The 57671-nt window shown below is 62.7% G+C and carries 51 protein-coding genes (2 of these 51 running past the window's edge); 32 read left to right on the top strand and 19 right to left on the bottom strand.

The genetic code is table 11. The annotated features are described in order from the left end of the window. Window positions 1–372: the 5' portion of a GntR family transcriptional regulator gene (locus tag ACOABP_RS31040; RefSeq protein WP_066733130.1), read on the bottom strand. 525 nt of this gene lie to the left of the window's left edge; only the first 372 of its 897 coding nucleotides appear in the window; it begins with the start codon at window positions 370–372; its stop codon lies off the left edge, out of view. Window positions 373–414: 42 nt separating this feature from the next. Beyond that, entirely contained in the window at window positions 415–3054 is a 2640-nt protein-coding gene (gene acnA / locus ACOABP_RS31035; protein WP_474230963.1) for an aconitate hydratase AcnA, read from the bottom strand. 244 nt (window positions 3055–3298) lie between these two features. Between acnA and ACOABP_RS31030 the strand changes: the two genes are divergently transcribed. Continuing rightward, window positions 3299–4351 (top strand): lactonase family protein, encoded by a 1053-nt coding sequence (locus tag ACOABP_RS31030; RefSeq protein ID WP_474230962.1) that lies wholly within the window; start codon window positions 3299–3301, stop codon window positions 4349–4351. A 25-nt stretch (window positions 4352–4376) separates the two neighbouring features. After that, on the top strand, window positions 4377–5723 hold the full coding sequence (locus ACOABP_RS31025) for an MFS transporter (RefSeq protein ID WP_474230960.1): 1347 nt from the start codon (window positions 4377–4379) through the stop codon (window positions 5721–5723). An 88-nt stretch (window positions 5724–5811) separates the two neighbouring features. Here ACOABP_RS31025 and ACOABP_RS31020 read toward each other — a convergent pair whose 3' ends face one another. Next, window positions 5812–6939 carry an ATP-binding protein gene (locus ACOABP_RS31020; RefSeq protein ID WP_474230958.1) on the bottom strand — a complete coding sequence of 376 codons (1128 nt, stop codon included), beginning with the start codon at window positions 6937–6939 and terminating at the stop codon, window positions 5812–5814. A gap of 264 nt (window positions 6940–7203) precedes the next feature. On the opposite strand from ACOABP_RS31020, the gene ACOABP_RS31015 reads away from it, so the two are divergent. The 6 genes from ACOABP_RS31015 (at window position 7204) to ACOABP_RS30990 (ending at window position 12711) form a co-directional block, all read left to right on the top strand. Then, the gene (locus ACOABP_RS31015; RefSeq protein WP_474230956.1) at window positions 7204–8187 is read left to right on the top strand and encodes a Bug family tripartite tricarboxylate transporter substrate binding protein; all 984 of its coding nucleotides are present in this window, start codon (window positions 7204–7206) and stop codon (window positions 8185–8187) included. A 10-nt stretch (window positions 8188–8197) separates the two neighbouring features. Beyond that, complete coding sequence (locus ACOABP_RS31010) at window positions 8198–9367, top strand: mandelate racemase/muconate lactonizing enzyme family protein (RefSeq protein ID WP_474230954.1); 1170 nt, start codon at window positions 8198–8200, stop codon at window positions 9365–9367. 5 nt (window positions 9368–9372) lie between these two features. Continuing rightward, window positions 9373–10215 (top strand): fumarate hydratase, encoded by an 843-nt coding sequence (locus tag ACOABP_RS31005; protein WP_474230952.1) that lies wholly within the window; start codon window positions 9373–9375, stop codon window positions 10213–10215. A gap of 12 nt (window positions 10216–10227) precedes the next feature. Then, window positions 10228–10791: a fumarate hydratase C-terminal domain-containing protein gene (locus ACOABP_RS31000; protein ID WP_474230950.1), complete on the top strand. Its 564-nt coding sequence runs from the start codon at window positions 10228–10230 to the stop codon at window positions 10789–10791. Window positions 10792–10903: 112 nt separating this feature from the next. After that, window positions 10904–11632, top strand: coding sequence for a GntR family transcriptional regulator (locus ACOABP_RS30995; protein WP_474230948.1), 729 nt, complete (start codon window positions 10904–10906; stop codon window positions 11630–11632). A gap of 80 nt (window positions 11633–11712) precedes the next feature. Continuing rightward, a complete protein-coding gene (locus tag ACOABP_RS30990; RefSeq protein ID WP_474230946.1) occupies window positions 11713–12711 on the top strand; it encodes a GlxA family transcriptional regulator in 999 nt (332 codons plus the stop codon). 62 nt (window positions 12712–12773) lie between these two features. On the opposite strand, the gene ACOABP_RS30985 is transcribed toward ACOABP_RS30990, so the two are convergent. After that, on the bottom strand, window positions 12774–13880 hold the full coding sequence (locus ACOABP_RS30985) for an S-(hydroxymethyl)glutathione dehydrogenase/class III alcohol dehydrogenase (protein ID WP_474229164.1): 1107 nt from the start codon (window positions 13878–13880) through the stop codon (window positions 12774–12776). Window positions 13881–14131: 251 nt separating this feature from the next. Between ACOABP_RS30985 and ACOABP_RS30980 the strand changes: the two genes are divergently transcribed. The 4 genes from ACOABP_RS30980 (at window position 14132) to ACOABP_RS30965 (ending at window position 18982) form a co-directional block, all read left to right on the top strand. After that, entirely contained in the window at window positions 14132–15004 is an 873-nt protein-coding gene (locus ACOABP_RS30980) for a crotonase/enoyl-CoA hydratase family protein (protein WP_474230944.1), read from the top strand. Between the two features lie 64 nt (window positions 15005–15068). After that, window positions 15069–16058, top strand: a complete 990-nt coding sequence (locus tag ACOABP_RS30975; RefSeq protein WP_474230942.1) for a Bug family tripartite tricarboxylate transporter substrate binding protein — start codon at window positions 15069–15071, stop codon at window positions 16056–16058. A 23-nt stretch (window positions 16059–16081) separates the two neighbouring features. Further along, window positions 16082–17257, top strand: coding sequence for a CaiB/BaiF CoA transferase family protein (locus ACOABP_RS30970; protein ID WP_474230941.1), 1176 nt, complete (start codon window positions 16082–16084; stop codon window positions 17255–17257). 153 nt (window positions 17258–17410) lie between these two features. Continuing rightward, the gene (locus ACOABP_RS30965) at window positions 17411–18982 is read left to right on the top strand and encodes a M20/M25/M40 family metallo-hydrolase (protein WP_474230939.1); all 1572 of its coding nucleotides are present in this window, start codon (window positions 17411–17413) and stop codon (window positions 18980–18982) included. 203 nt (window positions 18983–19185) lie between these two features. Here ACOABP_RS30965 and ACOABP_RS30960 read toward each other — a convergent pair whose 3' ends face one another. After that, complete coding sequence (locus ACOABP_RS30960) at window positions 19186–20427, bottom strand: cystathionine gamma-synthase family protein (RefSeq protein ID WP_474230937.1); 1242 nt, start codon at window positions 20425–20427, stop codon at window positions 19186–19188. A gap of 167 nt (window positions 20428–20594) precedes the next feature. Continuing rightward, window positions 20595–21740, bottom strand: a complete 1146-nt coding sequence (locus ACOABP_RS30955) for a DSD1 family PLP-dependent enzyme (protein ID WP_474230936.1) — start codon at window positions 21738–21740, stop codon at window positions 20595–20597. Between the two features lie 202 nt (window positions 21741–21942). Between ACOABP_RS30955 and ACOABP_RS30950 the strand changes: the two genes are divergently transcribed. The 3 genes from ACOABP_RS30950 (at window position 21943) to ACOABP_RS30940 (ending at window position 25574) form a co-directional block, all read left to right on the top strand. Continuing rightward, window positions 21943–22884 carry a LysR family transcriptional regulator gene (locus tag ACOABP_RS30950; protein ID WP_474230934.1) on the top strand — a complete coding sequence of 314 codons (942 nt, stop codon included), beginning with the start codon at window positions 21943–21945 and terminating at the stop codon, window positions 22882–22884. Window positions 22885–23055: 171 nt separating this feature from the next. Next, a complete protein-coding gene (locus tag ACOABP_RS30945; protein ID WP_474230933.1) occupies window positions 23056–24327 on the top strand; it encodes an allantoate amidohydrolase in 1272 nt (423 codons plus the stop codon). A gap of 23 nt (window positions 24328–24350) precedes the next feature. Next, window positions 24351–25574 carry a diaminopropionate ammonia-lyase gene (locus ACOABP_RS30940; protein WP_474230931.1) on the top strand — a complete coding sequence of 408 codons (1224 nt, stop codon included), beginning with the start codon at window positions 24351–24353 and terminating at the stop codon, window positions 25572–25574. A 36-nt stretch (window positions 25575–25610) separates the two neighbouring features. On the opposite strand, the gene ACOABP_RS30935 is transcribed toward ACOABP_RS30940, so the two are convergent. Next, a complete protein-coding gene (locus ACOABP_RS30935) occupies window positions 25611–26081 on the bottom strand; it encodes an Lrp/AsnC family transcriptional regulator (protein ID WP_474230930.1) in 471 nt (156 codons plus the stop codon). A gap of 177 nt (window positions 26082–26258) precedes the next feature. Here ACOABP_RS30935 and ACOABP_RS30930 point away from each other — a divergent pair, with 177 nt between their 5' ends. Next, a complete protein-coding gene (locus tag ACOABP_RS30930; RefSeq protein ID WP_474230929.1) occupies window positions 26259–27425 on the top strand; it encodes a M20 aminoacylase family protein in 1167 nt (388 codons plus the stop codon). A 28-nt stretch (window positions 27426–27453) separates the two neighbouring features. Further along, window positions 27454–28194, top strand: a complete 741-nt coding sequence (locus tag ACOABP_RS30925; protein ID WP_474230928.1) for an aldolase — start codon at window positions 27454–27456, stop codon at window positions 28192–28194. A gap of 126 nt (window positions 28195–28320) precedes the next feature. On the opposite strand, the gene ACOABP_RS30920 is transcribed toward ACOABP_RS30925, so the two are convergent. Next, window positions 28321–29355, bottom strand: coding sequence for a type I glyceraldehyde-3-phosphate dehydrogenase (locus ACOABP_RS30920; RefSeq protein WP_474230927.1), 1035 nt, complete (start codon window positions 29353–29355; stop codon window positions 28321–28323). Window positions 29356–29802: 447 nt separating this feature from the next. On the opposite strand from ACOABP_RS30920, the gene ACOABP_RS30915 reads away from it, so the two are divergent. The 10 genes from ACOABP_RS30915 to ACOABP_RS30870 all read left to right on the top strand — a co-directional run bounded on the left by ACOABP_RS30915 (window position 29803) and on the right by ACOABP_RS30870 (window position 40574). Next, window positions 29803–30447, top strand: a complete 645-nt coding sequence (locus ACOABP_RS30915; protein ID WP_474230925.1) for a carboxymuconolactone decarboxylase family protein — start codon at window positions 29803–29805, stop codon at window positions 30445–30447. Window positions 30448–30754: 307 nt separating this feature from the next. After that, the gene (locus tag ACOABP_RS30910) at window positions 30755–31201 is read left to right on the top strand and encodes an HU family DNA-binding protein (RefSeq protein WP_474230923.1); all 447 of its coding nucleotides are present in this window, start codon (window positions 30755–30757) and stop codon (window positions 31199–31201) included. Window positions 31202–32334: 1133 nt separating this feature from the next. Further along, entirely contained in the window at window positions 32335–33510 is a 1176-nt protein-coding gene (locus ACOABP_RS30905) for a branched-chain amino acid ABC transporter substrate-binding protein (RefSeq protein WP_474230922.1), read from the top strand. Window positions 33511–33598: 88 nt separating this feature from the next. Continuing rightward, a complete protein-coding gene (locus ACOABP_RS30900; RefSeq protein ID WP_474230920.1) occupies window positions 33599–34528 on the top strand; it encodes a branched-chain amino acid ABC transporter permease in 930 nt (309 codons plus the stop codon). Then, the gene (locus ACOABP_RS30895) at window positions 34515–35723 is read left to right on the top strand and encodes a branched-chain amino acid ABC transporter permease (protein WP_474230919.1); all 1209 of its coding nucleotides are present in this window, start codon (window positions 34515–34517) and stop codon (window positions 35721–35723) included. Before ACOABP_RS30900 ends, ACOABP_RS30895 begins: the two co-directional genes overlap by 14 nt. Beyond that, a complete protein-coding gene (locus ACOABP_RS30890; protein WP_474230918.1) occupies window positions 35720–36502 on the top strand; it encodes an ABC transporter ATP-binding protein in 783 nt (260 codons plus the stop codon). The genes ACOABP_RS30895 and ACOABP_RS30890 overlap by 4 nt, the downstream gene beginning before the upstream one ends. Continuing rightward, the gene (locus tag ACOABP_RS30885) at window positions 36499–37212 is read left to right on the top strand and encodes an ABC transporter ATP-binding protein (RefSeq protein WP_474230917.1); all 714 of its coding nucleotides are present in this window, start codon (window positions 36499–36501) and stop codon (window positions 37210–37212) included. The genes ACOABP_RS30890 and ACOABP_RS30885 overlap by 4 nt, the downstream gene beginning before the upstream one ends. Before the next feature lie 35 nt (window positions 37213–37247). Then, window positions 37248–38552, top strand: coding sequence for an amidase (locus tag ACOABP_RS30880; protein WP_474230916.1), 1305 nt, complete (start codon window positions 37248–37250; stop codon window positions 38550–38552). 89 nt (window positions 38553–38641) lie between these two features. Further along, window positions 38642–39928 (top strand): M20 family metallo-hydrolase, encoded by a 1287-nt coding sequence (locus tag ACOABP_RS30875; protein ID WP_474231376.1) that lies wholly within the window; start codon window positions 38642–38644, stop codon window positions 39926–39928. Between the two features lie 52 nt (window positions 39929–39980). After that, window positions 39981–40574, top strand: a complete 594-nt coding sequence (locus ACOABP_RS30870) for a helix-turn-helix domain-containing protein (RefSeq protein ID WP_066731423.1) — start codon at window positions 39981–39983, stop codon at window positions 40572–40574. Window positions 40575–40601: 27 nt separating this feature from the next. On the opposite strand, the gene ACOABP_RS30865 is transcribed toward ACOABP_RS30870, so the two are convergent. After that, window positions 40602–41003, bottom strand: a complete 402-nt coding sequence (locus ACOABP_RS30865; RefSeq protein ID WP_474230915.1) for a hypothetical protein — start codon at window positions 41001–41003, stop codon at window positions 40602–40604. A 235-nt stretch (window positions 41004–41238) separates the two neighbouring features. Between ACOABP_RS30865 and ACOABP_RS30860 the strand changes: the two genes are divergently transcribed. Beyond that, window positions 41239–41829: an HD domain-containing protein gene (locus ACOABP_RS30860; RefSeq protein WP_474230913.1), complete on the top strand. Its 591-nt coding sequence runs from the start codon at window positions 41239–41241 to the stop codon at window positions 41827–41829. Window positions 41830–41905: 76 nt separating this feature from the next. Here the strand turns inward: ACOABP_RS30860 and ACOABP_RS30855 are convergent, their stop codons facing one another. Next, window positions 41906–42880 (bottom strand): tripartite tricarboxylate transporter substrate binding protein, encoded by a 975-nt coding sequence (locus tag ACOABP_RS30855; protein ID WP_474230912.1) that lies wholly within the window; start codon window positions 42878–42880, stop codon window positions 41906–41908. 26 nt (window positions 42881–42906) lie between these two features. Further along, window positions 42907–43785: an isocitrate lyase/PEP mutase family protein gene (locus ACOABP_RS30850; protein ID WP_474230911.1), complete on the bottom strand. Its 879-nt coding sequence runs from the start codon at window positions 43783–43785 to the stop codon at window positions 42907–42909. A 132-nt stretch (window positions 43786–43917) separates the two neighbouring features. Between ACOABP_RS30850 and ACOABP_RS30845 the strand changes: the two genes are divergently transcribed. Next, a complete protein-coding gene (locus tag ACOABP_RS30845; protein WP_474230909.1) occupies window positions 43918–44952 on the top strand; it encodes a LacI family DNA-binding transcriptional regulator in 1035 nt (344 codons plus the stop codon). Window positions 44953–44990: 38 nt separating this feature from the next. Here ACOABP_RS30845 and ACOABP_RS30840 read toward each other — a convergent pair whose 3' ends face one another. Then, a complete protein-coding gene (locus ACOABP_RS30840; protein ID WP_474230908.1) occupies window positions 44991–45902 on the bottom strand; it encodes a LysR family transcriptional regulator in 912 nt (303 codons plus the stop codon). A gap of 121 nt (window positions 45903–46023) precedes the next feature. On the opposite strand from ACOABP_RS30840, the gene ACOABP_RS30835 reads away from it, so the two are divergent. Continuing rightward, a complete protein-coding gene (locus ACOABP_RS30835) occupies window positions 46024–47706 on the top strand; it encodes a GMC family oxidoreductase (RefSeq protein WP_474230907.1) in 1683 nt (560 codons plus the stop codon). A 68-nt stretch (window positions 47707–47774) separates the two neighbouring features. Here ACOABP_RS30835 and ACOABP_RS30830 read toward each other — a convergent pair whose 3' ends face one another. The 3 genes from ACOABP_RS30830 to ACOABP_RS30820 all read right to left on the bottom strand — a co-directional run bounded on the left by ACOABP_RS30830 (window position 47775) and on the right by ACOABP_RS30820 (window position 51340). Beyond that, window positions 47775–48215 carry a thioesterase family protein gene (locus ACOABP_RS30830; protein ID WP_474230906.1) on the bottom strand — a complete coding sequence of 147 codons (441 nt, stop codon included), beginning with the start codon at window positions 48213–48215 and terminating at the stop codon, window positions 47775–47777. A 173-nt stretch (window positions 48216–48388) separates the two neighbouring features. Further along, window positions 48389–49513 (bottom strand): hypothetical protein, encoded by a 1125-nt coding sequence (locus ACOABP_RS30825; protein WP_474230905.1) that lies wholly within the window; start codon window positions 49511–49513, stop codon window positions 48389–48391. A gap of 306 nt (window positions 49514–49819) precedes the next feature. Further along, a complete protein-coding gene (locus ACOABP_RS30820) occupies window positions 49820–51340 on the bottom strand; it encodes a CoA-acylating methylmalonate-semialdehyde dehydrogenase (RefSeq protein ID WP_474230904.1) in 1521 nt (506 codons plus the stop codon). A 153-nt stretch (window positions 51341–51493) separates the two neighbouring features. On the opposite strand from ACOABP_RS30820, the gene ACOABP_RS30815 reads away from it, so the two are divergent. After that, window positions 51494–52441, top strand: coding sequence for a LysR family transcriptional regulator (locus ACOABP_RS30815; RefSeq protein WP_474230903.1), 948 nt, complete (start codon window positions 51494–51496; stop codon window positions 52439–52441). A 152-nt stretch (window positions 52442–52593) separates the two neighbouring features. Here ACOABP_RS30815 and ACOABP_RS30810 read toward each other — a convergent pair whose 3' ends face one another. The 4 genes from ACOABP_RS30810 to ACOABP_RS30795 all read right to left on the bottom strand — a co-directional run bounded on the left by ACOABP_RS30810 (window position 52594) and on the right by ACOABP_RS30795 (window position 56845). Beyond that, on the bottom strand, window positions 52594–53589 hold the full coding sequence (locus tag ACOABP_RS30810) for a Bug family tripartite tricarboxylate transporter substrate binding protein (RefSeq protein ID WP_474230901.1): 996 nt from the start codon (window positions 53587–53589) through the stop codon (window positions 52594–52596). Between the two features lie 77 nt (window positions 53590–53666). Next, window positions 53667–54833, bottom strand: a complete 1167-nt coding sequence (locus tag ACOABP_RS30805) for an acyl-CoA dehydrogenase family protein (protein ID WP_474230900.1) — start codon at window positions 54831–54833, stop codon at window positions 53667–53669. A gap of 31 nt (window positions 54834–54864) precedes the next feature. Continuing rightward, complete coding sequence (locus ACOABP_RS30800) at window positions 54865–56067, bottom strand: CaiB/BaiF CoA transferase family protein (protein WP_474230899.1); 1203 nt, start codon at window positions 56065–56067, stop codon at window positions 54865–54867. A gap of 10 nt (window positions 56068–56077) precedes the next feature. Then, window positions 56078–56845 carry an enoyl-CoA hydratase/isomerase family protein gene (locus ACOABP_RS30795; RefSeq protein ID WP_474230898.1) on the bottom strand — a complete coding sequence of 256 codons (768 nt, stop codon included), beginning with the start codon at window positions 56843–56845 and terminating at the stop codon, window positions 56078–56080. A gap of 287 nt (window positions 56846–57132) precedes the next feature. Between ACOABP_RS30795 and ACOABP_RS30790 the strand changes: the two genes are divergently transcribed. Beyond that, on the top strand, window positions 57133–57671 hold the 5' portion of the coding sequence (locus ACOABP_RS30790) for an IclR family transcriptional regulator (protein ID WP_474230897.1). The gene runs 199 nt beyond the window's last position; the window shows 539 of its 738 coding nt (coding positions 1–539); it begins with the start codon at window positions 57133–57135; its stop codon lies off the right edge, out of view.

The following is a 57671-nucleotide window of genomic DNA, read 5'->3' as shown; positions in this document are numbered from 1 at the left end:
GAGCTGGGTGCTCGTCAATTCGTACCGGAGCTTGATCGCCTGCTCCGACACTTCGGTGGGCAATTCGCCCTTGAGCAGGTCGTCCGCGATCTGGAAATAGGCGGCGCTTACGGCGTCCGGCTTCGTGATGCCGAGCTGGGCGGCCAGGTCCGATGCGGGGGCGGTCAGCGACTGCGCCAGGAAAAATCCGCGATTCTTCTCGCGCGTCAGGATCCCTTTCTCATGGAGCAAGGCCAACGCGTCGTTGACCGGTGTCCGGGATACGCGCAGCTTGTCCGCCAGCATCTGGGCGCGCATATGCGCGCCGACCGGCATCTTTTCGGCTTGAATCAGTTCGACGATCTGCGTCGCGATGGATCTGTCGTGGTTCATGGTCTGGCGCCGGCCAACGCGCACTGCAAACGCGGACGAGGCTTATGCCGTCGGGGCGTCCGTATCAAGCTGGGCCAGCGTCTTCTGGAGAATCGATGGAATGACGCCTCCGCGTTGCAGCAATTCGACCTCAAGGCGGGTCTCTACAGCCGCAGTGGCTTCAAATGCTTCCACGGTCCCATCCCGGCGGACGATACGCACCGGCACCTTGCCCCGAGGCCTGAGTGCCTGCGCATCCGCGCCCACATGGATCCTGTCGCCTTGCTGGATCGCCAGGGTCTGGGGATTGACGCCGGCGGGCAGACGCAGCGGCAGAATGCCCATGCCGATCAGGTTGGAACGGTGGATTCTCTCGAAGCTTACCGCAATCACCGAACGGATCCCGAGCAGGCGCTGCCCCTTGGCCGCCCAGTCCCGGGACGAGCCGGTGCCATAGCGCTCGCCGGCAATCAGGACAACAGACTCGCCTTCGGCGTGGTAGCGCTGGGCCACTTCGAAGATCGGCGCCACCTCGCCACTCGGGACGTGCACGGTATTGGCCGTCGGCGCGCCGGGCTTGAGCAGGTTCACGAGCGTCTTGTTATAGAAGGCCGCGCGGATCATGACCTCCCAGTTGCCGCGCCGCGAAGCGAACACGTTCAGGTCGTTACGGTCGTCGCCGCGACTGACCAGGAAGTCGGCCACGAAGCTGTCTTTCGGGATGGCGCTTGCCGGGGAGATGTGGTCGGTTGTCACGTCATCGCCCAGCACCAGCAAGGGCCACGCTTCGTATTCGCCCAGTTGCGAGCCCTGATCCAGCGCGGCAAATGGCGGGCGTCGCAACGCTGTCGAGGCTGGATTCCAGGGGTAGCGCGCGGCATCGGGAGAGGGAAGGGTCGCCCACACGGGATTCTTTGATGCTATCGCGAAGGCCCGACGATAGTCTTCCGGGTTGGCGCCTGCCGCGAGCGACTCGGCGATTTCTTCACGGGTCGGCCACAAATCCTTGAGGTAAACGTCCGATCCATCGGGTGCGGTCTGCACCGGCTGCGTGCCGAGGTCGCGTTCGGCGTCGCCAGCGAGGGCAAACGCCACCACGAGTGGCGGCGACATGATGAAGCCCAGATTCAGGTCCGGATGAATGCGGCCAGGAAAATTGCGATTGCCAGAGAGCATGGCGACCGGCCATGCCGTTCCTTGCGAGATGGCCTCGCGAATCGCCGGGGTCAGCGGCCCCGAGTTGCCAATGCAAGTGGTGCACCCGAAGCCGACAATGTCGAAGCCGACCGCCGACAGGTCATCGAGCAATCCACTGCGCTGCAGGTAGTCGGCCGCTGCAGGCGATCCCGGAGCCAGCGACGTCTTGATCCACGGTGCGACGGTGAGTCCGCGTGCCCGGGCCTTTCGGGCGACCAGGCCAACCGCTACCAGGAGCGCGGGATCGGACGTGTTGGTGCAACTCGTGATCGCAGCGATCCCAACCGGATAGCGTGGCATGTCCGGGTGTGGTGCATCGGTCGTGACTGGAAACTCCGCCAGCGCCTTGGCCGTGTCCGTATAGGACAGCAGGTCTTGCGGCCGACGTGGACCGGCGATATGCATGCCGATGTTGGCGAGGTCGATCTCGATCGTGTGCGTGTAGCGAGGCGTGGCCTCCGGGTCGAACCACAAGCCAGCTTTCTGGGCGTACGCGCGGGTCAGCTCGATGGCGGCAGGCGAGCGTCCTGTCGATGCCAGGTAGGTGAGCGTTTGCGCATCAATGGGAAAGTAGCCGGTGGTGGCGCCGTACTCGGGCGCCATGTTGGCCACCACCGACCGGTCGCCGGCGGTCAAGGTCGAGACCCCGGGACCAAAGAACTCAACGAATTCCCCCGAGACACCGATTGCCCGAAGCCGTTGGGTGACCGTCAGGGCGAGGTCCGTAGCCAGTACGCCAGGCTGTAGCGCGTGGGTCAGTCGCACGCCGATGACATCGGGAATGCGCTGCATCACCGGCATGCCGAACATCACGGTTTGCGCTTCCAGGCCGCCAACGCCCCACCCGAGCACCCCGATGCCGTTGATCATCGGCGTATGGCTGTCCGTGCCGATCAGCGTGTCGGGTACCGCCCATACCTGGCCGTCCCGCTCCTGCGTCGTGACCACGGTAGCGAGCTGCTCCAGGTTGATCGTATGCATGATGCCGGTGCCCGGAGGGTGAATCCGCACCCCTTGCAAGGCCTTCGACGCCCAGCGCAGGAAGCTGTAGCGCTCCGCATTGCGCTGGCTTTCGATCTTCAGGTTTTCGATCGCGGCCTCTGGCCGTGCAAACGCTTCCACCGCCAGCGAGTGATCAACCGATGAGTCGACGGGCAATACCGGGTTGAGCAACGTCGGGTCCGCGCCGGCTTCCGCGAGCGCGTCGCGCATGGCCGCAATGTCCACCAGGGCGGGGGTGCTGGTCGTGTCGTGCATCAACACGCGGCCCGGCTGGAATGCAATTTCCGATTCGCTGCTGCCTGTCTCCAGCCACGCGACGATGCCCTGGATGGCCTCCGAGCGCTCTTCGCCCGCCATGTTCCGGGTCACGTTTTCCAGCAGCAGCCGCAAGACGACGGGCAGGCGCGCCAGCGTATCGCCCAGCATGCCAGGCAGGTCGACATAGCGGTAAGAGCCGTTAGCGGCACTTAACTGGCCTTCGGCGGGGGTGTAGGTGTTTTCCATAGGCTTTACTTTGCATGTGTTTACGTCAAAATGCAATCAAGTGGAAACCCCAATCATCCACGGATAACGAGGAGACATCTCTGTGAACGCATCCCCTGAGCGTGCCGATCCGGCACTCAATGTCCAACGCCGCCGTCTTCTCGGCGGGGCCGTTGTCATGTCTGCGGTATCGGCGGTTGGATGGCCCGTATCGACGGCAGTCGCCGCAGGCATCGGGGGCAAGACATCCCTGAAAGGAAAGAAGATGTACGCATACGTAGGCTCGAGAACCACCCGTGAACGCAACGCCCGAGGTGACGGCATCAGCGTGTTCCGTGTGGACACCGAAACGGGCGCGCTGGAACTCACCCAGCTTGTGAAAGACCTTGTCAATCCTTCGTTCCTGGCGCTGAGCGCGAACGGGGAGCGCCTGTACACGGTACATGGCGACTTGAGCGATATCAGCGCCTTCGCTGTGGACAAAACCAGCGGGAAACTGGAATTCATCAATCGCCAGAGCACGCAGGGCAAGAACCCGGTGCACCTGGCCATCGACCCGACCGGCAAGTTTATCGTCGTGTCGAACCATATCGGCGCAAGCCTGGCGGTGCTGCCGTTGCAAGCCGACGGATCCCTGGGAGAACTGACGCAACTGGTCAAGCTCGATGGCCCGATTGGTCCGCATCGCGTGGAGCAGAAGCAGGCCAAGCCCCACTTCAACCCGTTTGACCCGAGTGGTCAGTTCGTGGTGGTGCCGGACAAGGGGCTGGACCGTACATTCACGTTCCGCTTTGCCGGCGGCAAGCTGACGCCGGCCGAACCTGCATTCGTCGAGTCGCGCGAAACCGCCGGCCCGCGCCATATCGCCTTTCATCCGAACGGGAAGTTCGGCTACGTCGTCAACGAACTGGATTCGACGGTGACCACGTATGCCTACGATGCGGGAACCGGCGCGTTGAAGCCGCTGCAGATTGTTTCAAGCCTGCCCGACACCTTTACGGGCAACAGCCGCGCTTCGGAGATCGAAGTGGATCGCACGGGTCGCTTTGTCTATGCGTCGAACCGCGGCTACGACAGTATCGCCGTGTTCCAGATCGACCCTGCCACGGGCCACCTGCGCCTTGTCGAGGCGGCGCCATCGCAAGGCAAGACGCCGCGCTTCTTTGCGTCGGCGCCCAACGGACGGCACATGTATGTGTTGAACGAGGATAGCGATTCGATCGTCGCGATGCACATCGATCAAGCTACCGGGCGCCTCAAGCCCACCGGCTTCAGCGTGCAATCGGGCAGCCCCGTCTGCATGGTCTTCTCCGCCTGATCGGCACTCACCGGTAGCGCACGCCATGCAGCAAACCAACGCCCGCCCCGAAGTCGACGAACGCGCCACGGTCAGAAAGATCACCTGGCGCATCATCCCGTTTGTCTTTGTCCTCTACATCATTTCGTATCTGGATCGCGCCAATATCGGTTACGCGGCCCTCCAGATGAACAAGGAACTGGCGCTGTCCAGCGAAGCCTTTGGCTTTGTCTCGGGCATCTTCTTTATCGGCTATTTTCTGTTCGAGGTGCCCAGCAACGTGATGCTGAACCGCTTCGGCGCGCGGCGGTGGATCGCGAGAATCCTGGTGTCGTGGGGTGCCATCGCCGTGGTCAGCGCATTCGTGCAGAACGCGCAGCAACTTTACGTGCTGCGCTTTCTCCTGGGCGTGGCCGAGGCGGGTTTCTTTCCCGGCATCATCGTCTACCTGACCTACTGGTTCCGGGCAAAGGAGCTGGCAACAACCGTGGCGCTGTTCACGGCGGCGATCCCGGTGTCGTACATCATCGGCGCACCGCTTAGCACCTGGATCATGGATAACGTGCATTGGCTTGCGTGGAGCGGATGGCGCTGGATGCTGTTGCTCGAAGGCGCCCCGGCCGTGATCGGTGGCGTGCTCTGCTACCTGTACCTGACCGATCGTCCTGCCGATGCCCGCTGGCTGACGGCCGATGAGAAGCAATGGCTGACGGACGAACTGGAGCGCGACCGCAAGGCGCGTCCGCAGGCAGTGCACCTGAGCACGCTCAAGGTCATGCAGAGCCCCAAGGTGCTGTACCTGGCGTTCATCTACTTTGTCTACCAGTGCGGCAGCCTGGGGGTCGGCTACTGGATGCCGCAGATCATTGCCGGGTTCTCTTCCTCGCTCACGCATACACAGGTGGGCGTGATCGCGATGGCGCCGTACCTGTTTGCCACGGTGGTGATGATCCTATGGTCGCGCAGTTCCGATCGCCGCAATGAACGCCGGCTTCACTCGGCGCTGCCCCTGGCCCTGGCGGCCGTCTCGCTGGTTGGTGCGGGCATGGTCGGCAATCCCTATGCCGCCATTGCGTTGATCAGCCTGAGCCTGGCGGGTCTCTACGCGTTCAAGTCTCCGTTCTGGGCATTGCCCACGCTGTTCCTGAGTCGCTCGACAGCGGCCGTCTCGATCGCCGTGATCAATTCGATCGGAAACCTCGGGGGATTCGCCGGACCGTTTGCGATCGGCTACATCAAGGGCCAGACGCATAGTGCCTCGACAGGCCTGTTGTTCCTCGCGGGTTTGCTCGTGATCTCGTTCCTCATGACCTTCTTCATCCGTATCACCGAGCACCGCGAAGAAGACCTTGCGCCGGCGCCGATTCGTCACCGTACGAGCCACCGCCAATAGTCACCCCGTCAAGCCCGGCAGCAGGAAGCCGAGGTCGATTCCGGAAGGCGCGCTGGCCAGGCACGAATGGCTGAAGCACTGCCGCGCTTTATCGCCGCCCGGTCGACTTGCGTCGGATCCATTCCGCAAACGCCTCGTCCTCAATGCGGTAGTCGCCAATTCCAAGGCGGGTGACCGCATTGGTTGCCTGCAGGCGACGAAGCGCCTGCGCGACTGTATTCTTGGTCGCGGTCTTCTCAAGCAGTTCAGAAAGCCTGGCCAGGCCGGCGACGCCGTGGAGATCCGATTCGCCTCGGGCGATCAGCGTAATGATTGCCTGATCGGCGGGAATGAGCGTTGACCACTGCTTGAAAAAGTGCTCGTCGGAGAATACCGAAGCTTTGGTGTGCTCCAACGCGCTGGCTTCACCCTGCACCTGATAGAGCATGTACCGCTCGACGAACCGCTTGAAGAACTCGGGCGTATGGTGCAGTTCGGAAAACGCGTGCTTGCCTTGCTGCAACGTGAGCGTCTTCCGGGCCATGGTGTTCAGGAGCTTGACGGTGAACTCGACAAATTCGTCCCCCAGCAGAGGAAAAGGCTCGAGCGCCGCCCAGTTGTAGAACGGCTCCGAAGCGCGTGCAAACATCTCGCGTAGCGTTGTCTCGGAACTGCCGGCAAAGATCACCTTGATGCGTTCCTTGCGGATGTCCAGGGCAGCGCGCAACGCGTGTGCAAAGTCCGCATGGTTGGCGCTTGCGAGGACTTGCGCTTCGTCGATGACCAGTAGCAGCGGGCGCTTCTGCTTGTCCAGCTGTTTCAGGACTTCGCGGAGCGCCATCGAACGGTCGGAGGGGGCGGCGAGGTCGGCTTCCAGGGATCCTTCCGCGCCCCCTGGCAGTTTTGCGCCGACCTTGACCTTGCGTACGGGCTTTGCCAGCCTGGCCACGATGGCCTTCACGCCCTGCGGCTCCAAAGCCTCCGCCAGCGCTGCAACCAGGGCGGCGTCCGGTGAGGAACGGTTATCCCAGAGATTCGTATAGGCGACGAGATAACCGCGTTCCACCGCAGCGGGCAACAAGTCGCGGCGCAGGAACTCGGTTTTTCCCATCCGACGTCGCGCAAACAGACCGCGGGCCGACGAGAGCTTCAGATCGAAAGCCTGAAGATAGGTGTGGGCGAGATCCGGACGGGGAAAGTGCCAGGGATCCGAATCCGCGGTTTCATGAGGTTTCATCGGAAATGAAAGGTTTCACGAGTGATGAAGCCGGATGATACCGCACGGCTGCGGTGCAGGGCGCCCAGCGACGTCATCCTCGGTCGTCGCCGAGCAATTTTTGTAAAAAGTGCCTTATACGCTGCTAGTGCGGCGGGGAAATGAGCGCATGGCGCGCTTGCGCCGTCCTCGCACAACAGCTTGACTGAGCAGAAACTCTTCCCTACTATTGGACCGTACCAATTAAATGGTAGGTACTAATAAAATACCCCATGGAGGAGACACATGAAGAAGCGGAGACTGCTTCTGGCCGCAGTCGGCCTGTTTATTAGTGCGGCATTGCCCTCGGCCAATGCCGCCAGCGCATGGCCATCGGCACCTGTCACCATCGTTGTGCCGTTTGCGGCAGGGCAGACCGGGGACATCATTGCACGCCTTCTTGGCAAGGAGTTGGCGGAGCGGCTGAAGCAGCCGTTCGTCGTGGAGAACAAGGGCGGGGGCGGCGGCCGGATTGGGACGGCGTTCGTTGCAAAGGCCAAGGCTGACGGCTACACGCTACTCATGACGAGTACCGGCCCCTACGCGATCGCGCCGGCGCTATATCCCCGGACGATGCAGTACGACCCGGTGCGCGACTTCACAGGGATCGCGGAAACCGCCACGACGCCACAGATCATCGCGGTGTCTCCGAAGTCGGGCATCAACACCTTCGCTGATCTGGTGAAGCAGGCCAAGACAAGCGATATGTCGTATGGCTCCGCTGGCAATGGCTCCACCCAGCATCTGACCATGGAGCTCCTGAAGAAGGAACTGGGCTTCCCTCTGGTTCACGTGCCCTTCAAAGGCAGTTCGGAGTCGAAGACGCAAGTCATCAGCGGGATGATTCCGGTGACATCGGATTCGCTTCCTGCCATCTACACGAACATCAAGTCGGGCCAGATGAAGGCCATCGCGGTGGTGGACAAGCAGCGCTCCGCCTATCTGCCTGACGTCCCGACGCTTGCAGAGTCCGGATTCCCGGCGCTCTCGACGGTCGCCTTCTTCGGACTGGTTGCGCCGAAGAACACGCCCAGGGACGTCGTCAACCTCCTGAACAAAACGCTGACGGAAATCTACCGGACGCCCGAATTCCAGCAAAAGATGAAGGAACTCGCGATGACGCCCCCGGCAGAGAAAACGGCCGAACAGTTCACCGCCTACCTGACGGATGAGGTCGCTCGCTGGAAGAAGATTGTTCAGGACTCCAACGTCAAGGTCGAGGACTACTGAGGACAGCGCAATGCGTATCGTCAACATCTTCCACAAGCCACTGCGCTTGCAGAGCAACATCGCCAACGCCCTCGTCAATTTTTCCGAGCACACCGTCTCACTGGTCGCGATGGTGTCTGACCAGATCCGCAACGGCCGCCCGGTGGTGGGTTACGCGTTCGACTCCATTGGTCGCTACGACCAGGAGGGCATTCTCGGGGGGCGGATGATTCCTCGATTGCTGAAAGCGGAGCCGGAATCGCTGCTAGGCGACGACGGGCGTCTGTCGCCGGCGAAAATCCTGCGCTGTGCCATGCAGAATGAAAAGCCGGGTGGCCATGGTGACCGCGCGCATGCGGCCGCTGCGCTGGAGCTGGCAGCCTGGGACTTGCTGGCCAAGCTGGACGACGTCCCGGCGGCCGTGGCCATTGCCCGCCATTGCGGCCGTGAGGCCGATGCACGTATTGGCGTCTATGCCGCTGGCGGCTACTACTACCCCGGCGAAGATGTGCTGGGGTTACGCCGGGAGATCGAGCGGCATATCTCCCGCGGCTTTGAGCGCTTCAAGATCAAGATTGGCGGCGCACCGCTGGGCCAGGACCTGGAGCGTGTGCAGGCCGCTGTCGATGCGGCCCGGAAGGCCGGTGAGGGTGCGCGTGTCGCCGTGGACGCCAATGGCCGCTTCGACGTAGAGCAGGCGATTTCTTACGGCAACGCCATGCGCGAGTTCTCCCTGATGTGGTACGAGGAACCGTGCGATCCGCTCGACTACGCCAGCAATGCAGAGTTGGCGCGTCACTATCAAGGAGCGCTGGCTACCGGCGAAAACCTGTTCTCCTCGCAGGACGTCAAGAACCTTGTCCTGTTTGGCGGCATGCGTCGTGATCTGGATATCTTCCAGATGGACTCGGGGCTGTCGTACGGGGTCACCGGATACCTTCACATGCTCCATGAAATGGAACAGCGGGGCTATTCGCGGCGCTTCGCCTTTCCACATGGCGGCCAACTCCTGGCCCTGCACGTGGTGGCCGGCCTTGGCCTGGGAGGCTGCGAGGTCTATCCGGACATCTTCCAGCCGCTCGGTGGCTTTGGCGGCGATACCCGCATTGCGGGTGGTTCCGTCGCGCTCCCGTCGCTTCCTGGCTTCGGGTTCGAAGGCAAATCCGAACTGTGGCAAGAACTGGCTTCACTTCAATCCTGAATATCATGAGAGAGATTCACGTAGACACACTGACCGATGCCGTCGCCCAGTTGTGCATCGATGCTTGCCACCGTTTGCCCGACAACCTGGTGGAGAGCTTCCACAAGGCCGCCGAGAAGGAAGTCTCTCCGCTGGGCAAGTCGGTGCTCATGAAACTGATCGACAACGACCGCATCGCGCGGGAAAACGATGTCTCGTATTGCCACGACACCGGACTGGCAATTGTCTTCGTGGAAGTCGGCCAGGATGTGCATATCGTCGGCGGGCACTACGAAGATGCCATTCAGGCGGGCGTACGCAAGGGGTATGCCGATGGCTACATGCGCAAATCCGTCGTCTCGGACCCGCTTCTTCGCGTGAACAGCAACGACAACACGCCGGCGGTCGTCCATACGGAAATCGTCCCAGGCGACAACATTGAAGTCACCGTGGTTCCCAAGGGCGGTGGCAGCGAAAACTGGAGCACGATGAAGTTTCTGCTTCCGGGCGAAGGGGCGGAAGGCGTCAAGCAGTTTGTCCTGTCGGCGATTGAAGCTGCGGGTGGTGCCGCATGTCCACCGCTGACCGTTGGCGTGGGTATCGGTGGCAGTTTCGACAAGGTCACAGCCATCGCGAAGAAGGCGATCCTGCGGGACATTGGCGTGCACCACAAGGAGCCGCATGTGGCGAAGCTGGAAGCCGAGCTTCTCGATGCCATCAACAAGACCGGGATCGGGCCGCAAGGTTATGGCGGAGTCAACACGGCGCTCTGGGTCTCGGTCGAGACCTACGCTTGCCACATTACGGCGTTGCCGGTAGCCGTGAACATCCAATGCCACGCCGGCCGTCGTGCCACCGCGGTGATCTGAGGAGGGGTGACCATGGCAACGCATCGACTCACCACGCCTCTGACTGACGAGGCCATTCGCAAACTCAACATTGGTGATGAAGTACTCCTGTCAGGCACCATTTACATGGCCCGTGACGCCGCCCACAAACGTTTCGTCGATACGTTGGCGCGCGGCGAGCCTTTACCGGTCGACCTCAAGGGGCAAGTAGTGTTCTATGGCGGCCCGGGGCCCGCCAAGCCGGGCCACGTCATTGGCGTGGTAGCGCCGACGTCGGCCTATCGCATGGATCCCTATGCGACGGTGCTGTTCGACTATGGCGTAAAGGGTGCGATCGGCAAGGGAGACCGGGGCGACGCCATCCGGGCGTCATGCAAAGCCAACACCGCCGTCTGCTTCTCCGCAATTGGCGGCATTTCGGCAACGCTGTTCTCCTGCATCAAGTCTGCCGAAATCATCGCGTACGAAGACTTGAAGACAGAGGCCGTCCAGCGTCTTGTCATCGAGGACTTTCCTTTGCTGGTTACCAACGACGCGCAGGGCCGGGATATGTATGAAGAGGAAGTGGCGCGCTTCAGGCAGCTGTTGAGCAGCTGATAGCCGGACTTTGTGTACGATAGCGCCTGTCGAAGCCCGGGCGCCCGCCCGGCATTCTTTATATTGAGCCGGGCGTGCACTTGGGCTCGCCTGTTTTGGGACCGATTGAACAGTGCGTTATACAGAACTGGCAAATACCCTTGTAAAGGGCATCACAGAGGGAACATTCGCTGTTGGAGACCAACTGCCAAGCGAAGTGGCGCTCGCAGGGCAGTATGACGTCAGCCGCACCACGGTCCGTGCTGCACTCGATATCGTCGAGGGCCTGGGTTTGATCACGCGTCGCCGCCGTGCGGGGACGGTCGTTTGCTCGAATACCACCTCCAACACCTATACAAGATCCGTCAACACGATTGAGGATCTGGTGAACTACGCCAGCCATACCGAGCGGGAGGTCCTCAGTGTGGCGAATGTCGTGGCGGACGAGCAATTGGCGGCAGCCCTGGAGTGCAAGCCGGGAGCGACCTGGTTGAGGATTCGGACGCTGCGCACCGAGATGGACAGCGAAGGTACGCCGCTCTGCTGGAACGACGCCTATGTCGAGCCCGACATCGGCCAGCGAATTGCTCCTCTTGTGCCGAACGGCTCCGGGCTGCTTAGCCAGATTATCGAGCAGACCGTGGGTGTCACTGTCGCGGATATCAAGCAGACCATCGGTGCCACGACCATTACAGGCGAGATGGCGCGGCGATTGCTGGTTGAGCCCGGTGTTGCGGGGCTCGAAATTACCCGCACCTATCAGGATGATGCGAAGCGGCCGTTTCTCATTACGGTCAATACCTACCCGGCGGACAAGTTTCGCTTCACGTTCTGGATGCATCGGACGCCGACGACCGGCTGACACGATACGTACCGTTGGAGTTCGCGGTAGTTGTCCGGCCGGGTGTGCGACACTTGCGCAACAAGATATTCAAGTTGCAAATGAGCGCCACCACAGTCGACATCATCATCTACCCCGGCTTCAAAGCGATTGAAGCGGTGGGTGCCATCAACGTCTTCGATTACGCGAACACAAGGTTGCGGCAGTTGAACCGGCCCGCCTTCTACGACCTGCGGCTGGTTGCCGCGCGGGCGGAGGCGGTTCAGTCGGATACCCTCATCTCGTTGCAGCCTGACAAAACACTCAGCCCGCTCGCGATACCTGACGTTGCGGTAGTCGTGGGTTCCCGCGACATCCTGGGCGCACTGGAGTCGGCGGCGCCGATCGTGGAGTGGTTCCGGGATTGTGGCCGTCGCGCCAGGAAGGTGGTGGGTCTGTGCTCGGCGAGCTTCTTTCTGGCAGAAGCCGGGTTGCTGAGCGGCCGGCGCGCCGCGACCCACTGGAGTGTGGCGGAGCTGATGCAGCAGCGCTATCCGGACATCGAGGTCGATGCGGATGCAATTTTTGTCAGGGATGGTGATATATGGACGTCGGCAGGCGTCACCGCTGTCTTCGACCTGATGCTCGCAATGGTGGAGGACGACTTGGGTCGCGACATCGCCCTTGCAGTGGCGCGTGACCTGGTCGTCTACCTTAAGCGTCCTGGCGGCCAATCCCAGTTCAGCTCGCATTTACAGAGTCAAATGACGAGCAATCCCACGATCCGTCAGATTCAGGCATATATCAACGACGCCCCGGATGCGGATTTGTCCATCGCAGCCCTGGCTGAGCGCGCGGCAATGAGCTTGAGGAATTTTTCTCGCGTATTCCAGCGTGAGGTGGGCCAGTCGCCGTCGGACTATGTGGAGCAATGCCGGATCGCCGCCGCCAGACGCGTGCTGGAAGAGACCGATTTCCCCCTCAAGCGGGTGGCGGCCCAATGTGGTTTTGCTTCGGAGGTTACGCTTCGCCGCGCGTTTCAAAGGCGGTTCGGCATATCTCCGAGTGCCTATCGGGAGCGTTTCGCGGGCACCGGGGTACAAAGCGGTATCGAAGCCTGACCCGCTGTGCCCGACGCCGGCGGTAGCCAGTCGTCGGGCAGCCTGTGAACGAATAGGCCGTCTCAGTACAGGACCACGGAGCGGATCGACTCGCCGCGCTTCATCAGGTCGAAGCCCTCGTTGATGCGGTCGAGCGGCAGCGTGTGCGTGATCAGGTCGTCGATGTTCAGCTTGCCTTCCATGTACCAGTCGACGATCTTGGGCACGTCGGTGCGGCCGCGTGCGCCGCCGAAGGCCGAACCCTTCCACTCGCGGCCTGTCACCAGCTGGAACGGCCGCGTCGAGATCTCCGCGCCGGCCTCGGCCACGCCGATGATGATCGACTTGCCCCAGCCCTTGTGGCAGCACTCCAGCGCCTGGCGCATGACCTGCGTATTGCCGATGCACTCGAACGAGTAGTCGGCGCCGCCATCGGTCAGTTGCACGATGTGGTCCACCACGTTCTCGACGTCCTTCGGATTGATGAAGTGGGTCATGCCGAACTTGCGTGCCATGGCTTCGCGGCCCGGGTTCAGGTCCACGCCGATGATCTTGTCGGCGCCCACCATCTTGGCCGCCTGGATCACGTTCAGGCCGATGCCGCCCAGGCCGAACACCACCACGTTGGCACCGGCTTCCACCTTGGCCGTGAACAGCACCGCGCCCACGCCCGTGGTCACGCCGCAGCCGATGTAGCAGACCTTGTCGAACGGCGCGTCCGGACGGATCTTGGCCAGCGCGATTTCCGGCACCACGATGTGGTTGGCGAACGTCGACGTGCCCATGTAGTGATAGATCGGCTTGCCGTCGATCGAGAAGCGCGACGTGCCGTCCGGCATCAGGCCCTTGCCCTGAGTCGAGCGGATGGCCTGGCACAGGTTGGTCTTGCGCGACAGGCAGAACTTGCACTGGCGGCATTCCGGGGTGTAGAGGGGAATCACGTGGTCGCCGGGCTTCAACGAGGTCACGCCCGGGCCCACGTCGGTAACGATGCCCGCGCCCTCGTGGCCCAGGATGGCCGGGAAGATGCCTTCGGGGTCGGCGCCGGACAGCGTGTAGTAGTCGGTGTGGCAGATGCCAGTGGCCTTGATTTCGACGAGGACTTCACCGGCACGCGGGCCGTCGAGATCCACTTCCTCGACGGTGAGCGGGGCGCCGGCTTTCCAGGCGATGGCGGCTTTGGTCTTCATGGTTTGGTCTTCACAGGCGTTGAAATGTGCCGCAATGGTAGGCAACGCCCCCAGCCTTGGCTGGCCAGGGCTGAACGCTTGTCCGATTCCGGACCATTCATGGCCGGAAAAGGACGGCCCACGGTCACACCGCACCCTGACTACGCCCTGCCGGGACCGTTCAAGATAGCGAAACAGTTGTCGCAGGCGCAGAACAGGGCTTGCTAGTGTCAATGGCACCGACAACCCGACGGCCCTGGCGCCTTCCGCCCATGACGACAAGCCCTGCGTTCGACACCCTCCAATACAACGTGGCAAATGGGATCGCCACCATTACGTTGCATCGTCCCGAGAAGATGAACGCCTTCAATTTTCAGATGGCGGACGAGTTGATCTCGGCGTTCGACGCGACCGATGCAGACGATGCGGTGCGCGTGGTCATCGTGACGGGTGCCGGGAAGGCCTTTTGTGCAGGCGCCGACCTGTCGACGGGCGGTGCCACGTTTGACTACGAAAAGCGCTATGGCACCGAGGCCGGGACGGTGCGGCGCGACAACGGGGGGCGCGTGACGACCCGAATTTTCCGAAGCCTGAAACCGGTCATCGGGGCCATCAACGGTGCGGCCGTGGGCGTGGGCGTGACGATGCAACTGCCGATGGACATCCGCATGGCGTCCACTGCGGCGAAGTTCGGCCTGGTCTTCGCGCGGCGCGGCATTACGCCCGAGGCGGCGTCGTCATGGTTCCTGCCTCGCGTGGTGGGTATTTCCACCGCGCTCGAATGGTGTTTCTCGGGGCGCGTGTTTTCTGCTGAAGAGGCGCTGGAGCGCGGCCTTGTGCGATCCCTGCACGCGCCGGACGAACTGTTGCCGGCCGCGCAAGCCCTGGCGCGGGAAATTGCCGACAACGCGGCGCCGGTGTCGGTCGCGATGGCGCGCCAGATGATCTGGCGAATGGCCGGGGCCGCCCATCCGATGGACGCACACAAGCTCGACAGCCGGGCACTGCAATCGCGCGGTCGCTCGGACGATGCCAGGGAGGGCATTGCAAGCTTTCTGGAAAAGCGGCCAGCGACGTTCCCCGACCGCGTATCGGCGGCCATGCCGGACTTCTTTGACTGGCGCGGGGAGCCGCCCTTCGAATAAGCGCTATCGCCTCACGGCAAGCATTCCAGACCATAAGTCAACAAGACAAGACAGGAGACAGAGGATGAACGGCAATCGTAGACATGGATTGGGCGCCTTGGTGGCGCTGACACTGGCATCGACGGTTTCGTCGCTGTCCTGGGCACAGGAGCCGGCTGGCTGGCCCAATCGGCCGGTGCGATTGGTGGTGGCCAGCGCGGCGGCAGGCGGCACCGACGCACTGGCGCGGGTGCTTGCCGAACAGCTCGGCACGGTATTTGGCAAGCCATTCGTGGTCGAGAACAAACCGGGCGCCAACGGCCTGATTGCCAGCGAAACCGTTGCTGCCGCCGCGCCTGACGGCTACACGCTGCTGTTTACATATGCCGGCGCCATGGTCGTCAACCCGTCGTTGTACACGCGTGCCCCCGATCCGCTGAAGCGCTTTGAAGCCATCGCCCAGATTGGCAGCTTCGGCAACCTGCTTGTCGCCTCGCCCAAGGTGCCGGTGCATAACCTCAAGGAGTTGGTGGACTATGCGAAGCAGCGGCCGGGCCAGATGAGCTATGGGTCGTGGGGCATGGGCTCGGGCGGGCATCTCACGATGGAGACCTTCCTGAAGAAGGCGAACATCAGCATGACCCATGCGCCTTACAAGGGCACAGCCGCCGTGGCAACCGACGTGCAAGCCGGCACGTTGCCGGTGGGGTGGGTCGATGTCAGCTCGCAGATCGGACTGGTCAAGGCCGGCCGGCTGGTCCCGCTCGCGGTCAGCGGCACCAGCCGGCTGCCCCAGTTTCCTGATGTGCCGACCATGGGCGAACAGGGCTACCCGTTTCCGACCACAAGCTGGTATGGCTTGTTTGCGCCCGCTGGTGCGCCCAAGGCACTGGTGGACCGGCTCAACCAGGAGGTGCTGCGTGCCATCGCCACTCCAGCCTTTCGTGAACGTCTGACGGCGCTGAATGTGCCGGTATCCCCGGCACTCACACCGGCGCAGTTCCGCAAGGTGGTTGCAGACGACACAGTGGCCTGGCATCACATCGCCGAGACGGCCGGCGTGAAGCCGGAGTAAGCCTAAAAAGGAAGCGGACAACGATGCAATCTTCGAAAACTGGTGGTCAGGAGCCCGCCGCGCTGGCGGGCCTGCGCGTGATCGACTTCGGTCAGTTCATTGCGGCGCCATCCGCCGGGCAGATCCTGGCTGACCTTGGGGCGGACGTGATCAAGGTGGAGCCGCCGGGGGGCGATGCCAGCCGCCGCTCCGGTTGGCAGGCGGATGCGTGCGGGCCGATGTTCTCGGCCTACAACCGTGGAAAGCGCTCCATCGTGCTCGATCTGCGTGATGCCAAGGATCGTGGCGTAGCGCTGGCGCTGGTGCAAGACGCGGATGTCCTGCTGCAGAACGCACGTCCCGGCGTCATGGAAAAGTACGGGCTAGGCGCCAGCCAGTTGCGTGAGCAGTTTCCCAAACTGATCTACGCGTCGGTGAACGGCTTCGGTCACAGCGGCCCGGCGGCTTCCCGGCCCGGACTCGATATCGCGGCACAGGCGGAAAGCGGCATGATGAGCATGAATGGCGACGCTCATGCAGATCCCACACGGGTCGGCTTCACGATCGTCGACGTCCTGGCCGGTCGAACGTTGGCTACCGGGGTGCTTGCTGCACTGGTACGGCGTAGCGTGAGCGGGCAGGGCGCCCACGTCATGGTATCGCTGATCGACGTGGCGACCGACGCCCTGAGCCAGCAGTGGGCCGAACACCAGCTTTACGACACCATGCCGTCGCGGTGTGGCAATGGGCAACCTGCACTGGCGCCAGCGGCCGATGTGGTCGGCACCGCGCAAGGCCAGATCGTGCTGTCGGCCTACCTGCAGGAGCACTTCGCGCGCCTGTGCCAGTGCATCGGAAAACCAGACCTCGCCCAGGACCCGCGCTTCCGCGACAACGCCGCGCGTGTGGCGAACCGGGCGGCGTTGCGGCAGGTGCTGGCCGATGCGATGTCGAAGGTGAGTGCCGAGCAGGCATGTGTCTTGTTGAATGAGGCTGGTGTCGTCAGCGGCGTTGTGCGCGATCTTGGGGGGGCCATGCGCCAGGCCGAGACGCACACCCCGGAGCGACTGGTCAGCGTATCGAGCCCGGGAAATCGGATGCTGCGAATGCCCGCGTTGCCCGTAACGATCGATCAGACGCCGCACCTTGATGCGACGCTACCCGACCTGGACCAGCATGGCGCTGCGATCCGTGCCGAGGTTTCCTGTCAAGGCGGCTAAACGGCGCCTGGACACCCGTGCAGCAACGCCCCTGTGGAGCGGTATGTACACGTGGGCACATCCACAGGGGCAGATCACAGGGCACAAGGCCTTTTTGTTCGCCGAATCTGCCGCCATAATGCATGTCGTCATACAACGAAGAGAGAAAAGGACATGCGCACCCCATCGGCAATTCACCATCGTTCCCGCAGACTGGCACTTGTCGCGTCGCTCATCCTGGCGTACGGGACAGGGGTGGGCGCCGCCACGCTGGACCGCACACAGCTTGAGCAGTCGGCGGGGCGCGCGGCGGCGGCGAGCTATCGCGAATGGGTAGAACTGCTGGCGATTCCCAATGATGCGACCGTGCCGGCCGATATCCAGAAGAACGTGGACTGGCTCACCAAGGCGTTCTCGCGGCGCGGCTTCCAGGCGCAGGCGCTTGCAAATGGCGACAAGCCGATGATGTACGCCGAGTATACCGCGCCTGGGGCCGGGCCGCGCAAGACCGTGCTGTTCTACATGCATCTGGATGGACAGTCCGTGACGCCGTCCCAGTGGGCACAGAAGAGTCCATGGGAAGCCACGCTCAAGGCGCGCGCTGCCGATGGCAAGTGGGAGACCTTGCCGCTGGACAAACTGTACGGGGGGCAGGTAGATCCCGAGTGGCGCTTGTTCGCGCGGTCTTCATCGGACGACAAGGGGCCGATCGTGATGTTCCTGGCAGCCTTCGATGCGCTCAAGGCGGCCGGCGTGGAGCCGGGCGTGAACATCAAGGTGCTGCTCGATTCCGAGGAGGAAAAGGGCTCGCCCTCGCTGGGACAGGTCATTGCGCAGAATCTTGCGCTGCTGCGAAATGATGGCATGGTCATCTTCGACGGCCCGATGCACCAGAGCAACCAGCCGACGCTGGTATTTGGCAATCGGGGCATCCAGCTCGTGCAGCTGAAAGTCTTCGGTGCAAGCCAGGGGCTGCACAGCGGGCACTACGGCAACTATTCCGCCAATCCGGTGCAGCGCATGGCGAGCCTGTTGGCGTCGATGAAGGACGACAATGGCCGTGTGACCATCCCGGGCTACTACACGCCGGTGAAATTCGATGAGCGTGCCCGCAAGATCATGGCCGCGGTGCCGGACGACGAAGCGGCGCTCAAGCGCCGGCTGGGCATCGCCAGCACGGAAAAGGTTGGCGCCAATTACCAGGAGGCGATGCAGTATCCGAGCCTGAACGTGCGCGGCATCGTGGCGGGCGACGTCGGCCCCAAGGCGCGGACCATCATTCCGGAAGTCGCCATCGCCGACATCGATCTGCGTACGGTACCGGAGACGCCGCCCGAGTCGCTGGTGGCGCTGCTGCGCAAGCATATCGAGAAGCAGGGCTACCACCTGGTGAACGGCGAGCCGACGGCGGAAGAGCGGGCGCGCTATCCGAAGCTGGCATCGCTTACGGCCGGCGAAGTGTCCGCCTCCAGTTCGGCCGCACGCACCGATCTGGAAGCGCCGATCAGCAAATGGCTGCAGGGTGTGATGCACGATACCTACGGGAAGGCGCCCGTGCAGATCCGGATGATGGGGGGAACCGTCCCCACGGGCGCTGCAGTGCAGGCGCTCAAGTCGCCGTTCGTGATCGTGCCGCTGGTCAATGCCGACAACAATCAGCACAGCTTTGACGAGAACATGCGGCTTGGCAATTACCGCGATGGCATTCAGACTGTCATGGGCATCTTGCAGACGCCCTTCAGGTAAGCCGGTAAGTCGCGCCGCGCTTCGTTCAGGGACTGATCGGGCGCGGGATTGCACGCATGGTCACTTCGCCAAGTGCACCGAGGTTCAAGTGGTCAAGGGCGGCGCTTGCCGCGTCGCCCCATTCCACTAACATTTGGGCACCGAGCCCGTGGTTGGCTGCGAGGTGATCGATGACCGGAGGTCGAGAACGCCTCCAGCCAGTGCTACGCGGCGAGTTTCAGCGCTTGCGAGAAGTCGGCGATCAGGTCATCGATATCCTCGATACCGGCCGACAGTCGCAGCATGCCATCGGAAATTCCCATTGCCTTGCGGGTCTCGGGGCCGGCTTCAAAGAAAATCGTGGGCGCCACGGGAATGATGAGCGTACGCGTGTCGCCGAGGCCGGTCGCCTTGATCGGCAGCTTCAGCGTGTTGACGACGTCAATCATGCGGTCCGCGTTCAGAAGTTCGAACGACAGGAGCCATGACGCGCCAGAAAACAGCGATTGCGCGATCTCATATTGGGGGTGGCTCTTCAGGCCAGGATAGAACACCTTGCCGATAGCCTTGTGTCCCTCCAGGAATTGGGCGAGTGCCAGCGCGTTATCGCTGCTTTGCTTCACGCGCAGCGCGAGCGTTTCCGCCCCAGTGGCAATCGTATGGGCCTGCTCGGACGACAAGGCCGCGCCCATGTCGCGCAGCCCCTTCTTGCGAATCTGCAGAAGGCCCTGTTCCTGTGCCGCCGAGCGCCGATATTCATCGGCAATGTTCGGATACGCGCTCCAGTCGAACAGGCCGGTGTCGGTTACGGCGCCCCCAAGCGCGGTGCCATGGCCGGCGATCGTCTTCGTCAGCGAGTTGATAACGAGGCTTGCGCCGACCGCCTTTGGCTTGAACAGGGCGGGCGAGGTAATCGTGTTATCGACGACATAGGCGATACCGCGCTCGCGGCACACGTTGCCGATGCCAACCAGATCGGGAATCTGTGTGCCCGGATTCGCGATGGTCTCGACGAACACCATGCGGGTGTTCGGTCGGATTGCCTGCTTCACGTCTTCGACGTTGCATGCATCGACCGTCGTCACGTCGATGCCAAGCGTACGGAGGGTCCCGAACAGGCTGTTGGTGTTGCCGAACACGTAACGGCTTGCAACGAGATGATCTCCCGCGCGCAAGAGCGTGAGAAACGTGGCCGTGATCGCGGCCATGCCGGTGCTGAAGCAGATTGTCCCGGCGCCTTCCTCCAGCTTGGTGATCTTGCGCTCGAGGGCGGCGGTCGTAGGTGTCCCCTGCCGCGCGTAGTTGAATCCGCCCTTCCTGGTGCCCTGGAATACACCGATCAGATCCTCGACGCGATCGAAACCAAACTGCACGGAGGTATGAATCGGCTGGTGAACGCCACCATGCTCGGTACCTGTGGTCCTGTCGCCATGAACGATGGCGGTAGTGAAGCCTTGCTTGTCCATTCCTTGTGCCTTTTGATTCGATCAGAGTTGCCCGATTATCGCTGCTAACCCTTACTCTGCGAAAGCCCTATGCACCGTGGATCGGCCGTGGCGGCTGGGGCGTAAGCCTGGCCCGTGCCGTTGTCGACGGAGGTGTGGCTGTAGTGACCGCCAGGCGGGCCCCCCGATTACCAGCCATGCAAGCGGCTCCATTCCGTGATTCCGCCTTCCTTGTCAAGAGCCTGGTAAGCAGGAAACTGCGCGCCGGTGGCACAGGCGTGGTTGGGCAGGATGCGCAGTAGGGTTCCGACCGGGAAGCGCGCGGCGATGTCGGTGTCCGGGGCGCCATCGCGCGACAGGATGCCGTGCTCCTGGTTCGCGCCGCCAAGGAAGTACCCTGGAATCACCGCGCCATCGATGCCGCACACCAGACCATAGCCGAAGTCGCGTTGTTGCTTCTGCGTGCCACGGTCGCGACTCATGGCCATCCAGCCCGCGTCGACGATAGCCCACCCTTTTTCGGCCTGGTGCCCGATCACGGTGGTCAGCACACTGAGCGCGATGTCCTCGGTCGAGCAAACGCCGACGTTGTGCATCACGAGGTCGAAGAAGACATAGACGCCCGCGCGCACTTCGGTCACGCCCTGCAGGTTCTCTGCGCTGAGGGCCGTAGGCGTCGACCCGACGCTCACCACCGGGCACGGCAGGCCGGCTTGCCGCAGGCGCTCGGCAGCCCGCACGCACCCGGATCGCTCCTGTTCGGCCATCGCGACAAGTGCCTCGCGGGTATTGAGTTCATAGCTCGACCCAGCGTGGGTCATCACACCACCCAGACACGCGCCGCCTTCATGCAAAATGGTTGCAACGTCGAGCAATGCCGGTTCATCCGGCAGGATGCCGGAGCGATGACCATCGGTGTCGATTTCGATCCAGACTTCGAACATCTCGCCGTGCTCGGCGCCGAAGGCAACGATGGCGCGGGCGGAATCCACACTGTCCGTCAGGATCTTGAGATCGCAGCCTCGGCGGCGCAGCGCCAACGCCTGCGGCAGTTTGTTGGCCACCATCCCCACGGCATAGAGGATATCCGTGATGCCGTCGTCAAAGAATTGCGTGGCCTCCTTGAGCGTGGAAACCGTGATGCCGCTGGCGCCCGCCGAAATCTGTGCCTTGACGACGGGGGAGCACTTGGTCGTTTTGACGTGCGGGCGAAAGCGCACACCCAGCGCATCCATGCGCCTCTGCATGCAGTGGATGTTATGTTGCATGCGCTGCGTGTCGATGATCGCCGCTGGCGTGTCGACGCTCGCAAGGGATTGGGGGTGGCTTGTCATATCGTCTCTGTTTGTCTTCAGTCCAGAAATTGGCCCTTGGCGTTCAGCGTCAGCACATCGTCGCGCAGGCCGCTCGCAATCGGTTGCCTCTTGTTGCCTGGCAACTTGCGCCGAGACGAACGGCTGGCCGAGGCCCTTAATGTACGAACGATAGGGCGGCTTGTGGTTAAATTTGAGAACATCAATCGTTAAGCTGAAGTGAATGATCCAGATCGAGGACCTCCGGCTGGTCGAAGCGTTGGCGCAGTCGCCTTCGCTCAGTGCGGCGGCACGCGCCCTGAATGTGACGCCTCCGGCCTTGTCGGCGCGTCTTCGCAAGCTGGAAGCGACCCTGGGGCTGGCGCTTGCTACCCGCACGGCGCGGCGGTTGAGCCTGACCCCGGAGGGGGAACGCCTTGCGCGCGAGGGTTCGGCCCTGCTGGCGCAACTGGAAGCGCTGCCGGAGTCTTTCCGGCGTGAGGACAGCCGACTGACGGGAACCTTGCGTATCGCCGCACCCTTCGGCTATGGACGACACCATATTGCGCCGCTGCTGGCTCGCTTCGCCCAGGCCCATCCGGATTTGCGTCTGCAGCTCGATTTACGTGAGACACCCTGGCCGGATCGACATGATTCAGATGCAGTCATTCACATTGGTACCGTGCGGGACTCATCCTGGGTCGCCCGCACGCTGGCGGCCAATGCGCGCTGGTTGTGTGCCAGTCCGGCCTATTTGCGCAGGCACGGCACGCCTGCCGAACCGCGCGACCTGCTCGCGCACGCCTGCATCTGTATTCGTGAGAACGATGAGGATGTGACCCTATGGCGCTTTCGACGGGCTGACAGCGGCGCTGGCCGACGGCAATCTGCGCGCGAGACCGTTCGTGTGGTCCCCGCCTACACCAGCAACGACGGGAGTATTGCGCGCCAGTGGGCGGAGCAGGGATTGGGTCTGGTGCTGCGTTCGGAGTGGGACACGACCGAAGCGGTCGCACGTGGGCGGCTTGTACGGGTTCTGGCCGACTGGGAGTTCGACAGCGCGCCGGTGACCCTGCTCGTACCGAGGCGGCGTGGACGGACGGCACGCGTGCAAGCCCTCATGCAGTTCTTCGAAGAGGCCTTGGGAGGACAAAAGCAGCAGGGATCGGGCAGGCAGGCGACGTAATCCGTGGCCTTGGCTGCATTGCAGCGGTTTGCGTTCCAACTACGCAAGGTTGTTGCGTAGGGAGGTAGCAAACGGGGACGCTGTTGCGCCACAACGCTCTAACATTGCAGACATTGCGCCACGACGCGTCGCGTGCTGGGCAAGGAATGTCAGGGAATGGGAGACGTTTGAATGTCACACACTGCGACGAAAGCGCACCGGCTTCAGCTTGATGGCGGCACATTGCTGCGCCAGCTCAAGGGGCTCGGGGAAATCGGCGCCGATAGCGAGGTCGGCGGCCGTACTCGCATAGCCCTTACCGACGCCGAGAAGGCCGGACGCGACCTGGTTGCCCACTGGATGCGCGAACTGGAACTGGAGGTCGTCATCGACCGTATCGGAAACCTGTTCGGCATCCTTCGATCCGAGGCGGATGATGGCACCCAGGCACCGCTGATGATGGGCTCGCACATTGATAGCGTGACAAACGCAGGCGCGCTGGATGGTTGTTACGGCGTGCTGGCCGGACTGGCCGTGGCGCGAGCCTATCGGCAAGCTGGCATCGCACCCTCCCGCACCATCATGGTCGGGGCCTTCACCAACGAGGAAGGCATCCGCTATCAGCCCGACATGATGGGCTCGCTGGTCTATGCCGGGGGGTTATCCGTCCAGGAAGCCCTTGATACCGTTGGGACCGATGGCACGCGGCTTGGCGATGAACTGGCTCGCATTGGCTATGCGGGCACGCTGGAGCCCGGTGCCATCGTCCCCCATGAGTATGTCGAACTCCACATCGAACAAGGCCCGATTCTGGAGGCGGAAGGTATCCAGATTGGCGTGGTCGAAAACCTGCAGGGTATCTCCTGGCAACAGGTATCCATTCAAGGCAACGCCAACCATGCCGGTACGACGCCGACACATCTCCGGCACGATGCCGGATTCGTGGCCGCTGCCATCGTGACGTTCCTGCGCCAACTCGCGCAGGACTCCGGCGGTACGACACTGGCGACGGTTGGCTGCCTGAGCGTGCAGCCTAACGTCATCAACGTCATCCCACGCCGCGCCACGCTCACGGTAGACCTTCGGGACCCGGACGAGCAGCGCCTGAAGCTGGCCGAGCGGCGCTTTGCGGAATTCCTGGAGACGGTCGCCCAGCAGGAGGGTGTGACAGTTACCACGGAGCGGTTGGCCCGGTTCGAGCCGGTTGTTTTCGACGCTGGCCTCGTGGATAGCGTCGAGGCATCGGCGAAACGCCTTGGTTTTACCAACCGGCGCATGACGTCCGGCGCTGGCCACGACGCGCAGATGATTGCCCGCATCGCGCCTGCCGCCATGATCTTCGTCCCGAGCCAGGGGGGCATCAGCCACAACCCACGCGAGCACACCGACGACGACCAACTCATCATGGGTGCGGACGTCCTGCTCGATGTCGTGCTCCATCGCCTCGGCCAGGCGCAGGCCTGAACCATCATCCGATCGGATTATCTATGCTGACCAAGAATTCCCGTGCCCGCCGGGCCGCCTATCCTGCGGATCTCAAGGACATCATGAGCGTCGAGCAAGCCGAGCGCAGCCGCGCCTGGCTCTCGCATTGGGACCAACTGATCGCCGGGCCCACGCCGCTGCGCGACCTTCCCATGCTTGCCGCCAGCCTGAATATCGCCCAACTGAGCGTGAAGGATGAATCCGTTCGCTCGCCGCTGGGCAGTTTCAAGGCGCTGGGGGCACCGATTGCCCTGGTCCGACTGATTCTGCGCCTGTACCCCGAGCGGAAGTTGGACCCGCTGGCACTGATTGACGGGAAATATGCGGACCTGCTGAAGGACTTCACCGTCATCAGCGCGACGGACGGCAACCACGGCCGCGTACTGGCGTCCGCAGCCAGGTCATTCGGCTGCCAATGCGTGATTGTGCTGCACGCCAATGTCAGTCAGGAGCGCGAAGATGCCATCGCGGCCTACGGCGCAACCATTGTCCGTATTGCCGGCAACTATGATGAATCCGTGGAAGAGGCGGCTCGCCTTGCCGCTGCCAATCCCTGGACGGTCGTCTCGGACACCTCCTACGAGGGCTATCAGGACATCCCACGCGACGTAATGCAGGGTTACGGCGCCATCGCTGCCGAGATACTGACGCAGGCAGAGGTGGCTTCGGGGCAGTCGTGCCCCTATACGCACGTATTCTTGCAGGGGGGCGTCGGTGGACTTGCCGCTGGCATCGCCAGCTATTTCTGGGAGTACTTTGGCGCGCATCGTCCGCAGTTCATCGTCGTCGAACCCGTGCAGGCGGACTGCCTGTATCAAAGCGCGCTGCAAGGCAGGGCGGCCAACGCCACCGGTTCGGTTGATTCCGTGATGGCAGGGCTGGCCTGCGGAGAGACGTCGCCCCTCGCCTGGCGCTTTCTCGAGAGCAGCGTGGACGTCTTCATGACGATCTCGGACGAAGACGCCGTGGCCGCAATGCACCAACTCGCGGGGAAGCCGACTGGCGATCTGCCGGTCTTGGCGGGGGAATCTGGCGCAGCGGGTCTCGCCGGACTGGCCGTGCTTCGTGCGAATGCAGCGCTTTCCGAGGAAGCCGGGCTGGATGCAACCTCACGCGTCCTGGTCATCAATACGGAAGGGGCAACGGCGCCGTCCGTCTACCAGCAACTGGTGGGCGAGTCGCATGAATCGGTGCTCGCCCGGCAGACTGCCTGGCTGGCGCGTTGAAGCCAGTCTGTGGCACAGGCTTGTCTGGCCGAAAGCCTAGGATTCGATGGCCACGCCAAGGCTTACCTTGGCCCGCTGCATGGCCACGTGCGTCTGAAAGCTCTTGACATTGCCGGAGACAAAAAAGAGCTCACGGGTGAGCCGTTCATACTCTGTCATGTCGGCGACAGCCAGCACCAGAACGAAGTCGAAGTCTCCGGTGACATAGTAGACCTGCTGGACCTGTGGGCAATCGACGAAGCGCTTCTTCACCTCGTCAAGCAGGTCCAGGCGCTCGCTCTCAAGTTTCACCTGGACCAGCACGGTAATGGGCTTGCCCACCCTTGATGGGTCCACCACCGAGATGTTCGCCGTAATAACGCCATCCGCCTCGAGGGCAGCAATGCGTCGATTCACCGCCGAGGGCGACAGGCTGACCGCGTCCGCGAGTTCGCGTTGTGACAGCCTGTTGTTGGTCTGCAGCAGTTGCAGCAACTTTCGGTCATATGAATCTAGTTGCAGTGCCATGGATTCCCTTCGGCGTAGATCGGATCGGCGCAAGTTTCGTTCGATTATTGCGCATTTTTACCGATATATCGCGCTTGCCAACGCAACGACGTTTCATTCCGGCCTGCAAGATCGAGCAATTCTTGCGACGTCGCGCACGTAAGATGCTAGCGGTTGCTCCGACATCGAGACACTTCCATGCACGCTGACAAAGACCTCCGTGACCTGCTCAAATCCTGGCGGCACGAACTTCATCGACATCCGGAGACAGGCTTCGAGGAACTGAGGACTTCGGACTTCGTCGCAAGACTGCTGGGTGACATGGGAATGGACGTGCAGCGGGGCATCGGCGGAACCGGCCTGGTCGCGAGCTTGCGTGTGGGCGACGGTCCAGGTGCGATCGGCCTGCGCGCGGATATGGACGCGCTGGCGATTCACGAGAACGCTCCGGATCGGGCTTACGCTTCCCGGACCGATGGCAAGATGCATGCGTGCGGTCATGATGGTCATATGGCCATGATTCTGGGTGCCGCCAAACTGCTCAGCGAACGTCGGGATTTCAACGGGACGGTGCGCTTTATCTTCCAGCCTGCCGAGGAGCACGGCTGCGGTGCCAAGGCGATGATGCAGGATGGCCTGTTCGAACGCTTCCCGGTCGATGCCATATACGGCGCGCACAACATGCCAGGCTTGCCGACTGGCAACATTGCAACCCGTGTCGGCGGCATCATGGCCAGCGAAGACAATTTCGTGATTCACGTGAAGGGGCAGGGCACTCATGCAGCCCGGCCGCATATGGGTATCGACCCCATCGTGATTGGATCGGAAATCGTGCTTGCTCTGCAGACAATCGTCTCGCGCAACCTTGATCCGAGCCTGCCGGCGGTGATTTCCTGCACGGAATTCATTACCGACGGCATTCGCAACGCCATTCCGACGAACGTCACGATCAAGGGCGACACCCGCAGCTACACCCCTGCGGTCCAGTCCTTGCTCGAAACCCGTATGCGGGAAATCTGCGAAGGCATCTGCCGAATGCATGGGGCGAACTGCACTTTCGAATACACCCACGAGTTTGCTCCGACCGTGAACTGGGAGCAGTGTGTCCCGGTTGCGCTGGAAGCGGCACGCAGCGTGGTCGGCGAGGATCGCGTGAACGGCGCCGTCGCCCCGATGATGATTTCCGAAGATTTCGGCGCGTTCCTGCAGGTTGTACCTGGCGCATTTGTCTTTATCGGCAATGGTGAATCGGGTAGCACGGGCGGCGTTCCGTTGCACAACAACCACTACGATTTCAATGACGACGTGCTGACCATCGGGGCAAACTATTTCGCGCAGATTGCCCGCGTCGCATTGCCGGTGTGACATTGCTGTTCGGACCCGAGGAGACCATATGAGTGCCCTTCAAGGTAGCAATCCAGATTGTTTTTACCAGTCAGCGGTAGCTGTACTCCGGGATGACCTGGCGCTTGCCTTGAGGGTAGCGGCAAGCCATGGCCTTGCGGAAGGGGTCTGCAATCACTTCAGTGTGGCAATTCCGGGCGATGAGGGTCTGTTTCTGCTCAACCCACGCGGTCTGATGTGGAGCGAGGTCACGGCGGACGATATCGTCATCGTCGATGCCGAAGGCAGCAAGGTGGCGGGACGCCACGAGGTGGAGCCAACCGCCATGTTCATTCACGCTGCGATTCACCGCATCGCTGGCAAGCAGTGCGTGTTGCATACACATATGCCCTATGCCACGGCACTGACGTTGACGGAGGTTCGCGGGCTGGATACGACCTTGTCGCAGAACGCCATGCGGTATCACGGACGCATCGCCATCGATGCCGAATACAACGGCCTGGCCCTGGATGCGAGCGAAGGGGAGCGCATTGCGAGAGCCATGAGGGGCGCCGATGTCATGTTTCTGGGCAACCATGGCGTGGTCGTGTGCGGCGAGCGCGTCGACTATGCCTACGATGACCTGTATTACCTGGAGCGAGCCTGTTCCGCACAGGTAATTGCGCTATCCACGGGGAAGAGGTTGTGCCCGGTAGCGCCCGGGCTCGCCGAGACGGTGGCCCGCCAGGTCCAGGGCGAACGCCTTCAGTCAGAACTGTTTTTCTCTGCGCTTCGGCGGACCATTCGGTAGGCACTCATCGCGTTCTATCTGATCGGTCTTGCCAGACCTCGTGCGGACGCATCTATCACGCAATTGCGGGCGCTCCGGGAAGCAGCCGCATCCGGCTGAGTGTGCCCAGCCGGTCCGACCGGCATTTCAGGCCGACTGCCTGAGCCAATGGCGCGCCACGTCCAGGAGCCGGTTCACGAATCCCCATTCGTTGTCGAACCACAGCATAAGATTGACCAGGCGCTGGCCGCTCACGTTTGTCTGGGCACCGTCGATGATTGCGGAATGGAAGTCGTGATTGAAGTCTATCGAAGCGTGGGGGTCTTCGGAATACGCGATGAGACCCGCGTACGGTCCGGTCGTCGCGTCCTGTAGCAGGCGGTTCAAGCTCGTCGTGTCCACGTCGCGCTCGACCGAAAGCACCATGTCGATGGCCGATACGTTATGCGTGGGCACGCGTATTGCCTTGGCATGCACTCGCCCCTTCAGCTCGGGAAGCAGGCGTTCAACGCCGCGGGCCAGGCCAGTTGATACCGGGACGATGGATTGCATGGCCGAGCGCGTTCGGCGCAGGTCACGATCGTGATAGCCGTCAATCAGCGGCTGGTCGTTCATGACGGAATGCAGCGTCGTCAGCACGGCCTGCTCGATTCCCAGTTCCTGGTGAAGCAGGGAGAGCACCGGGACCACTGCATTGGTCGTACAGGAAGCACTCGAGACCAGGCGCTCCTTGCCCGCAAGCGTGTTGTGGTTCGTGCCATAGACGATGGTTGCGTCGACATCGGCAGCACTGTCGCCGGGGTGGGACAGTAGCAGGCGCTTGCAGCCGGCGTTCAGAAACCGCGTCAGCGATGCCCGATTGCCGTAGACGCCGGAGCATTCAACGAGCAAATCGACGTTGAGGGCATCCCAAGCTACCTCTTCGGGGGTTGTCGCATGGAAGACCGGAATTTCGTCACCCTCGATGAGCAGCGCGCCATCGCCGACACCGACCTTCCCGGGGAAGCGTCCGTGGGTCGAATCGAAGCGGGTGAGATATGCCATGCTCGAGAGGTCGGCCGGCTCGTTAATCGCTGCGATTTCGAAGGATTCCCGACAGTCGGATTCGTAGAGTGCGCGTACGAAGCACCGGCCGATACGGCCGTATCCATTGATCGCGATACGGTGCGGTGCGGGATGCATGCCTGGCACAACCGAACTCCTTCGTGGATTGAGGGCGCAATTCTAGCGCGCCCGCCCGCTGACTTGCCGAAGTCCATGTAACGGTCTATGGGTCGCCATAGGTGGCTGGGCTGAATACCTTGGAGAGGTGCCACGCCAGACGACGGGTAGCCACAGCCGTGACGTGGCGGTTGGCTACGCCGCCAGCCCAGTCGATGTATCACGCTGCGCAAAGCAGCGGCGATGCCTGCGCACTGCCGCTTGGGGCGCTGCCCGGAAAACTCGCTTCATAGGACCTTCGAAGCTGGCGTTGGGCCCGCCTGGCGCAGGAATTCCGCTGGAAGTCAGCTCCGCAGGTCATGCAGCCCGGATCTGCATGGTAAGGTTGGCAGGTGCAGCGATTCATGCACAAGGCATTGGCCGGGGAGGAGACTGCCCGTCGGCCAGACAAACTCACCCATAAAGAACATGAAGATTCATCACGCTATCACTGCGGCTGCCCTTGCTGCCTTTGTCTGTAATGTATTTGGCGCGGACGACCGCATGCCGCCGATACCTGCAGACAAGCTCACCGAAGCGCAAAAGAAATCCATTGAACTGCTTTCGGAAGGGACGCCTGCCGGAGGTGCGCCGAGAAATGTGAGTGCGGGCCCGTGGGTACCATTGCTGCGGAGCCCCGAATTGCTGAACCGCCTGCAACGCATGGGCGCCTATCTGCGCTATGAAAGTGCGTTCGAACCTCGGTTGAGCGAGTTCGTGATCCTTCTGACGGCACGGCAGTGGAGCAACCAGTACGAGTGGCTCGCGCATCAGAAGCTGGCGCTGAAGGCGGGTGTCTCGCCGTCAGTGACGCAGGCCATTGCCGAAGGGCGGCGGCCGGCGGGGATGAGCGCGGATGAGGAAGCGCTCTATGACTTCATTGGCGAGTTGGACCGCAACAAGAGCGTGAGTGATCCGACTTACGCGCGCATCAAGGACAAGTTCGGCGAGCGGGGTGTGATCGACCTCATTGCCATCAATGGGTACTACAGCATGCTTGCCGCTGTGCTCAACGTCGCGCAGTCTCCGTTGCCCGGCAACGCCCCGCAGCAGATTCCGACGCTGCCCCGATAAGCCGAGCCATCCGGACAACCCCAGGAAGCGTTTCGCCGGCCTGGCCGTACGGCCGGCGGAGGGTTGCGCCGCAAGGAGCCGGGAAATTCCCTCCATCGTGGTCTATGGAGTTCGGGCCGCGGGGGGCGTCGCTGGGCGTGCGGGCCCCGGGGGTTCGTCATTCCCATGTATCGATAATTCCCGCACGCTTGCTCTGCGTAACAGGCCGAAACAACCTATGCGCAGGTGGGACTGCACATTCGCGTAAATCTCCGCTATGCTGCGCGGAATCCGGCAATGGTGCCGGTAGTTCTGCGATAGGAGCGATATGGCAACGAAGAAGACGGCCGCCCCGAAGACTGCGGCAAAGAAAGCGGCAGCCCCGGCAAAGAAGGCTGCTCCCGTAGCGAAGAAGGCAGCGCCTGCAGCCAAGAAGGCAGCGGCAGCAGCACCGGTTGCAAAACCGCTGAAGGATACGTTCAACAAGTCGAGCCTGCTGGCCCACCTGGTTGCACAGACTGAGCTGGACAAGAAGACTGTGCAAACGGTGCTGTCGCACCTCGAGAACACCATCGTGAGCTCGATCCACAAGAAGGGCGCTGGCGAATTCACGCTGCCGGGCCTCTTCAAGGTCTCCGCGATCCAGGTTCCGGCAACGAAAAAGCGCTTCGGCAAGAATCCTTTCACGGGCCAGGATCAGTGGTTCGCTGCCAAGCCGGCTTCCGTGAAGGTCAAGGTTCGTCCGCTGAAGAAGCTGAAGGACGCTGCCCTGTAAGGCACGGGTTCGCCAGGACGAAGAATGGGAAGCCAAGGCTTCCCATTTTTTTTGTCTTGCGGCTTCCCAATAGACTCCGAAAACGACCTGTGCGCGGAAACCCTGTACGCGGAAGCAGGGCCGCTTGCCTGCAGAACGTGGCAGCCGACGCCGCCGATGTCGGGTGCTGCCGTCGACTGCAGTCTATTTGACCATCGGGCGCGCAGGCCGGCTGGCATCCTTCAGGATTCCAGGCAGCCTGGAGATCTGTGCGTTTGGCGTTCCGGATTTCCGCCTTGCGGTGCCGATTGCTCCCATCGTGGCGCAGGGCAATCCGGTGCTGACCGGTCGAAGTCGCCGACATCTTCCATTTCTGCCGCGGGCGGCTGTTGAACGAGAAGATAGATTTCGCGCGACACGACGGCGGCCACGACGATGACGGTCGCGGTAACGAGGGCCTGAGCGAGAAGTCGGTTCCAGCGATTCAAAGGGGTTTTGGTGTGTGGGGGCTTGCGATTCGCCGCCAGTCCAGCCAATGCTGCGGATTCGGAGCATGGGCTTGTCGCGCGAATACTGTATATGCATACAGTATATCCGGGATGCCGCAAAAAAGAAGCCCGCGGCGGATCGCGCGCGGGCTGGGCTGTCATGGGGTCAATCACGACAGCGTCATTGTAGGGTGGGTCATGCGGCAGGTATGCCCCACTAGCGTGGCATGGCGGGATTAGTGTCGGGGGTGGCGACCGTTAGCCCTCCGATGCGTACGCCGAAGATCGGATTCCGTTGCGCTTCTGCAATGTCCAGACAGACGGAAGCGTCGAAGGCGCGCTGCTTGCCAGCGCCCGTCACGGCTGGCAGCGCTTCTCGAAAACAAGGCGGGCGTGCACCGAAAAGGCCTGCCGTGCACCGAAACGCCCCCCGTACCGATCTGATTTCTGCGCCGCGTCATCGGCAAAATTCCTGCTTTCCCCCCAAAAGACCTACGGGTTATTGCTCGTTGTTCCCTGGCATGTCTGTTGCATAGCATTCAAGGGACTTGAATTTGGTGCAGAGAACTTTCCCAAACGCTCACGGGCGCGCGTTCGGCGCCTTGCACCGTTCGGTCCAGATGCCGGGCCTGCCGCCCGTTGGACATCTCTATTAAGGGGAACAGAGTGCTGAAGAAGAAAACTGTGGCCACGGCCGCGATTGCCGCCGCCGCTACCGGAGTGGTGCTGATGTCCGCGCCGGCGCAGGCAAAGGACGTCGTCAAGATCGCGTTTGTGGGCCCGCTGACCGGTGGGGTGTCGTCGATCGGCCTGGGCGGGCGCAACTCGGCAGACTTGGCCGTACGCCTTCGCAATGCCGATCCGAAGGCCAAATACACGTACGAGCTGGTCGTCCAGGATGACGAGTGCCGGCCCAACGTGGGCGTACAGGTTGCCACCAAGATTGCCGCGGACAAGTCCATTGTGGCCGGTGTCACGCACTTCTGCTCGGCCGTGGCGATGGGCACGGTCGGTGTCTACAACCGCTTCGGCATGCCCGCAGTGGTGTGGGGCGCGGTGCTGCCCGAAGTCACGTACGGGAACAACTTCAAGGAGATCCACCGTGTCAACGGCACGATGATCAACCAGAGCGAAGTGGCCGCAAAGTTCATGACCGGCCTGGGCTACAAGAAGTGGGCGATCATTCATGACACCACCGATTACGGCAAGGGCCATAACAAGTACTTCAGTGAATTCCTGAAGAAGGACGGCGGCACGATCGTTGGCACATTTGGCGTCACGGCCGACCAGCAGGACTTCACGACCGAGTTGACCAAGATCCGCGAACTCAAGCCCGACGTGGTCTATTTCGGTGGTCTCACCCCGCTGGGCGTACGTATCCGTACCCAGATGGAGAAGCTGGGTATCAAGGCCCAGTTCGAAGGCACCTCCGGCATCAAGTCCGACGCCTATATCGAAGGCGTGGGCAAGCCGCTCTCCGAGGGATCGCTCGCCTTCATCGAAGGTGCGCCTGTCGAGAAGCTGGCCGGTGGCCAGTTCTTCATGGAGCGCTACACGCAGCAAAAGTACGGCGAGCCGCCCGAGGCCTATGGCCCGTTTGCCTATGCCGCCGCCAACCTCATCATGGACGCCGTGGAAAAGGTCGGCCCGGATCGCAAGAAGGTGCGTGACGTGCTGAATGGCACGAAGAATGTCGACACCGTCATTGGCAAGGTTACCTTCGACGAGCATGGCCAGAACGTGGTGCCACTGATCACCAAGTACGTCGTCGAGGACGGCAAGTGGGTGATCTGGGAAGACAGCGCGTACGGCAAAGGTACGAAGAAGCTGAGCGGACTGTAAGCAAGGAGCTGGCGACCTGGGGGCGTGGGTTGCGCGCCCGGGCGCCAGCGCAGCTGGACGGTCTATTCAGGCCATTCTGGGGATACCGATGAGTGTATTGGGACAGTACGTCTTCAACGGGCTGATGCTCGGCATGATCTACGCCATGGTGGCAGTCGGCTTCACGCTGTTTTTCGGCGTGCTGGACGTCATCAAGTTTTCTCACGGCGATGTACTGATGGTGGGGGCGTTCGCGGGGCTCGCCGCATCGGCCGGCGTGGTTGCGCTGCACGTGGATTCGCCGTGGCTGCAGTTACTGGCAATCGTGGTGTGCGCGGTGATCGTGACGGGCATTCTGGGTGCCGTCATTGCGCGACTGCTGATCTTGCCCCTGCGCAAGGCGCCGCCGCTCAACACGCTGCTGGCGACGCTGATGCTGGGTACGGTGTTGCGCGAAGCCGTGCGCCTCTTTTATCCGGATGGCTCGAACCCGAAGCCGTTTCCCGCGCTGCTGCCCAGCACGGAGCTCACGCTCGGTGCGCTCACGCTGCGCGCGGACAACCTGATCTTGCTGGCCGCCGGTGTCGCCATCATTATCGGCGTCCACCTGCTGATCACACGCACGCGGTTCGGCATGGCCATCCGCGCCGTGGCGCAGGACGGGGAGACTGCGCGCCTGATGGGCATCAACTTCGAGGTGGTGGTGCTGGCTACGTTCGCACTCGGCTCGGCCATGGCGGCGCTGGCCGGCGTGATGAACGGGCTCTATTACAACGAGATCAATTTCAATGTCGGCCTGCTGCTTGGCGTCATTGGATTTGCCGCTGCCATTCTTGGTGGCCTGGGCAACCTCTACGGTGCCATTCTCGGTGGCTTCCTGTTTGCGGCCCTGCAAGTTCTGGGCAGCGCGACATTGCCGGCCCTGGTGCCCGATATCCCGAGTGCCTACAAGGATGTCTTTGCATTTGCCGTGGTCATCGTACTGATGGCCTTCAAGCCGACCGGACTCATTGCGGAGAAAACCAGTGAACGTGTCTGACAACGTCTCGAATCCGCTGCCCCCGGCGGCCGCTGGTGCTGGCGGGAAGCCTCGCAGCCCGGCGCGGGTGCTGGGTATGGCGGCGATCGCCATCGTGGCCTATCTCTATCTGTTCCTGCACGCGGAATCGCAAGTCGCCGTGGCCGTGCTGCTGGCTGTGGCTGTGGCGGCCATCGTGATTGCCGGCAAGTTCAGGCTCACGCAGGCCGTGGAGCAAGCGGCCGCACGACGGCCCGGCCTGTCCCGATTGTGGTCGGTCATGGGTACGCTTGCGCTGATCGCGTTGTTCCACGAAAGCCATTTTGTGTTGCTGATGCTCTGCGCGGTGCTGCTCTATACCACCGCCTGCCTGGGCTTGACGGTGCAGTTCGGCTACTCCGGGGTGTCCAACTTTGCGGGTGCAGCGTTCTTTGGCATCGGGGCGTACACCACGGCCGTTCTCGGCGCGCACACGCCGATTCCGTCGATTCTCGTCATCGCGCTCTCCGGCATCGCGGCGGCCGTTATCGGCTCGCTGCTGATTGCGCCGGTACTGCGCACCCGAGGCCACTATGCGGCGTTGGTGACCATTGCGTTTGGCATCCTGTTCAAGACGTTCCTCGAAGTCAACGACGTGCTTGGCGGCCCGCAAGGTCTGCAGGTTCCCGGCATGACGTTGTTCGGCTTCCAGTTCAACGAGGGCGTCACGCTGTTCGGCATCGACGTGTCGTTCTATGCCAGCTATGCGCTTCTGAGCCTGGCCCTTTGCGCTGGTACGTTCGCCGTGGTCAAGGCGCTGGAGCGCTCCTGGGTGGGGCTGGCGATGGATGTGGTGCGCACCGACGAGACGGCGGCGGCGACGTTCGGCCTGCATATCGCGCGCTGGAAGGTCATCGCGTTCATGCTCGGCAACTTCTTCGCGGGCGTGGCCGGTAGCGTCTACGGCATGGTGACGGCGTTTGTGGCGCCGAACAACTTTACCTTCGCGGACTCGTTGCTGATGCTGTCGATCGTGATCCTGGGCGGACTGGGCAACGTGGTGGGCCTGATCCCGGCCGCCATCATCGTGCTGGTGCTCCCGGAGAAGCTGCAGTTCATCCAGGAATACCGCTTCCTCTTCTACGCGGCCCTGGTCATCGCGATCCTGCTGTTCCGTCCGGAGGGACTGTTGCCGCGCAAGATCCGCCTGTTCTTCCCGACCAAGGACACCCAATGAGCAACGCGATGATCGAGGTGCGCAATCTCACGATGCGATTTGGTGGCCTGACCGCGCTGGACAACCTCCAGCTCGACATCCGCCGCGGAGAAGTGCTGGGCCTGCTCGGTCCGAATGGCTCCGGGAAGACCACGTTCTTCAACGTGCTGACGGGCCTCTACAAGGCCAGCGCCGGCACCATCACGTATAACGGCGAGAACGTCATCGGCAAGACGCCGCAGGACATCTATCGCAGTGGCGTGGCACGGACTTTCCAGCGCTCGCGACTGTCGTTGCCATTGACGGTGTTTGACAACATCGTGATTGGCGACTACCAGCACATGCAGCACGGGCTCGTGTTCAACCTGTTTCGCCGCAAGGCCTTCCGCGCCGAATACGAGCGTTATGTAGAGTCCGTGCGCGAACTGCTGGGTATCTTCAGTCCCCCGCTGGTCAGTCGCCTGTTCGAACCAGTCGAGTCGTTCACGATGATCGACCGTCGCCGGATCGAGGTCTGCCGCGCGCTGATGAGCCGTCCCCGGCTGCTGCTTCTGGACGAACCGTCGGCCGGGATGACGCATGACGAAACCCACGAACTGATGGATGACATCCTGCAGGTGCGCGGCAAGCTGCAAGACCTGTCGGTCGTGCTCATCGAGCACGAGATGAACGTGATCGAACGCATTACGGACCGGTGCGTGGTGCTGAACTACGGCAAGAAGATCGCCGAAGGCACGTACGCCGAGATCACGGCCGATCCCGATGTGCAGACCGCCTATCTCGGGGAGGAAGCGGCATGAGCGAGAACACACTGCGGGTGGAGGGCCTGAGCACGGGCTATGACAAGGTCAACGTGCTGCATGACGTGTCCATCGATGTGCCGCCTGGCAAGATTACGTGCATCCTTGGCGCCAACGGGGCAGGGAAGAGCACGTTGATCCGCGCGATCCTGGGGCTCACGCCGGCGCGCAAGGGGCGCATCCTGTGGGATGGCGTCGATATCGCGGCGGAGAAGACGCACAACATCATTGCGCGCGGAATCTCGTGCATTCCGGAAGGGCGCAAGGTCTTTCCGCGCATGACCGTCGCCGAGAACCTGGCCCTGGGCGCCTTTCTGGAAGCCGACCCGGACAAGGTGCGCGAGCGCATCGCGCGGGTCTACGAGATCTTTCCACGCCTGCGGGAGCGGGCTGGCCAGCTGGCCGGCACGATGTCGGGCGGCGAACAGGCCATGGTGTCGATTGGTCGCGGATTGATGGCGCAGCCACGGTTGCTGGTCATCGATGAGCCATCGCTGGGATTGTCGCCGCTGTACGTGAAGGAGAACTTCAAGGTCATCCAGCAGATCAACGAACTCGGCATGACCGTGCTGCTGGTCGAACAGAATGCGCGGCAGACACTGGCGATCGCGCACCAGGGCTATGTCCTGACGCAGGGACGCGTGGTGGCGCAGGGTTCGGCCCAGGCCTTGCGGGAGAACGACGAAGTGCGTGCGGCGTATTTTGGCTAAGCCGAGCTGGCAAACCCATTCCGGAGACCCTGGTTTTGGACTCATTTCTCGATCTACCCGTGCGCGAACTGGTCGCGCGCATGTCCCGTCGCGAACTGCGCGCGGAAACCATCGTGCGTGCAGCGATTGATCGCATCCAGGCGCAGGACGCTGCCATCCATGCGTGGCAGCACGTCGGGGGCGACGCGGCCATCGAGCACGCGCGTCGCCTGGATGCCGGCGCAGTGTCCACGCCCTTGCACGGCGTGCCGCTTAGTGTGAAGGACCTGATGGATACCGCCGACTTGCCGACCACCTATGGGTCGCCGATCTACGCGGCCCATCGGCCCGGGCGCGATGCCGCCGCGGTTGCGCTGGCCCGCGGTGCCGGCGCGGTCGTGGTGGGCAAGACCGTGACCACCGAGTTCGCGACGTTCCAGCCGGGCCCCACGTGCAACCCGCGCGCCCCGGCGAACGCGCCCCGCACGCCGGGCGGTTCCTCCAGCGGCTCGGCGGCAGCCGTGGCGGCCGGCATGGTGCCGCTCGCATTCGGTACCCAGACGGCAGGCTCGATCATTCGTCCGGCCGCGTATTGCGGTGTCGTTGGCTACAAGCCCACGCACGCCACACTGCCGCTGGCAGGCATCAAGCCGCTGTCGCCAACCCTGGACACCGTGGGTGTGCTCGCGCGGAGCGTGGATGATGCGGCGCTTTTCATCGGCGCCCTGGCCCGTGACGTGTCGATCGCAGAGGCCTGTGCCCAGGCAATTGCTACTTCGCTGCGCGTCGGGATCGTCCGCACACCGCACTGGGATCGCGCCAGCGAAGGGGCCCGTGAAGCGCTGGAGACGGCGGCACGAGCGTTGCAAGGCCTTGGTGCGGTGGTGCAGGAAGTCGAATTGCCTGCCGTGTGCAATCGCCTGACGGAGGCCCAGATGGACATCATGGCTTTCGAAGCCGCTGCGGCATTCGCGCCGGAGGCAAGTGACGCGGCGGCAAGCTTCAGTGCGGCGTTTGCCCGCCAGCTCGATGCGGGGCGCGCGGTGACGGGAGAGCGCTTTCGCGCCGCGCTTGCGCTGGCCGAGACGGCAAGGACGTCCCTGGCGATGTCGCTCGAAGGGTTCGATGTCGTTCTGGCACCCAGCGCCGAAGGCGAAGCCCCCGAGGGTTTGGCCGCCACCGGCGACCCCATCTTCTGCCGGATGTGGACGCTGCTCGGCACGCCGTGCGTCCATGTGCCAACAGGTGTGGGAGCTGCTGGCATGCCCCTGGGCGTGACTGTTACCGGGCCGCGCCACGCCGACGTGCGCGTGCTGGCCGTGGCGCATCGTTTGCAGCAGGCGCTGGCAATTCAGGCCTGACTTGAGGAGAAGACGTGAATCAGAAATTGCAGCCCGAAAACTTCAACCACGCCGATCACGCCGATCACACTGATCAGGCCGCGCAAACCATCGCGGAGCGGGCGCAGGATCATGTTGACGCCGGGCGCCTGTCCGCATCGCTTGCTGCCCTGGCCCAGTTTGGCGGGAGGGACGACGGGGGGGTATCACGGGAAACGCTGACCGATATCGATCTGGCAGCACGCCGCCATCTGGTGGATCAGGCGCGCGCGCTGGGCTGCGAGGTGAGCATCGATGATTGCGCCAACCTGTTCTTCCGCCGCCCCGGACGCGAGGACTTGCCTCCCGTGCTGACCGGGAGTCATGCCGATACGCAGCCGGTGGGCGGCAAGTACGATGGCGCATACGGGGTGCTGGCGGGTCTGGAAGTCATCGCGGCGCTCAATGCGGCAGGTATCGAAACGCTGCGCCCGATCGAGGTGGTGTCGTGGACCAATGAGGAGGGCAGTCGCTTTGGGCCGGGAGCGATGGGCTCCAGCGCCTTTGTCGAGCCGGCGCGACTAGCCGGGTATCGCGACGCCGCCGACCCGGCAGGCATCCGTTTTGGGGATGCGCTGGATGCCGCGCTGGCGGCCAGTCGCGACGTGGCCCGCGTGCCGATGGCGCGGGCCATGGCGGCCTGCGTTGAACTCCATATCGAGCAAGGTCCGGTACTGGAAGCGGCTGACGTCCCGCTCGGGGTGGTGACCGGCATTCAGGCCGTGCGCTGGTTCCGTGTCGAATGCGCGGGCACCATGGCGCATGCGGGGACCACACCCATGGCCGTGCGCCGTGACGCGATGGCCGTGGCCGTCGCGATCGCGCAGGACCTCTACGCGTTGGCGCCGCGTACGTCTCGCGATCCGAATGCGGCGGGCGAGCCAGAACTGCGCCTGACGCTGGGCCAATGGACGGTGACGCCGAATTCCGTCAATACCATTCCGGGCAAGGTTACGTTTACGGTTGACATGCGCTGCCTGGACGATGCGGTCCTGGACCGTGCCGAGGACGCGTTGCGTCTTGCCTGCGTGCGGCATGCGCCGGTTACCGACGTGGTGGTGACGCGCTTCTTTCACCGGGGGCCGACGTACTTTCCGGAATCGATGCTCGGATCGATCGAGCGCGCCTGTACGCGGGCCAGCCACGTTGCCGGCCGCAGACAACCCATGAGGCTCACATCGGGCGCCTTCCACGACGCCATGTACGTGGCCGATCATTGCCCCACGGCGATGATCTTCGTGCCGAGCAAGGGTGGTATCAGCCATAACGCCGCCGAGGACACCGATGCCACGGACCTGTATCTTGGCACGCGGGCGCTGGCGTACACTGTCGCCGAACTAGCCTGCCGCCAGCCGTGACAGCGCAGAATACGTGGCGGCAGCTCCCTTGAACGACTAACGACAAGCCCGCATGGCGAAGACCGCGAGCCCGATCCCGCAAGAGCCGGTCGACAGCAAGTCGGCCACCCTGACGCTTGGTGTCAAGCTGCGCCATGCGCGGCTGGTGGCCGGCTATACCTTGTTGCAACTGGCGAACAAGGCGGGGTGCTCCGAAAGCCTGATCTCCAAGGTCGAGCGTGGCCTGGCCACACCGTCCTTTACCACCCTCCATCGCCTGGCCGTGGCCCTCGATACGAATATCGGGGCGCTCACCAGCGAAGACGATACGCATCAGTCGCCAATCTTGCGCCATGGCGAACGGGCGGTCATCCGCGTCGGCGGCGTGGCGCTCGAACGCGTGGTGTTGCCAAAACGTGGCGGCTTGCTGCAGGCCAACATCCATATCGTGTGGCCTGGAGAGGCCAGCGATGGCCAGATCGAGCATCAGGGCGAGGAGGTCGGCTACGTGCTGGAAGGCAGGCTTGAGTTGATGCTTGGTGACGACACCTACCTGATTGGCCCGGGAGATGCGTTTACGTTCTCCAGCCAGGTGCCGCACGGCTACCGCAACGTCGGCGATGTCGTGGCGAAGGTGCTTTGGGTGAATTCGCCGGCGACCTTCTAGGCAACGTTCGTCGCGGGAGGGCTGCGCCTATTCGGAAAGCGGGGCGTCCACAAGAACATTTTCCCTGAGTCGCCGAATGCGCTGATCGACGAAATACCCACCGCCCTCCACGTAGCGCAAGTATGCGCGTTGGCAAACCTTGCATGTCGAAACCGTGCAGCGATTGGCCGGAAAATAGCGGGGGGCAATCGGTGCCCCGGCAGCCCAGAATGTTGTCCCTTCCGGGTGATATTCCTCGAAGGTGGCCTCGGTGTAGAGGTCGCGAACCAATGTGCCGATGACCTCAAGCTGTTCTTCGGGGAAGGAAACGGGCAATGAGGTCCACCCGCTGAGGTCCGGGCCGTTACAGGCACAATCGGCGGTGACGGCATCCGAACAACGGGCGAGGGCTTGCAGGGCGTCGAACTGCAGGTAGGTATCGTTTTCCACGGGCAAGAATACTCAAGGCCAGGCCGCACATCATACAGTCCTCGCGGGGATCGGGCGCACGGTGCCGTCGAGAGGGCGGAGAGAGGGCGGAGAGAGGGCGGAGAGAGGGCGGAGAGAGGGCGGAGAGAGGGCGGAGAGAGGGCGGAGAGAGGGCGGCGGCGCAGCGGCGCTCATTTGGCCGGCATTGGGCGCTGCTACACTGCTAGTTATCGTCAGTTGTCAGCGAGTGCGCGCCGTGAACCTGTCCAGCCTGGAACATCAACTTTCCTTCCTCCGCGAGATAGACCGGCTCAAGAGCGTGGTGCGGATGTCGCCGCTGCTTGATCAGTCTCGCCGCGAGAACAGCGCCGAACACTCCTGGCATCTCGCCATGTACGCGCTGGTGCTCGCGGAGCACGCGGCCGCCCCGGTCGACGTGTCGCGCGTCGTGAAGATGCTGCTTATTCACGACATCGTGGAGATCGATGCCGGCGACGTGCCGTTTCATGTCCCCGCGACCCACGTGGGACAGGCCGAGAAGGAGCAACTTGCGGCCGAGCGAATTTTCTCGATGCTGCCGGACGCACAGGCTGAAGAATTTCGCAGCCTGTGGTTCGAGTTCGAGGCGGGACAGAGCGACGATGCCAGGTTTGCGAAGGCGCTCGACCGGTTCCAGCCGATGCTGCATAACGCCGCCACGGAAGGCGGCACGTGGGTGGAGCTGCAGGTCACCGAGGAGCAGGTTATCGCCCGGTGCCAGCCACCCATCGAGCGCGGTGCCCCCGCACTCTGGGAGGCCGCAGCCAAACTGGTGCGAGCGCACTATCACAAGGCCCAGTCCGACTGATGGACGCCGGCCGGCCCCGCACAAGGCGGAAGCCGGCCCGGTCACAGCAGTTCTCCTGCGGGCGTTGTTTCCCGGCTCAATCGAGCTTGATGCCGGCGTGCGCCACGATTTCCCTGGACTTCAGGTTGTCGCCTTTGACCATGGCAGCGAAGGCGGAGCGGGATTCCACCCGAGGATCCTGGCCTTGGGCGATGAGCGCATTGCGCACCTCGGCTTTCTGCAGCACCTTGTTGATTTCCGCATTCAGGCGCTCCGCAATCGCAGGTGGCAGGTTGGGCGGCGCAAACACGCCGTACCACTCGACCATATGGAAGTTGGCATACCCAAGTTCTGCCAGCGTCGGCACCGCCGGCATGGCTTGACTGCGCTTCTGGGACGTCACGGCAAGGGCACGTACCTTGCCGGACTGGACGAGGCTCAGGGCAGAGGCTACCGATGTCCCGGCGAGTTCGACATGGCCGCCCATGAGATCGGCGATGGCGGGGCTCGAACCCTTATATGGCACATGCTGAAACTTGATGCCGGCTGCGTCCTCCAGCATGACGCCGGCGACATGCGCCACGCTGCCCGTGCCCGACGTTCCAAAGGAAACCGGTTTGCCGCTGGCTTTGGCGGCACTCACGAAGTTGGCCCAGGTCTTGTGGGGAGAGGCCTCATTGACCAGCAGTACCATCGGGGCTTCAACTGCCGACGCTATCGGTGTCAGATCCTTTACGGGGTCGAACGACAGTGACATCAACCAGGGTGCCAGTGCGACGTTGGCGGTCTGGCCGATAACCAGCTCGTACCCGTCTGGTTTTGCCCTTGCGGCTTCCGACAATCCCAGTGTTCCGGCCGCTCCGGGGCGGTTTTCGGGGACGACCCGCCAGCCAGGCAACTCGGACAGCTTGCTGCTGAGGATGCGGCCAATATAGTCCGTGCCGCCGCCCGGGGTGGACGGAATCAACATCCGGATGGGTTTGGTGGGTTGCCATTCCTGGGCGGCGACGTCGGGCGTGGCATTGACTAACGCCGCGACGGCAAGCAGCGCGGGAGCGATAAGTTTTTTCATGCGTTGTCTCCTCGGTCGTTGGGGCTTTAGCCCTCGATGAAGCGGGCCTCTTGTGCGACGGCCTCGCGCAGGCCCACGAAATCGTTGTAAGTCTCGAAGGGCGTGAGCATGTGGGTGATGGCGCGTATGTCGCCCCCGCTGCCCAGGAAGGTCTCCATCATTTCCTTGACGGCCTTGTGCATGGCGAGCAGCGGCTCCACTGGGCACAGGGCGAAGTCGAAGCCGAGTTCGCCGAGCTGTGCGAGCGTGAGCTGGGGGCTCTTGCCTGACGTGACCATGTTGAAAAGCAGCGGCTTGCCCAGTGGCTTCAAATGGCGGCTGATCTCCCGCATCTGCTCCGTGCTTTCGACGGCGTCCGCGTAGAGCCCGTCAGCGCCGGCTTCGGCATAGGCGATCAAGCGTGCGATGGCGTCATCCAGGCCGTTCACTGCAATGGCATCGGTGCGGCCAACGATAAAAAAGTCCGGATCCTGGCGGGCCTGGACCATGGCGCGCAGCTTTTGCACCATCTCCTGACGGCTCACAAGTTGCTTGCCCGCGAAGTGGCCGCACTTCTTGGGGAGCGCCTGGTCTTCCAGGTGCAGGCACGAAGCGCCGGCTTCTTCCCACAGCCGGATGGTGCGCTGCACGTCCAGCATGCCACCGTAACCCGTATCGGCATCGGCGAAGACGGGCAGGGTGGTCGCGCGGCAGACGCGCCGGATGTGCTCGAACATGTCGCGTTGCGAGAGTGCCCCCATATCCGGCTCGCCGGCCTCGACGCCGCAGGCGACAAAGCCGCTCACGAACAGGGCCTGCGCGCCAGCGGATTCGGCCAGTTTCGCGGTGATGGCGTCGAAGGCTCCCATGCATACGAAGGGGACACCGGGTTGGAACAGGGCGCGAAAGCGCTGGTTGCGGGTCACGGCGTAATTCTCCAGAGCGGTGGATGGTATCGATATCATAGGAAATGATGGTATCGATACCATATTGGTGATATCACTGATGTCTGCTGCTACACTGGCTGGATATTACGGGGTCTATTCGTCACTATCTTTATGCCCGCATCACTCGGTCAGAAACCGCCACCGTTCGTGGGGCAAGTCTCGATGAAGGAGGTCGCTCGCCTCGCTGGCGTGTCGCCCATGACCGTATCGCGCGCGCTAAGTACGCCGCATCTGGTCAAGCCCGAGACCCTTGAGCAAGTCCAATCCGTGATCCGCGCGGTCGGCTATGTCCCAAATCGCGTGGCGGGCAGCCTGTCCTCCCGGCGCACGAGCCTGGTCGGGCTGATCGTCCCCAGCCTTCGCAACGCGTTGTACGCCGAGACCATCCAGGGCATCTCCGATGTGTTGCAACGGCACGGTCTGCATTTGATGATCTCGGACAGTGGCTATAGCCTGGAACGTGAAGAAGCGTTGATCTCCGCCTACCTCGCGCAGCGGCCATGCGGCCTCATCCTGCACAACACGGTGCACAGCGACGCGGCACGGCAAATGCTCCAGGATGCCGGCGTGCCGTGTGTGGAGACGGGCAACCTGCCGCCACAACCGGTTGACATGGCGGTCAGCTACTCCAACCGCGCGGCAGGCCGGGCCATGGCTGAACATTTGCTAACGCGCGGCTATCAACGCTTTGGCTTTGCCAGTCTTCGCATTGGCGACAACGAGCGCTTGCGCGAGCGGCGTGACGGTTTCTTCGAAGGGCTACGTGCAGCGGATATCGCAATCGATCCGGCGATGGTGCTGGAGGTTGGCGAAGGGCTCGAAAGCGGCAGCCAGGCACTTGCGGAGCTGATTCGGCGGGATCGGTCCGTGCAGGCTCTCTTCCTGGCCGGGGACGTGCTTGCGGCGGGCGCCATCTTCGAGTGCGCGCGCCGTGGGTTGCGTGTGCCGCAGGACATTGCCATTGCCGGGTCTGACGACAATGACCTCATGCAGCAGATGGTTCCCCCCATCACCACAGTGCGCTTCCCGCGCTATCGCATCGGGGTCCGCAGCGCGGAGTTGATCGTCAGTCGGCTCGGGGACGATGCCCCGCAGCCGGCGTCGGAAGATCTCGGGTTCGAAGTGGTGCCTCGTGGCAGCACCTGACCTGGCGCGCTGGCCTGCGCCATTGCCCGAACTTAGGGTCATGCGGGCCAGACCCGATCCAGCGCGCCCAGGGCTTCCACAATCACGGCTTCTTCCAGTCTGGATGCCAGGCAGACGCATTGCAGTTCGCACCCAATGCGGACCCGATCGGCCACGGCGAGCCCTGAAATCTGGCTTTCCCGGATGGCGATGGCATCGCGCACGAGGCTGAGCCCGACGCCCGACTTGATGAGGTCCAGCATCGACGACTCCTGATCGACCAGGGCAGTGCGGCGGGGCGCCAGCCCCCGCGGGCCGAATACGCTGGCAAGCAGCCGGGAATGCACGGACTCCGGTGGGGTGGCAAGCCAGGGCAGGGTGGCCAGCGCCTCCCAGTCACAACCCGTCACCTGGGGACCCCAGCCGGCCGGTGCGACGACCCTGTATTCAAAGGGCGTCAGCGTGCGCACCATCAGGTCAGGCTGCAGCAGGTGAGTGGCCTCTCGATCGGGGCTCAGATAAAAGCAGACATCGAGGCTGCCGTGTTGCAGCTGAGTCATCACGCTGCCACTCATGCCATGACGCAGCTCGGTCTCGATCTGGGGGGCTGACTGGACCAGTTGCCCAAGCCAGTTGCCCAGACGCAGGAACGACGGCTCCAGGATGGTGCCGACACGGAGCTTGCCGCGCACGGTGCCGTGCAGCCTGCTGACAGCATTGGCAAAGTCCTGCGCGGCGTGCAATGCCCGCTCGGCCTGGGAGAGCAGCGCTGCGCCATCGGCGCTCAGTACCAGGCCGTGGGCGGAGCGATGGAAGAGCGTGAGGCCAGTCATCTCCGTCAGACGCTTGAGCTGGAGGCTGACGGCTGGCTGAGATCGATGCATCTGCTCGGCCGCTCTGGAGACGCTGCCTTCGCGCGCGACCGCAACAAATACCCGAAGCGTTTGCAGATCAAGGTTGGCTGGGTTCATATTTGCCAAGCTTATATCTCGGATTGCGCAAACTCAATGGATCGAGGCCGGCTTCGGAGGGACACTCCACGCACACACCATACCGATGAGCGCCCAACGCTCACCCTGGAGACGCCGCATTGTGACCGAGAGCACTGCCACAGTTTTCGACTACATCGTCATTGGTGCCGGCACGGCCGGCGCGCTGATGGCCAACCGGCTCAGCGCTGACACCAACCGTCGCGTACTGCTTATCGAGGCCGGCGGCAAGGACAACTATCACTGGATTCACATTCCGGTCGGTTACCTTTACTGCATAGGCAACCCGCGCACCGATTGGCTTTACCAGACCGAACCCGGCGCGGGCCTGAACGGCAGGCAATTGCGATATCCGCGTGGGAAGACCCTCGGCGGCTGCTCGAGTATCAATGGCATGATCTACATGCGAGGCCAGTCGCGCGACTACGAGCAGTGGGCGGAGCTTACCGGCGATGACACCTGGGCTTGGGCCAATACACTGCCGGCCTTCCGGCAGCACGAAGATCACTACCTCGGCGACGGACCGGATTCCGACCCCGCCTTCGCCGCGTTCCATGGTCATGGCGGAGAGTGGCGGGTGGAGAAGCAGCGCCTGCGCTGGGATATCCTCGACGCCTTTGCAGAAGCCGCGGTGCAGGCCGGCGTGCCGCACACGGGCGACTTCAATCGTGGCAACAACGAGGGCGTGGGTTACTTCCAGGTCAACCAGAAGGCAGGCTGGCGCTGGAACACTGCCAAGGCATTCCTGCGCCCTTGCTATCGGCGGCGCAACTTTGCGCTGTGGACTGGCGCGCAGGTATCGCGTCTGCTGGTTGAGCATCAACCTGACGGGACCATGCGCTGCACCGGCGTGCAGGTATGGGACGGGCACCAGTTCATTATTGTGCGCGCCACGCATGAGGTGATACTGAGCGCGGGCAGTATCGGCACGCCGCAGATCCTGCAATTGTCCGGCCTCGGCCCTGGGGCGTTGCTGCATGAGCACGGCATCGACGTACTGGCCGATCTGCCCGGCGTGGGCGGCAATTTGCAGGATCACCTGCAGATTCGTGCTGTCTACCGGATCGAGGGGGCGCCTACGCTCAATGTGCTGGCTTCCAGTCCGTGGGGCAAGGCGCGCATCGGGCTGCAATACCTGCTCTCACGCAGCGGTCCGATGAGCATGGCCCCCTCGCAGCTGGGCGCCTTCACGCGTAGTTCGCCCAACCGGGCCTGGCCGAACATTCAATACCACGTCCAGCCGCTTTCCCTGGAGGCGTTTGGCGATCCGTTGCACGCCTTCCCGGCCTTTACCGCAAGCGTGTGCAACCTGAACCCGACCAGTCGTGGCACCGTGCGTATCCGCAGCGCGGACTTCCACCATGCGCCGGCCATCGCACCTGACTATCTGTCAACAGAAGAGGATCGGCAGGTCGCGGCGGACTCGCTGCGGGTGACCCGCCGCATTGTCGGGCAACCGGCGCTGGCCCGGTTTCGCCCGCAAGAGTACAAGCCGGGGCCGCAATACCAGACTGACGAAGACCTGGCCCGGCTCGCCGGTGATATTGCGACCACCATTTTCCATCCGGTGGGTACCGCCGCGATGGGGCGCGACGACAACCCCATGGCCGTCCTCGACAGCCGGATGCGGGTGCGTGATGGTCGCGGCGGTCGCATCGGCGGGTTGCGCGTGGTCGATGCGAGCGCGATGCCGACGATTACCAGCGGGAACACCAACAGCCCCACCTTGATGATGGCCGAGAAAGCGGCGGCTTGGGTGCGGTCCGACGCCGCCCACCTGCCGTAGCCTGCCGGCCTGTCTTTCCGTCGCGTGCTATCCCGGCAGCATCGCCGCAAGTTGCTGCGTAATGCCGGTCAGCCGACCCAGTTCACCGCCGGGAATACAGCCGCAAAACTCTCAGGCATGGGCACGACACACTTGCGCTCGTAATCGAAGAAGACGAATCCGGACTTGGCCATGGCGATCAGGGCATCATCAGCGGGCCGCGTGATGCGGAAGATGATGTCACCGCCATATTTGTTGAAGTCCATCACCCCGACTTCGAAAAGCAGATGGTCACGCGCATGGGCCTCCTTGCAATACATCGTCGCCAGATCCGTCACGATGATGCGGGCGCTGCCAATCAGTTCCCCACCGCCGTGCTCGAACAGGAAGCGGGCGCGCGCTTCCGAGATCATCGAAATCATGGAATCGTTGGCCAGGTGATTCGCCGAGTTGATGTCGGTGACGCGTACCGTGAGATGGGTGGAATAGCAAAGCTGGTTGAGCGGGAGATCGAGCTTGAGACGGGCCATGACGGAAGTTGCGATGCGTTGGAGAGCGGACCGCAATCTTAGTGGATCCCGGGCAGCCTTATCGAGCCCGACTGCACAAATAATGTGATGCAGCCGCTGCCTGAGGGCGCACTGCTAACGGAATTCCGGTCGCCGCTGGCACCATCGCGACCCCTGGCGCCCCCTGACAAGAGCTAATGGTACAGATGGGTATTGTCTGGCGCCTCGCCGATGCTCTTGCCAAGTGGCCGGAACAACGTATGCCGGCGAAAGTTCTGGCTGTCCGATTTGGCGCTGTCCTTCGCGAGCCGGGCGGCAGCAGGATAGTCCATGGGTTCCTTGTCTTTCTCGATCTCAAGCAATTGCGTGGGGGCGTCCACGCGCACGCTATAGCGCCCGAGGTTATAGAGCAGGTACATGGCGAAGAGATTATCGAAATCGCGGTAGGCCCCTTGCTCCCTGCGGAAATCCAGGGAGAGCACAGATGGAAATCGATCGGGCAAGTCCTTGAAGGCGATCTTTGGATCCTCGCGGGGCTCCACATAGGAGGAGCCGACGTACTTTTTATAAAGGACGACATCCATGCGATACCCACGCTCGTTCCACGCAGACATCAGCTTCATTGCCATCTCGGTCGGGATATTGGCGGTAGCGGCCGCCACCACCCGCCTTTCCTGGAGCGCACGTGGGCTCTTGACCTTGAGGTCCTTGTAGCCGGCGCCGTACTTGAAAGCCGCGCCGATCGCTTTTGCGCAATTCAGACGGAAATAGTCGTACTTGACTTCGCCCCGGTGGTAATCGACATCTGTCGCGCGGTGGTGGTAGTCGGCGTTGACGCGCTCAAAGAAGGCAACCAGAGATTGCCTTTCCTGAGCCGGAACGCCGAAGACGCGCACTCCGATGACCGACCGCTTGTAGATTTCGCCATAATCCAGGCCGAATACGGCCGCCTCTGACAAGGACGAGGTGGTCCCGAACAGGTATTCCCGTTTGGGAATCGCCAGGATCAGATCTGAGGTATCGAAGCGCGTCGCGTGTTCGGCGGTGCGATCAGCGTAGAAGTTCGCGGAATACACGGTGTCATCTTCGGATGACGTATCGCCTCGCACCGCCAGGGCAATGTGTCCTGCCGATCCGCCCTTGGATGTCCCGAAGCTGATCAGTAGCTCCAGGTCAATCGGGTCTTGGTGTAGCACGGCAGAGATCTGATCGATATTCGCAGGTACAGGACCGTCCTTGCTGCCGAACCCGGCCGCAAGGGCGTTGCCCGCCATGCAGGCAATGACGAAAATGAGGTAGCCCAGAAGTCGTGATGTCATGACTGCTTTCCGAATCGGCTGGTACGCCCGCATTGAAATCGGATGATTTCTGCAACCTTATCGCTTCCCAGGGTGCAAAGGCGCAAGGGGCAAGGAAAACAGTCCAGGTCCGGAGGGGAAAACCCGGCGCGCTGTGTTACTGCTTGTGATGTTTAAGGCGCAACTATGCGGGCGGGGCTGCGAACTACGGTCACTGTCTGGTTGCAAAACAGAATCCAATACCGCGTTTTCCGCGGTTGGATTCAGTTTGCTGTCCCCCGGCCCGTGATATGCAGCCAGCCGGGCAGGCCGGCTGGCGGTGTTTTCTTACTTGGCCGTCGGCATGGCGAATTCCGGGCCGCGGGCGGTGTCATTGGGCCAGCGCTGCATGACGCTCTTCTGCCGGGTGTAGAAGCGCACCCCTTCTTCGCCATAGGCGTGCATGTCGCCAAACAGCGAACGCTTCCAGCCGCCGAAGCCGTGCCATGCCATCGGCACTGGGATGGGCACGTTGATGCCGACCATGCCCACTTCGATCCGGCGGGAGAACTCGCGGGCGACTTGACCATCGCGGGTATAGCACGCCACGCCGTTGCCGAACTCATGGTCGTTGACCAGCTTCACCGCCTGGGCAAAGTCTTCGACACGCACGCAGGCGAGGACGGGGCCGAAGATTTCTTCCTTGTAGATCCGCATTTCCGGGGTCACGTTATCGAACAACGTTCCCCCGGTATAGAAACCTTGCTCATGCCCGGGAACCTTGTAGTTCCGCCCGTCGACCAGCAGCTTCGCACCTTCCTCGACACCGATGGCAATGTAATTCTCGATGCGTTCCAGGGCTTGCCTGGTGACGACCGGGCCCATCTCCGCATCGGCTTCCATGCCGTTCCTGATGACGAGTTCGAGGGCGCGAGCCTGCAGCTTGGGGATGATCTTGTCGGCGACATCGCCTACCAGAACCGCCACCGAAATGGCCATGCAACGCTCGCCGGCCGAGCCATAGGCCGCACCGATCAGGCCGTCCACGGCCTGGTCGATATCCGCGTCCGGCATGATGACCATATGGTTCTTGGCGCCGCCGAGCGCCTGGACGCGCTTGCCCAGCTTTGCGCCTGTCTCGTAGATGTAGTTGGCGATAGGGGTTGAGCCAACAAAGCTCACCGCCTTGACGTCATCGTGGTGCAACAGGGCATCGACAACGGTCTTGTCGCCCTGGATGACGTTGAAGACCCCGTCAGGCAAACCGGCCTGCTTGAGCAGCTTTGCCATGAACAGCGAAGCTGACGGATCGCGCTCGCTGGGCTTCAGGACGAAGCAGTTCCCGGCGGCAATGGCCACCGGGAACATCCAGCACGGCACCATGCACGGGAAGTTGAAGGGGGTAATGCCTGCGACCACGCCCAGCGGCTGGCGCAGCGTCCAGTTATCCATGCCCGTGGAGACCTGGTCTGTGAAATCGCCCTTGAGCAGTTGGGGAATTCCGCACGCAAATTCGATGATGTCGATACCGCGGCTGACCTCGCCGGCTGCGTCGCTCAGGACCTTGCCGTGTTCGGCAGTAATGATCGCCGCAAGCTCGTCCTTATGCTGGTTCATCAGTTCGAGAAACTTCAGCATGACGCGCGCACGCCGGATCGGCGGCGTATCCGCCCATTGCGGGAACGCGGCCTTGGCGCTTGCCACGGCAGTGGCCACATCTTCCACGGTGCCCAGGCGAACCTGACGCGCGACAGCGCCGGTGGCTGGATTGAACACGTCCTGGGAACGCGTGCCGGAGCCACTGTATTGCTCACCAGAAATGTAATGGATGACTTCGGCGGAATCGTTGAAAGGCGCGATCACGGGCATCTCCTGTTCGTTGTGTGTCTATGCGGTGAACGCAGTATATGAATGCCTTCCCGGACGAGGTAGCCATGCATTTTCAAACATATTGTTCACATTTTTGTACTGGTACCATGTCATGAATGCGAAAAATTGGGTTTGGGAAAGGAGGGCGGCAGCATGCGGCAAGGAAACGTCGAAGCGCTTTGGGAGCATCTTCACTGGCTTGTCGTGCTGGACCAGCAAGGCAGTTTCAGCAAGGCGGCTGCACGCCTGGGTGTCAGCAAGGCGTCCATGAGCCAGCATGTTTCGGCGCTGGAAAAGGCCGCCGGTGTGATGCTTGTCCAGCGCACGACAAGAAGTGCGACCTTGACGGCAGCGGGGCGCGAACTGGTCGATTCGATGCGGGGTGCGTTCGACCAGATTGCGACGAGCTTCGCGAATGTCCGGGATTTGGCCGGCGCACCCAGGGGGCGACTGCGCGTCACCGCACCGGTTGCGTTTGCTCGCCAGCAACTCGTTCCGCAGCTGCCGGCCTTTCTGCGGCGGTATCCGGACATACAGGTTGAGCTGGATATGTCCGACAGGATCAGGCCGCTCGCCCAGGAAGGCTTCGATCTCGCTGTCCGACACACTGCCGCGCCTCCGGAGACGCATGTCGCATGGACGCTGGCATCCACGCGAACGGTGCTTGCGGCCAGCCGCGCCTATCTTCGGGTCAATGGGGTGCCGGAATCGCCAATCCAGCTCGCAGAGCATGCGTGTCTGCATTACCCCCGTGCGCAAGGGGCGACGACCTGGACCTTTGTTTCGACAGATACAAAGGCCCCTGACCCCGTCACCGTCCCGGTGTCGGGGCCGCTGGCCGTCAACAATAGCGAGGCGTTGCGCGACGCTGCAACCGCAGGCCTGGGCATCGCATTGCTCCCCGATTTCACCGCCCAGTCTGCGCTTCAGAGCGGCCGCCTGGTGGAAGTCTTGCCCGAATGGCGATCCACCGGGGCATTCGGCGAATGGCTGTACGCCATTCGGCCTTATGCGGCGCACGCGTCCCGCGTGTCCCAGGTTTTTGTCGAGTTCTTGCGAGAGGCGTATGCGGAGGGGTTTGCACCGCGAAAACCAGACTAGTGGATGGGAGACCTGTCGACTTGCCAGGTCTTGCGCGAAATATCAGGCAAGAGGGCCATTGCCGCAGCCCTCTGTTCGGACAGCCCATTCACGCTGTTTGGCAAGGCGCCGCTGTCACACGTTGGTTTCGGCGTGACAAGATGCTGGAGACCTTACAGCAACTCGATCTTGGCAAGCGCCGCCAGCCGCTTCCACCTGGCGATTTCCTCCTTTTGATAGTTGTGCAGTTCAGCCGGAGTGGAAACAATCAGCGATGTGGACTGCCGCTGGTAATAGTCCTTGACCTCGGCTGATCCGGCAGCCTGGGCGAATAACTCGCCGAGTCGCTGCGCGACGGGCGCGGGCGTTTTGGCAGATACGGCCGCCGCCACCCAGTTGTAGGCCAGGAAATCCGGTACACCGGCCTCGCCGGCATTCGGTACATTGGGCAGCAAGGGCGAGCGCTGGGGCGCAGTGAAGGCCAATGCGCGCAGCTTGCCGGATTTCACGAGTTCGATGGCACCGCTGGCGTCCACGACCGCAAAGTCGACATTGGCAGCCAGTACGCCATTGATGGCGTCGCCGGCGCCCTTGTATGGCACACCGGTCGTCTTCATGTGGCTCAATTCGTTCAGCCACTCGCTATACAACGTGTACGAGACCGAGCCCGTGCCATAGTTGAGCGCGCCGGGTCGCTTGTGGGCATCCGCCACCAATTCCCCGAGCGTTCGATACGGGGAATTGGCCGGCACGATAATCAGGCAAGGCCCACGCGACAACAGTGTGATCGGCGTAAAGTCGGTCAGGGGATCGTAGGGCAGCTTGCGGAACGTGGCGGCATTGGTGGAGAGCGTGGAATTGCTGCCGATAAATACCGTGTAGCCATCGGCCGGTGCACCAAGCAGCGTCTGCACCCCGATAAATCCGTTACCGCCGGGTTTGTTTTCCACCACGACGCCCTGGCCCGTCAGGTCGCCGATCTTCTTGGCAAAGATGCGGGCGGTCATATCCGTCCCGCTGCCGGACGGAAATGGGACGATGAAGCGGATTGGCCGGTTGGGAAATGACTGGGCCCTGGTGGGCAGAGGGAGTCCAGCCAAACCCGCCGCGCATGCGGCGCCGGCCATCAGTGTGAAGCGCCGCCGCGAAGGACTGAGGATAGTCGTCATGTTGTCTCCTGTCGGATGTCCGGCGGTGTGTCCCGCCGGTACGGGTAGGTCAGAGGGGTGCCGGAGCAGGGGGGACGCTAGCGCTTGAGTCCCAGGAGTTCGCGGGCAATGACCCAGCGATGCACTTCAGATGGGCCCTCGTAGATGCGCATCAGCCGGGTTTCGTTGGCCATCTGCTGAAGCGGCATCTCCTTTGTCATGCCCATCGCACCGAATGCCTGCATCGCGTGGTCGATCACTTCCCATGCCATTTCTGTCGCGAACACCTTGATCATGGAGACTTGCGTGCGTGCCTCGTCGCCGCGGTCGATGCGTGCTGCTGCTTCGTAGGTCATCAAGCGGCATGCGTGGATGCGGGTGGCGGCGTCGGCCACCCACCATTGGATGGCTTGCCGGTCTGCCAGCGGTGCGCCGAAGGTACGGCGTTGTGGGGCGTACTCGCACAGCATATCGAGCGCGCGCTGGGCCCGGCCGATGCACCAGGCCGCCATCTGCACCCGACGGCTGGACAGGCGCGCCTGCATCGGCGCAAAACCCTGGCCTTCCACGCCCAGCAGTTGTGAGTGGGGAATCCGGCAGTCGTCCAGCACCACCTCGTAAGTAGACGCGCCGCCGATCATCGGGATACGCCGCTCTACCTTGAATCCTGGGGTGTCGCGATCCACGAGGAAGGCGGAGATGCCGCCACGGGCGCCACGCGTCTTGTCGGTGACAGCCATTACGATGGTCCAGTCAGCACGCGCGGCGCGACTGATCCATATCTTGCGGCCGTTAAGTACCCAGTCGTCGCCATCGCGCTCGGCGCGGGTGGTCATCATGGCGGGATCCCCACCGGCGCCAGGCTCCGAGATGGCGATGGCGGAAACGGTCTCGCCGCGTGCATACGGCTCCAGATACCGCGCGCGCTGTGCAGCATCCGCAGTCTTCAGCAGCATGCGCAGGTTTGGCGAATCGGGTGGCAGGTCGTAAGGTGTGATGGTCTTGCCCAGTTCCTCGTTGACGCCGACCATCGCCACCACCGGCAGGTCTGCACCCCCCATTTCCGTTGGCGCGTCCAGGCCCCATAGCCCAAGTTCGCGCGACATGCCGTCAAGCCTGTCCTGATCCTGCGGGGCCAGTGTGAGCTGGCCGCCCTCGGCCTCTCGCGCAAGCACGGACGGCTCGAGCGGAATCAGTTGTTCGCGGACGAAGCGTGCCACCAGATCCTTGAGCATCTGGTGTTCTTCATCGAGTGCGAAATGCATGCGTGTCTCCTCGTGATGTGTTGGTGTGGTATCAGGTGCCGGTGCCGGCGGTCGCGTCGCGGTCGACAGGCGCGATTCCGGCCTCACGCAGTACCTCCTCGGTGTGCTCACCCAGCAACGGCGCGTGGCGGCGCAGGGCCAGCGGTGTGGCCGAGAATCGCGCGGTAGGTCGCATTTCCCGCAGCGGTCCCTCGGTGGGGTGCACGGTAGGCTGGAAGAGTCCTACCGCTTCCAGATGTGGATGCGATGGCAGTTCGTCGGGGGTATAGATGGGGGTGGCGGGTATATCGAGCGCTTCGAACAACGCCATCCACTGCGCCGTAGTGCGTCCGGGCGTGATCTCGCCAAAGTGTTGGTACAGCGCGCGAATGTGGGCGTTGCGCTCGGCGCGGCTGGCGATGTTGTACTTCTCGGCGAGGTCCTCGCGGTCCACGGCGCGGAAGAACGCTTTCCAGTGCCGATCCGTATAGGGCAGTGCGCAGATCCAGCCGTCGGCCGTTTGCGCGGGGCGCCGGCCGCCTTCGAGCAATCGTGCATAGCCGGCACGTCCCGTAGCGGGATCGAACGTCAGCCCGGCAAGATGTTCAGCCATCACGAAGGTTGCCATCGTTTCGAGCATCGGCACTTCAACGGCCTGCCCCTCGCCATGGCGCTCGCGATGCAGCAGGGCGGCCAATACGGCATTGGCCAATACAATGCCGGTGGTCTTGTCTGCAATCAGGCTCGGCACGTACTCGGGCCGGCTGCCAGCGGCGGCGCCCAGGGACACGAGACCGCACGCGGCCTGGATGATGTCGTCGAATGCCGGCTTGTCCCGGTGTGGGCCGTCCTGGCCAAAACCAGTGGCCACGCAGTAGACGATGCGTGGATTCAGCGCTGCCACGGCGGCATGGCCGAAACCCAGGCGCTCAATGGCCGCCACGCGCATGTTGTGGATGAATACGTCGGCGCCGGCGATCAGTTGCCGCAGTGCCGTCGCACCCGCTTCGGTCTTCAGGTCCAGCACGACCGAGCGCTTGTTGCGGTTCAGCGCCAGATAGATCGAACTCATGCCCGGATTGCGCGAAACGCCATTGGCACGCATCAGGTCCCCTTCGGGCCCTTCGATCTTGATGACGTCCGCGCCCAGGTCGGCAAGCGATTGCGTGGCGAGTGGCCCGAGGACGACTGACGTGAGGTCTAGTACGCGGATGCCATCGAGAGGGCCGGTGCAGGCTGGCTTCGGTGCTTGCATCGTCCTCTCCTCAGCGGCGGTGAAACACAGGTGTGCGGCGTTCGGCCATCGCAGCAACGCCCTCACGGAAATCGTCGGAGGCAAACTGCTCGCGCTGGATGGCCAGTTCGCGCTGGTTGGCCTCGGCAACGCGGTCTGCCAGACCCAGCCGCAACGTCTCACGTGTACTTTCTACGGCTAGCGGCGCCGACGTGGCGATCTCGTGCGCCAGTGCCAGCGCGCGAGATATCACCTCGTCCTTTGCCACCAATTCATCGGCCAGGCCAATGCGTACGGCTTCCTCGCCACCGATGCGGATACCTGTGTAGAACAGGCGGGCAGCCTGTTGATTGCCTACCAGGCGCGGTAGCGTGACGCTCATGCCGAATCCGGGATGAAAGCCCAGGCGATTGAAGTTGGCGCTGAAGCGGGCCTCGGAGCACGTGATACGGAAGTCGGCAACCAGCGCGAGGCCGAGGCCAGCGCCAATGGCCGGCCCTTCGACGGCTGCGACAATCGGTTTGCGATTGCGGTACAGCTTCATGGCTTGCGCATAGAACGCCGACGGGTCACGTGAAACGGTGCCGCCGCCGCTGAAGTCGGCGCCCGCGCAGAATGTGCCGACACCGGAAGTCAGTACCACCGCGCGGCAACTGTCATCACTATCGAGTTCCAGCAGTATTTCCGAAAGCTGCCGCATGACGTCCACATCGACGAAGTTGTGAGGCGGGCGGCAGATCTCGATCAGCGCGACGTGCGCGTCGCGGGTCGTGGTAATGACAGAGGTAGCGAGGGTCATGTCGGAACATTCCGGGGCGTGATGAACGCAATCAGTATTCGCCGACCCGTGCCGTCGCGCTACACTGCAATTTCGAATAATGAAATTATGTGCGGCGCAGCAAGACCATCCGTTGGTGCGCCGCGTATCCTGCAATGGCCACTTCCCGATCTGGCGCATCGCCGCGCTCCCGTCCGATTTTGGTCGCTGACGCCCATGACGCCGTGCCATCCAGCCGCGAATTGACGCACAGTACGGGATGCTTCACGCGCCAGACCGAAGGCAGTCAGTCGCTGGAGCGAGGCCTGATGCTGCTTCGTGCATTTCGCATCGGATCGTCGAGCCTGACCAATGCGGAGCTGGCCGCACGCACCGGGTTGCCTCGCCCAACGGTGAGCCGCCTGACGCGCTCGCTGGTGGACGCGGGGTTCCTGCGCTATGACACGACTGAGCGTGCCTATCGTCTTGCCGCCGTGGTGGTTAGTTTGGCCGACGCCTTCTACCACGCTGTGGAGGTGCCCGAGATCGCGTTACCGCTCATGCGCAGGATTGCCGAAGCGGAAAAGGTCAACGTCGGCATTGCCGTGCCGGATCAGACGGCGATGGTTTACCTGGCGGCGGTGCGTTGCAGTAGCGACAGTGTTTCGCGCACGCGGCGCGTAACGATTGGCACGCGCATTCCCATGGAGCAGGCATCGATCGGCATGGCCTGGCTGGCGGCCGAAACGCCAGCGGTGCGTGCCGAGTTTCTGGCGCGTATCGAACGTAAGGCAGGGGACAGTTGGCCGGCGGTGAACAAGGCGCTGCTTCGTGGCATCCAGCAGGCACAGAAACTTGGCTACTGCAC

The organism is Cupriavidus sp. HE11, from assembly GCF_056097175.1.
The sequence above is the reverse complement of the archived record's forward strand: the minus strand, read 5'-3'. Positions and strand labels throughout refer to the sequence as shown.

Bases quoted from the DNA above. Each gene is read 5' to 3' on its own strand.
- acnA (WP_474230963.1), bottom strand. From the start codon at position 3,054: ATGGAAAACACCTACACCCCCGCCGAAGGCCAGTTAAGTGCCGCTAAC.
- ACOABP_RS31030 (WP_474230962.1), top strand. From the start codon at position 3,299: ATGTACGCATACGTAGGCTCGAGAACCACCCGTGAACGCAACGCCCGA.
- ACOABP_RS31025 (WP_474230960.1), top strand. From the start codon at position 4,377: ATGCAGCAAACCAACGCCCGCCCCGAAGTCGACGAACGCGCCACGGTC.
- ACOABP_RS31020 (WP_474230958.1), bottom strand. From the start codon at position 6,939: ATGAAACCTCATGAAACCGCGGATTCGGATCCCTGGCACTTTCCCCGT.
- ACOABP_RS31015 (WP_474230956.1), top strand. From the start codon at position 7,204: ATGAAGAAGCGGAGACTGCTTCTGGCCGCAGTCGGCCTGTTTATTAGT.
- ACOABP_RS31010 (WP_474230954.1), top strand. From the start codon at position 8,198: ATGCGTATCGTCAACATCTTCCACAAGCCACTGCGCTTGCAGAGCAAC.
- ACOABP_RS31005 (WP_474230952.1), top strand. From the start codon at position 9,373: ATGAGAGAGATTCACGTAGACACACTGACCGATGCCGTCGCCCAGTTG.
- ACOABP_RS31000 (WP_474230950.1), top strand. From the start codon at position 10,228: ATGGCAACGCATCGACTCACCACGCCTCTGACTGACGAGGCCATTCGC.
- ACOABP_RS30990 (WP_474230946.1), top strand. From the start codon at position 11,713: ATGAGCGCCACCACAGTCGACATCATCATCTACCCCGGCTTCAAAGCG.
- ACOABP_RS30985 (WP_474229164.1), bottom strand. From the start codon at position 13,880: ATGAAGACCAAAGCCGCCATCGCCTGGAAAGCCGGCGCCCCGCTCACC.
- ACOABP_RS30980 (WP_474230944.1), top strand. From the start codon at position 14,132: ATGACGACAAGCCCTGCGTTCGACACCCTCCAATACAACGTGGCAAAT.
- ACOABP_RS30975 (WP_474230942.1), top strand. From the start codon at position 15,069: ATGAACGGCAATCGTAGACATGGATTGGGCGCCTTGGTGGCGCTGACA.
- ACOABP_RS30970 (WP_474230941.1), top strand. From the start codon at position 16,082: ATGCAATCTTCGAAAACTGGTGGTCAGGAGCCCGCCGCGCTGGCGGGC.
- ACOABP_RS30965 (WP_474230939.1), top strand. From the start codon at position 17,411: ATGCGCACCCCATCGGCAATTCACCATCGTTCCCGCAGACTGGCACTT.
- ACOABP_RS30960 (WP_474230937.1), bottom strand. From the start codon at position 20,427: ATGGACAAGCAAGGCTTCACTACCGCCATCGTTCATGGCGACAGGACC.
- ACOABP_RS30955 (WP_474230936.1), bottom strand. From the start codon at position 21,740: ATGACAAGCCACCCCCAATCCCTTGCGAGCGTCGACACGCCAGCGGCG.
- ACOABP_RS30950 (WP_474230934.1), top strand. From the start codon at position 21,943: ATGATCCAGATCGAGGACCTCCGGCTGGTCGAAGCGTTGGCGCAGTCG.
- ACOABP_RS30945 (WP_474230933.1), top strand. From the start codon at position 23,056: ATGTCACACACTGCGACGAAAGCGCACCGGCTTCAGCTTGATGGCGGC.
- ACOABP_RS30940 (WP_474230931.1), top strand. From the start codon at position 24,351: ATGCTGACCAAGAATTCCCGTGCCCGCCGGGCCGCCTATCCTGCGGAT.
- ACOABP_RS30935 (WP_474230930.1), bottom strand. From the start codon at position 26,081: ATGGCACTGCAACTAGATTCATATGACCGAAAGTTGCTGCAACTGCTG.
- ACOABP_RS30930 (WP_474230929.1), top strand. From the start codon at position 26,259: ATGCACGCTGACAAAGACCTCCGTGACCTGCTCAAATCCTGGCGGCAC.
- ACOABP_RS30925 (WP_474230928.1), top strand. From the start codon at position 27,454: ATGAGTGCCCTTCAAGGTAGCAATCCAGATTGTTTTTACCAGTCAGCG.
- ACOABP_RS30920 (WP_474230927.1), bottom strand. From the start codon at position 29,355: ATGCATCCCGCACCGCACCGTATCGCGATCAATGGATACGGCCGTATC.
- ACOABP_RS30915 (WP_474230925.1), top strand. From the start codon at position 29,803: ATGAAGATTCATCACGCTATCACTGCGGCTGCCCTTGCTGCCTTTGTC.
- ACOABP_RS30910 (WP_474230923.1), top strand. From the start codon at position 30,755: ATGGCAACGAAGAAGACGGCCGCCCCGAAGACTGCGGCAAAGAAAGCG.
- ACOABP_RS30900 (WP_474230920.1), top strand. From the start codon at position 33,599: ATGAGTGTATTGGGACAGTACGTCTTCAACGGGCTGATGCTCGGCATG.
- ACOABP_RS30890 (WP_474230918.1), top strand. From the start codon at position 35,720: ATGAGCAACGCGATGATCGAGGTGCGCAATCTCACGATGCGATTTGGT.
- ACOABP_RS30885 (WP_474230917.1), top strand. From the start codon at position 36,499: ATGAGCGAGAACACACTGCGGGTGGAGGGCCTGAGCACGGGCTATGAC.
- ACOABP_RS30870 (WP_066731423.1), top strand. From the start codon at position 39,981: ATGGCGAAGACCGCGAGCCCGATCCCGCAAGAGCCGGTCGACAGCAAG.
- ACOABP_RS30855 (WP_474230912.1), bottom strand. From the start codon at position 42,880: ATGAAAAAACTTATCGCTCCCGCGCTGCTTGCCGTCGCGGCGTTAGTC.
- ACOABP_RS30845 (WP_474230909.1), top strand. From the start codon at position 43,918: ATGCCCGCATCACTCGGTCAGAAACCGCCACCGTTCGTGGGGCAAGTC.
- ACOABP_RS30840 (WP_474230908.1), bottom strand. From the start codon at position 45,902: ATGAACCCAGCCAACCTTGATCTGCAAACGCTTCGGGTATTTGTTGCG.
- ACOABP_RS30830 (WP_474230906.1), bottom strand. From the start codon at position 48,215: ATGGCCCGTCTCAAGCTCGATCTCCCGCTCAACCAGCTTTGCTATTCC.
- ACOABP_RS30825 (WP_474230905.1), bottom strand. From the start codon at position 49,513: ATGACATCACGACTTCTGGGCTACCTCATTTTCGTCATTGCCTGCATG.
- ACOABP_RS30820 (WP_474230904.1), bottom strand. From the start codon at position 51,340: ATGCCCGTGATCGCGCCTTTCAACGATTCCGCCGAAGTCATCCATTAC.
- ACOABP_RS30815 (WP_474230903.1), top strand. From the start codon at position 51,494: ATGCGGCAAGGAAACGTCGAAGCGCTTTGGGAGCATCTTCACTGGCTT.
- ACOABP_RS30810 (WP_474230901.1), bottom strand. From the start codon at position 53,589: ATGACGACTATCCTCAGTCCTTCGCGGCGGCGCTTCACACTGATGGCC.
- ACOABP_RS30805 (WP_474230900.1), bottom strand. From the start codon at position 54,833: ATGCATTTCGCACTCGATGAAGAACACCAGATGCTCAAGGATCTGGTG.
- ACOABP_RS30800 (WP_474230899.1), bottom strand. From the start codon at position 56,067: ATGCAAGCACCGAAGCCAGCCTGCACCGGCCCTCTCGATGGCATCCGC.
- ACOABP_RS30795 (WP_474230898.1), bottom strand. From the start codon at position 56,845: ATGACCCTCGCTACCTCTGTCATTACCACGACCCGCGACGCGCACGTC.